The sequence below is a fragment of the Glaciecola sp. HTCC2999 genome, assembly GCF_000155775.1.
Lineage (GTDB): Bacteria > Pseudomonadota > Gammaproteobacteria > Enterobacterales > Alteromonadaceae > Opacimonas.
In genome coordinates this window covers 53,974-103,429 of record NZ_DS989815.1, presented here as the reverse complement: position 1 = coordinate 103,429, position 49,456 = coordinate 53,974, and the positions used below count along the sequence as shown (strand labels likewise).

Genomic DNA, 49,456 nt, shown 5'->3' with positions numbered 1-49,456 from the left:
CTTGTACGCAGTTACGAACCGACCCTAAGGATAGTTATGATCTACATAACTTATTAAAATTACTAAAAAAAAAAGGGTTATACACAGAAAAGTGCTTCCTTAATAATAATAGTAATAATCTATACACTATATAAAAGCTTTTTTTATTAAAAGCAGTGCTACGCACAAAGCATTGTCAACTTTCTGGCAAATCAGCTAAAATAAGAAGGTTAATATTTATAGGTCAAATTACATGTTTTACGAAGAATCATATGATGTCATTGTCGTTGGTGGTGGTCATGCTGGTACAGAAGCAGCTTTAGCGGCTGCCCGTATGGGTGTGAAAACATTATTGCTAACACATAATATGGAAACGTTAGGCCAAATGTCATGTAATCCGGCAATAGGTGGAATTGGTAAAGGTCATCTAGTAAAAGAAATAGATGCACTGGGTGGTACGATGGCACATGCTATCGATCATGCTGGAATTCAATTTCGTACATTAAATTCTTCAAAAGGTCCTGCTGTAAGAGCTACACGAGCTCAAGCAGATCGTAATTTATATAGAAATGCCGTAAGAAAATCATTAGAACATCAACAAAATTTGACCATTTTTCAACAATCTTGTGATGATATTATAGTTGAAAACAACCGTGTAACTGGTGTTGTTACACAAATGGGTTTGAAATTTAAAGCCAAAACCGTTGTGATAACGGTAGGTACATTTTTAGGTGGAACCATCCACATAGGAATGGAGAATTACAAAGGAGGACGCGCTGGCGATCCACCTTCAATAGCACTTGCACAACGATTAAGAGCATTACCATTTAGAGTTGATAGATTAAAAACTGGCACACCCGCAAGACTTGACGCTAGGACGTTAAATTATGAAGTCATGCAAGCTCAGCCAGGGGATACCCCTTTACCTGTATTTTCTTTCATGGGAAAAGTGGAACAGCATCCACGTCAAATTCCATGTTATATCACACATACTAATGAACGTACCCATGAGATAATTCGTGGCGGGCTAGATCGTTCTCCTATGTATACCGGTGTTATTGAAGGAATAGGACCACGATATTGTCCAAGCATTGAAGATAAAATTAATCGGTTTGCTGATAAGGATTCTCATCAAATATTTGTTGAACCAGAAGGATTAGATTCAATTGAAATATATCCTAATGGTATATCGACATCTTTACCTTTTGATGTGCAATTTGATTTAGTTCGTTCCATTAAAGGTTTTGAAAATGCGCATATTATTCGACCTGGCTATGCGATTGAATATGATTTCTTTGATCCACGAGATTTGAAACAGTCATTAGAAACTAAATTTATAGAAGGGTTATTTTTTGCTGGTCAAATTAATGGGACCACCGGTTATGAAGAAGCTGGTGCTCAAGGGTTAATTGCTGGCGCGAATGCGGCTTTACAAACGCAAGATAAAGCCCCTATCAGTTTACGTCGTGACCAAGCCTACATAGGTGTTTTAATTGATGATTTAGCGACTATGGGCACGAAAGAACCGTATCGTATGTTTACTTCTCGTGCTGAATATCGATTATTATTACGCGAAGATAACGCTGATATGCGCTTAACACCATTAGGTCGAGAAGTAGGTCTGGTTGATGATGCTCGATGGGCTGCCTTTAATGAAAAGTTAGATTTAATTGAACAAGAAAAACAAAGACTAAAAGCGCATTATGTACATCCAGAACACAGTGCGACACCAGCATTAAATCCACTATTGAAAAATCCAGTAAGTAGGGAACATACGTTTGAAGAATTAATTAGACGTCCTGAAATGACTTATAAAAAGCTAATGGAAATAGAAGGAATTGGACCAGGTTTAGAGCATGTACAAGCAGCTGAACAAGTAGAGATACAAATTAAATATGCTGGTTATATAGAACGCCAAAAAGAAGAAATAGCGAAAACACAGCGGCACGAAGAAACCTTATTACCACCGACATTTGATTATTCTCAAATTTCTGGTTTGTCCAATGAGGTAGTAGCGAAGTTAACAGAGTCTCGTCCAGAAACTATTGGTAAAGCGTCTCGAATATCTGGTATCACACCAGCAGCAATATCTTTGTTGTTGGTATATTTGAAAAAACACAACATGTTGAGAAAATCTGCCTAATGACTGATACCTTATTTCAAGCAGCAGACCAACAGCTAGTTGCTAAATTAACTTACCTAGTAGCTAAAACTGATCTCACTGTTACGGCTGAACAACTACAAAAATTAGTGATGTATATCGAAATGATGCACAAATGGAATAAGGCGTATAACCTCACTTCCATTCGTCAAATTGATGATATGCTAGTAAAACATGTATTAGATTCAATTGTGGTATCACCATTTTTGCGTGGAACACGGTTTATTGATGTCGGAACTGGGCCAGGTTTACCAGGGATACCATTGGCAATAATGCATCCTGAATATGAATTTGTATTACTAGACTCATTAGGAAAACGTGTTAGATTCATGCAGCAAGTGGCATATGGGTTAAAATTGAATAATATTTCGCCAGTACAATCAAGAGTAGAAGAATATAAAGATCCTAATGGATTTGATGGTGTCATTTCCAGAGCCTTTGCTAGCATAAAAGATATGTTGCACTGGTGTGGTCATTTGGTAAATACTAGTGGAGAATTTGTTGCCCTAAAAGGCCAATATCCTGAATCTGAGTTAACTGAGATGCCAATAAATTTTCAATTAAAAGAGTCAGTTCAATTACATGTCCCTCAATTGATCGGGGAACGGCATTTAATTCGCATAATATCAACGCAAACAGTATAAAAGAGATTGGCCCGTGGCTAAAATAATCGCAATAGCGAATCAAAAAGGTGGTGTTGGTAAAACCACATCGACAGTAAACCTTGCTGCTTCTATGGCAGCAACTAAACGTCGTGTTTTATTGATAGACCTTGATCCTCAGGGCAACGCAACGACTGCCAGCGGTATATCAAAACATGATGTTAAAAATACCTGTTACGAATTATTAATTGAAGATAAGCCTGCTAAAGAAATTATAATCAATGAAACAAGTGGTAAATATCATTTAATTGCTGGTAATTCTGATAATACAGCTGCTGAAGTTAAACTGATGGAACTGTATGCTCGCGAAGTTAGATTACGAAATGCATTAAATCCGGTAAAAGACGATTATGATTTTATCTTTATTGATTGTCCCCCATCCTTGTCCCAATTGACGGTTAACGCACTTGCAGCGGCCGATTCTGTTATCGTACCTATGCAATGTGAATATTATGCATTAGAAGGTTAACCGAACTAATGGGTACAATTGAAAACTCGCTTCAGTTGTGAATAAAGATTTATGCATTGAGTATTTTACGTACCATGTACGATCCGCGTAATCGCTTAGCAAATGATGTTTCTGAACAATTAAAACGTCATTTTGGAAAACTTGTATATCGAACTGTCATTCCTCGTAATGTCCGATTAGCAGAAGCACCTAGTTACGGTACACCAGCAATGTATTATGATAAATCTTCTACTGGTGCAAAAGCTTATCTTGCTTTAGCTGGTGAAATTATCAATAGTAAAAATAAAAGTGCTACACAATAAACTGTATAGGAAAACAACAGATTATGGCTGGAAAAAGTAAAGGTTTAGGTCGAGGATTAGATGCACTGCTAACCTCTAATCGTACTGTAGCACCAAATACTGTTAGTCAGTCAAAGATTAAATCTGGCGAGCCTACTGATGGTGACTTACGCCATTTACCAATTGATTGTTTGCAACCCGGAAAATATCAGCCTCGTAAAGATATGTCACCCGATGCTTTAGAGGAACTATCTACCTCTATTCAAGCACAAGGAATTATTCAACCAATTGTTGTTCGCAGTGTAGGGAATAATAAATTTGAAATTATTGCTGGTGAACGTCGTTGGCGTGCAGCCAAATTAGCCTTATTACATGAGGTACCTTGCTTAATTAAAGAAGTAGCTGATGAAGCTGCCGTTGCGATTGCATTAATTGAGAACATCCAGCGTGAAGATCTTAATGCCATGGAAGAAGCTCAAGCGCTTGACCGTTTAATGAAAGAATTTGAACTGACTCATCAAGAAGTTGCTATTGCCGTAGGTAAATCACGCACTACCGTAACGAACTTACTGCGTCTCAATTTACTCAATGATGAAGTAAAAAAATTACTTGAATACGGTGATATTGAAATGGGTCATGCAAGAACTTTACTTGCATTAGAAAGTGATTTACAAAAAGAGGCAGGTAAACACGTGGCGGACAATAAACTCAGTGTTCGCGAAACAGAAAATTATGTCCGTAAGTTATTAAACCCACCTCAAGAAAAAGAATCAAAATCAGTCGTTCCAGATGTCGAACAATTACAAACAAGACTAGCAGAACAAATTGGTGCACAAGTCCAGATTAACGCAAATAAAAAAGGTAAGGGCAAGGTTGTTATCAATTTCTCTGATTTAGAACAGTTAGATGGAATTTTAGGATTTTTTAACGAATAAAAGTCATTCATTATGTGGGTGAATGTTTACGACTTTGGATCTACTACGATCAACCTACCTAGGTAAATCAATAGCTACAGAGCCTTATTTATCGAGATCATCATTTATATGTATGAGTGGTATTAAAATTATCATTGATCTTTATTAGTTGAAATAATATCCATTCTAAGTATACTTCTCCACGCTAAAGTTAGGTTTTAAATGTAAGAGAGTATAAGTGAGAAAATCGTTGGTAAGTAAAGGAAAAATACTGGCCACCAAAACTCTACTACTTCAATTTTTTGTATCTCTCATTTTATCTTTATTTTTTGTAATTTTTTTCACTTCACATCTAGCCGTATCTTTTGCAATAGGTGCCGCTGTTAGTGTAATTCCTAATTTAGTATTTTCATTTTTTGCGTTTCGGTTCGCCGGCGCCACCAAAAAAGATTTGGTGATGAAGAGTTTTAGCCAAGGCTCTAAAATAAAATTGGCGATGACAATGATTTTATTTGTGCTGGCATATCAATTACCTCAGTTACATCCCGTAACTATGTTAATCGGATTTGTCCTCACAACGGCGACACATACTATTTCGATCATATGGATCAGTAAACGCCACTCAACAATTTCTAATTAAACGTGGGTTAAACAATGGCATCAGAATATACTACTACTGAATATATCCAACACCATTTAACCAATGCTGTCATGTGTACTACTGAAAACGGTATTGCATTCAACAAAGCTTGTAAAGATGCAGGTTTTTGGTCATGGCACATCGACACACTTCTGTGGTCAATTGGTTTAGGTGTTCTTTTCTTATGGTTATTTACCAGCGCTGCTAAAAAAGCAACTGTTGGTGTTCCAACCAAATGGCAAGCATTTATTGAAATAGTGATTGAGTTTGTGAATACAAACGTTAAAGATACTTTTCATGGTAAAAATGCACTTATCGCGCCTCTAGCATTAACTATTTTCGTCTGGGTGTTCTTGATGAACTTGATGGATTTAGTACCGGTAGATTTCTTACCTACTATCGCTGGTTTCATTGGTTCTACCGCATTTGGAATGGATCCACATGATGTATACATGAAAGCGGTACCGACGACAGATTTGAACTTAACTTTTGCATTAGCAATTGGTGTATTCTTCTTGATTATTTACTATTCAATCAAGATCAAAGGTATCACCGGTTTTATGAAAGAGTTAACACTGCAACCGTTCAACCATTGGGCGTTCATTCCAGTGAATTTCATCCTAGAATCAGTCACTTTAATTGCTCGTCCAGTATCTCTTGCCTTACGTTTGTTCGGTAACTTATACGCTAGTGAATTGATTTTTATACTTATTGCAACCTTAGGATTATGGCAGTTACCGCTGCATTTCCCATGGGCTGTGTTCCATATTTTGGTTCTTCCATTGCAAGCGTTTATCTTCATGATGTTAACTATCGTGTATTTAAGCCTGGCACATGAAGACCATTAATTGTTTCTTTTAACTTTAAACTTTAACTACGAAAACTCGGAGACATAAAATGTTATATATCGCAGTTGCTCTACTAATCGGAATGGGTGCCCTAGGTACCGCTATTGGTTTCGGTATCTTAGGTGGTAAATTCTTAGAATCTGCTGCTCGCCAACCAGAACTTGCACCACAATTGCAAGTTAAAATGTTCATCGTAGCAGGTCTTATCGATGCTATCGCGATGATCGGTGTTGGTATCGCTCTTTACCTATTGTTCGCGGTTGGTGCTTAATTTACTTAACCCGAAAGTTTTAGCGAACATTAAATAGGAGGAGTAGACGTGAACATTAACGCCACTCTAATAGGTCAAGCAATCGCTTTTGCTGTCTTTGTATGGTTCTGCATGAAGTTCGTGTGGCCACCACTACTAGGCGCAATTGAAGAGCGTCAGAAGAAAATAGCCGATGGGCTAGAAGCTTCTGACCGTGCTGAACAAGATCTAGCAGATGCTCAAGCTCAAGCAGCTGAGCAGCTTAAAGAAGCCAAAGCGCAAGCAGCAGACATTATCGAGCAAGCCAAAAAGCGTGCCAACGTCTTAGTTGACGAAGAAACGCAACGTGGTCACTCTGAGCGTGAGAAAATCATCGCCCAAGGTTATGCGGAGATAGAAGCTGAACGCAACCGTGCCAAAGAAGATTTGCGTAAGCAAGTATCTGCTTTAGCTATTGCTGGCGCAGAAAAAATCTTAGCGCGTGAAATCGATAAAGACGCTCAAGCCGACATTGTTGCAAAACTTGTCGACGAGCTATAAGGGAGAATGAGCCATGTCTGAATTGACTACCGTTGCTCGCCCTTATGCCAAAGCGGCTTTTGATTTCGCTGTCGAGAAAGAAACCGTCGCCCAATGGCAAGAAATGCTGGTATTCGCTGGTGCAGTTGCTCAGGATGACGCCATTAAACAAGTGTTAAATGGTGCTTATTCTGCTGACAGACTAGCTGAAATATTTATCGGTGTTTGCGGTGAGCAAATCGACGAAAACGGTCAAAACTTCATTAAAGTTTTGGCAGAGAACCAACGTTTATCTGCACTTCCTGAAGTTGCTACGTTGTTTAATCAGCTAAAAGCTGACTTTGATAAAGAAATTGATGTAGATGTCACATCTGCGATCAAACTGACCAAAGCACAACAAACTAACATCAGCAAGGCGCTTGAAAAACGCTTGGCACGTAAAGTGAAGCTTAATTGTAACGTGGATAAGGCAGTTGTTGCTGGTTTAGTAATAAAAGCCGGTGACACAGTTATCGATGGTTCCATACACACTAAATTAAACCGTCTAGCAGACGCGTTACAAGCATAACGGGGATAAGAGCATGCAACTTAATTCCACTGAAATTGCAGAACTAATCAAAAAACGAATTGAGAAGTTTGAAGTAGTAAGTGAAGCTCGCAATGAAGGTACAATTGTCGGTGTTACCGACGGTATCATCCGTATTACCGGCCTAGCCGATGTAATGCAAGGGGAAATGATCGAGCTTCCTGGAAATCGTTACGCTATCGCACTTAACTTAGAACGAGATTCTGTTGGTGCAGTAGTTATGGGTCCATATCAGGACCTTCAAGAAGGTAATAAAGTACAATCAACTGGTCGTATCTTAGAAGTACCAGTAGGCCCAGGTCTACTAGGTCGTGTTGTTAACACACTAGGTGAGCCAATTGATGGTAAAGGCGCAATCGAAGCTGCTGGTTTTGAGCCAGTTGAAAAAATTGCACCGGGTGTTATCGAACGTCAATCAGTTGATCAGCCAGTTCAAACAGGTTACAAATCTGTTGACTCAATGATCCCAATCGGTCGTGGCCAGCGTGAGCTAGTTATCGGTGACCGTCAAACGGGTAAAACTGCATTAGCTATCGATGCCATCATTAACCAAAAAAATACAGGCATTAAATGTGTTTACGTAGCGATTGGCCAAAAGGCCTCTACTATCGCTAACGTAGTACGCAAACTAGAAGAGCACGGTGCACTTGCTAACACTATCGTAGTGGCAGCATCAGCATCTGAGTCTGCAGCATTGCAGTACTTGTCAGCGTATTCTGGTTGTACTATGGGTGAATACTTCCGTGACCGCGGTGAAGATGCATTAATCGTATATGATGATTTGTCTAAGCAAGCTGTTGCTTACCGTCAAGTATCATTACTATTAAAACGTCCTCCTGGTCGTGAAGCATACCCTGGTGACGTATTCTATCTACATTCACGTCTACTTGAGCGTGCTGCTCGTGTAAACGCTGACTATGTAGAGAAATTTACAAACGGTGAAGTGAAAGGTCAAACGGGTTCTTTAACTGCGTTACCTATCATTGAAACGCAAGCCGGTGACGTATCTGCATTCGTACCAACTAACGTAATCTCAATTACCGATGGTCAGATCTTCTTAGAAACTGACTTATTTAACGCGGGTATTCGCCCAGCGGTAAATGCGGGTATTTCAGTATCTCGTGTTGGTGGTGCAGCGCAAACTAAAATCATCAAGAAACTAGGTGGTGGTATCCGTCTAGCACTTGCTCAGTATCGTGAATTAGCGGCGTTCTCGCAATTTGCATCTGACCTTGATGATGCAACTCGTGCTCAATTAGAGCATGGTGAGCGTGCAACCGAATTAATGAAACAGAACCAGTATGCACCGTTATCGGTTGCTAATACTGCTGTTTCCCTGTTCGCGATAGAAAAAGGTTTCTTGAAAGACGTTGAGTTGAACAAGGTACTAGATTTTGAAGCGGCACTTCACTCTTACATGGGTGCAGAGCAAGCTGAGTTAGTCAAGACTATCAATGAAACAGGTAACTATAACGACGACATTGAAAAGCAACTAAACGATGCTTTAACAACGTTTTGTAATACACAAACGTGGTAATCAATGAGCTCTGGTAAGGTAACTTACTAGAGCGTTTCGTTAGGTAATCGGAGAAATAGTCATGGCTAGCGGTAAAGAGATAAAAGGTAAGATTGGGAGTATTAAAAATACTCAAAAGATTACTAGTGCAATGGAAATGATGGCAGCGTCTAAGATTAAAAAGGCGCAAGATCGTATGGCTTCTGGCCGTCCATATGCACAAAACATGCTAAAAGTGATTGGTCACATTGCCAATGGTAACCTCGAATATCGCCATCCATATATGGAAGCGAGAGAGGTCAAACGTGTCGGCTACATCGTAGTATCTACAGATCGTGGATTATGCGGAGGTTTAAACTCCAACTTATTCAAGAAAGTAGCCAAAGATGTACAAGCTAAGCGCGAGAACGGAGTTGAGGTTGCGTTTGCAGCTATCGGTTCCAAAGCGGTTGGTTTCTTCTCACGTTTTGGTGGTTCTGTTTTAGCAGCAGAATCAGGATTAGGTGATAAGCCCTCTGTCAGTGATGTGGTTGGTGTCGTTCGTGTCATGCTAGATGCATATGACGCGGGTGAACTAGACCAAATCCATTTAGTGTTCAATCATTTTGCGAGCACTATGGTACAAGAGCCGGTGATCAATCAATTGTTACCTTTGCCTAAATCAGAAAATGAAAGCGTACAACACCGCTGGGATTACATCTACGAGCCAGATCCAAGAGAAATTTTGGAAACATTAATGGTTCGTTATATTGAATCTCAGGTATATCAAGGCGTTGTCGAAAACGTAGCTTCTGAACAAGCAGCACGAATGGTAGCGATGAAGGCGGCAACAGATAATGCCGGTAACTTAATCGACGAATTGCAACTGGTATACAACAAAGCACGTCAAGCAGCAATCACACAAGAAATCAGTGAGATTGTTGGCGGCGCGGCAGCGGTGTAGGCAAAGGTTTAATAAGGTATATAGAGGACAAATTATGAGTCAAGGTAAGGTCGTCCAAATCATTGGTGCTGTTGTGGATATTGAATTTCCACAAGACGCAGTGCCACGTGTTTATGACGCACTAAAAGTGACCGACGGTGACTTAGCAGGGCTAACCCTGGAAGTGCAACAGCAATTAGGTGGCGGAGTTGTTCGTAGTATCGCATTAGGTACTACAGATGGTTTACGTCGTGGTTTAGCAGTAGATAATACAAATGCACCGATTCAAGTACCAGTAGGTACTAAGACCTTAGGTCGAATCATGGATGTATTAGGTAATCCTATTGATGAAGCAGGTCCAATCGGTGAAGAAGAGCGTATGTCTATTCACCGTGAAGCACCAAGCTACGAAGAACAATCAAGTTCAGTTGAACTACTTGAAACTGGTATCAAAGTTATCGACTTAGTATGCCCGTTCGCTAAAGGTGGTAAAGTTGGATTGTTCGGTGGTGCCGGTGTTGGTAAAACTGTTAACATGATGGAATTGATTCGTAACATCGCGATCGAGCACAGCGGTTACTCAGTATTTGCTGGTGTAGGTGAGCGTACTCGTGAAGGTAACGATTTCTATCACGAAATGAACGACTCTAACGTACTTGATAAAGTATCGTTAGTTTACGGTCAAATGAATGAGCCTCCTGGTAACCGTTTACGTGTTGCACTAACAGGTCTAACTATGGCTGAAAAATTCCGTGATGAAGGCCGTGATGTACTATTCTTCGTTGATAACATCTATCGTTATACTCTAGCAGGAACTGAAGTATCAGCACTTCTAGGTCGTATGCCATCAGCAGTAGGTTATCAGCCTACACTAGCTGAAGAAATGGGTGTACTTCAAGAGCGTATTACATCAACTAAGAAAGGTTCAATCACGTCTATCCAAGCGGTATACGTACCTGCGGATGATTTAACGGATCCATCTCCAGCAACAACCTTTGCTCACTTAGATGCAACAGTTGTACTTTCTCGTGATATCGCATCATTAGGTATTTACCCAGCGGTAGATCCTCTAGATTCGACTTCACGTCAGTTAGATCCATTAGTTGTCGGTCAAGAGCACTATGACACTGCACAGGGCGTTCAAACGACTCTTCAGCGTTATAAAGAGCTTAAAGACATCATCGCGATTCTAGGTATGGACGAATTATCTGAAGAAGATAAGCAAGTGGTAACACGCGCTCGTAAAATCCAGCGTTTCTTATCACAGCCATTCTTCGTTGCAGAAGTATTTACTGGTTCTCCAGGTAAGTACGTATCTCTTAAAGACACTATCAGTGGCTTTAAAGGTATTCTTGCAGGTGATTACGATGATATGCCAGAGCAAGCATTCTATATGGTTGGTTCTATTGACGAAGCATTGGAAAAAGCTAAAGCCTAAGGCTTTAGCTCCATGCTACACAATTACCTAATATAGGAGGTCACATGGCAGAAGCTACCGTACATTTAGATGTGGTAAGTGCAGAAGAAGCGATTTTTTCTGGTGCCGTTGAAGCGATTCAAGTGACAGGTAGTGAAGGTGAGCTAGGAATACATCCTGGTCACGCACCACTTATCACTAATATCCGTCCAGGTATGGTGCGTTTAGTGCAAAACGGCAAAGAAGATTTTATCTATATTGCTGGTGGAACACTAGAAATTCAACCGCACACCGTTACCGTGTTAGCTGATACAGCTATTCGCGCTGATGATTTGGACGAGAGCACCGCTGAAGAGGCTAAACGTCAAGCTGAGGAATCCATAGCGAATCCTGGCGCTGATTTTGACCATAATGCAGCAAGCATACAGCTTGAAGAAGCACTTGCTCAATTAAGATTGATTCAGCAATTACGTAAATAACAGTTGTATTGTTATACAAAGACCCGCTTTAAGCGGGTTTTTTATTGCCTATAAAATTATATTACCTTGCAAGATACTTGTAGCAACGATTGAGGAAAGTAAATAGACTCAACTTATATTCAATAAAATGTTGGACGCTATTTTATGATCAACCACTATCAAATTACGTTACCAAGCTATTCAAGAGGGTTTCACCTAATTACACACCATATCGAACAGGGACTACCTAATTTACCTGCTGAAGCTGTCGTACAGATATTTATCAAACATACCAGCGCCTCAATAAGTATCAATGAAAACGCTGATGCTAGCGTTAGGGATGACATGGAAACATTCATTAATTATTTAGTACCAGAACGATTAGCCTTATATACACATACTTATGAAGGTGACGATGATATGCCTGCACATATTAAAGCAGCATTGATTGGTAACCATGTCTCTATTCCTGTTATCAACGGACACTTAGCACTTGGTACCTGGCAAGGTATTTATTTAGGTGAGCATCGTAATCATGGTGGTAATCGACGCTTAATAGTTACGGTTCAAAGCTAAAATTGGTATCCAATACTCAATAATACGGCACTGTTAGGCTCATTATCTTTAACAAAGGGAAACTCAGGATCCGTGGTGTATAGAAAATCTAATCCAACGACAAAGCCATCATCAAAAGTACTGTTCGGGAAATAGTTTATATTGATACCCGCACCTTCTGCTCCGACTATCCATCCTAGTTGCAAACCGAATGAAACATGTTCATTTAGCGCATAATCATATCCTGCAGTCGCACCAAGTAAGCCTAAGCTTAACCTGCAGCGAGCATCATTTTTGACATAGGCACTCTGTATACCCAATGCCCCACCAAACTGATAACCTAAACCAGCACTAAATGTTGAGGTGGTAGATTTGATTCGGACACTCTAGATAAGAGATAATTCTCAAAACTGGAGTGCATTATGAATGCTAGAAAAAAATATTCAAAAGAATTTAAGTTAGACGCTATCAGCCTAGTGGTTGATCAGAAGTTCAGTCGAGCTGAAGCGGCAAGAAGCTTGGAGATTAATCCAAATCTGATTACCCGTTGGATGAAAGAACACGAACAAGATAATGATGGTCAGGCGTTTCGTGGTAATGGCAAGCTGACGCCAGAGCAAGAAGAAATTAGGCAACTGAGAGCAAAGGTTCGCCAGCTTGAAATGGACAAAAACATTTTAAAGGAAGCAACGGTCTTTTTTGCCAAAGAAATGAAGTAAAGTACCGCTTCATTGCCCAAAATAAGAAGACCTATCCCGTTGACAGAATGTGTCAATTGTTAGGGGTGAAGCGCAGCGGCTTTTACCGTTGGGCGAAGATAGAACAAGAAATAGACCCTACTCATGCTGATATGATCGAGTGGGTGAAAAAGATAGCTGTCGCTAGTGATAACACGTATGGCAGCCGCAGAATGAAGCATGCCCTGAATTGTTTAGGCTATCCAGTGAGTCGCCAAAAGGCGAAGAAGCTAATGCTTGAAGCCAAGGTGTGGGTTCGTTATCGCAAGAAATATAAGGTGACAACAGACAGTAACCATAACAAGCCGTTGTTTGATAATGTGCTCAATCGTGAGTTTACTGTGGATGCGCCTAACAAAGCGTATGTTTCTGATATTACTTACATATGGACGCGAGAAGGTTGGTTGTACTTAGCCATCGTGATTGATTTGTACTCGCGTAAAATCGTTGGTTGGAGCATGAGCTCAAGGATGAAAGCAAAGCTGGTAATTGACGCGCTGAGAATGGCAATATGGCAGCGAAAACCAGAGAAAGGATTAATTGTGCATACCGACCGTGGCTCGCAATATGCCAGTCACGAGTATCGTAAATTACTTAACGCTCATGGCCTAGTTGGCAGCATGAGCAGAAAAGGCGATTGTTGGGATAATGCCGTTGCTGAAAGTTTCTTCGGCAGCTTGAAAAACGAACGGGTTCATTGGCGAAACTACCAAACTCGATACGAAGCACAACAGGATATCTTGAATTACATCACGATGTTCTATAACAGCTATAGACTGCATTCATATCTGGGGTATCAAAGCCCAAATCAGTATGAGCAGGAAATGGTAAAACTACAAAAAGTTGCTTAACTGGGTTGTCCGAAATATGTTGACCACGTCATGTAAATTCTTCTGCTTTTGTAGCAGTACTAAGAGATATCAAAATACAGAGTAATAATATTTTCATCGATAAATTCCATTGATAACAAAATCGGTGTTGCTGATATCAAACTAAAAAACCCGCTGAATAAAGGGTCCAAAAAATGAGGGCTCATTATAATGCGGGTTTTTAAAAACACTTCAATACAAATAATAGACTGATTAGCGTGTTGCTAATTGCAAACAATCTTCCATTTTTTTGAAATATTTATCTGACAGTTGTGTGGGTACAATATATTTAACCCGCCTGTCTTTGTCGTCGGTCTTTAACACGATCATATTTTTTTGTAATAATGATTTTATGCGTCTATGGCTGGTTCTTTCTGAGGTTCCAGGTAACATATTAGCAATCTCGGTAACTGAGATTTTCATATCACTAAACCATACACTGGCACAAACATTCAATAACCGTTCTTCTACTGAATCTAATTCAGGAAAAGTAGGCAGTTTTTGAACTGCTTGAGCTAAATGTAGGAACTTAAAATATGTATTACTTGTTTCCATAATACTTACTTCCTATTTTCTAACACACCAAATCATTATACCTGATGATTAAGAAATAGCTAAAAGCGTTTGTGCCTTACTGTAAGCATGTAGTTTTTTATGTCCGGGTGACCAACCGACTAAAAAGCGCTCAAAATCAGCCCATGCAACACAATATAAACTCTCCCATTCAGTGATTAATGCTGCAACATCAACTTGTCCATCTCTATCATTAAGTACATTGTGAATGTGTGAAAAATAATATGTCACTAATTCATCAGCATGTTGAGTTAATTGAGAATTGGATAGGGCGCTGCCTAAAAAATACATGACATCAACGATGCCTACTCCTTTACCACAATATTGGAAATCAACCGCAGCGACTTGATGTAACGTCATATCAAAACAAAAGTTAGCGATTTTCGCATCACCATGTATTAGTGTTTGATATTGAGCATGCTGTAAGGCGTCATCAAGTTGATGTGCGGCACGTTTCAACGCTGAATCTGGCATGTTTTGAAATTCATCAGGACGGGTAGCTAAATGCCAGTATGACCCGCGTGACCATTGTCGATCTAATACCACGGGGGAGGGGTGTGGATAGCCGCGGTCAACTTGTAAAAACTGTATATGAAAGTGAGCTAACCAATGCAGAACCTGTTTAGCAATATCAAGTGTCTGCGCATCATTTAAACGCACGTTAAATCCAAAAGCGTCTAGATCTTCTAATACTAATACAATGACATCATTATCGTGATGTTGATATAAACACGCAGGTACACGGGCTGATGCATGAGAGAGTGGTGCAAGCGTATTATAGAAAATGCATTCGTTTTGGTATGATGAAATTTTACGTTGATGCGCAAAATTGGTTTGCCAGCCTCTTGGATGTTCGCGCTGCTGTGTCTGAATATCAATGGTTTTGACTATTACCGACTGAGTATCTATGCGATAACGGGAAATACTGCCATAACCACTCCACAATGATTGCACAGTTTCAATGTATTCAATATTAGAGGTGTTAAATTGCTGAGTAAGAATTTTGATAATTGAATGTTGGATCATATGGGATCTTCAATATTGGTCTTAGTATGCGGCTCATGTCTTTGCCAATGTGATTGCATAGCATTTAATAATGCATATAAAACACTCGTGTCAGAATCAAACAATTGTTCTAATGTGTACGCACAAGCTTCAAGTGTCGACATACTATGTGATTGTGTCGTTTTTCGTATGGCATATTGAGTGGATGGTGCATTACTAAATGTCAGCGTAGTGCATTGCTGAAGTTCAGGGTAACTTAACCATAGCTTTCGAGTTTTACGCCAGCTACCATCTAATAAGATAATATGTTCAATGCCAGCCAGTTTTTCGTCTAAGGACATGTCCGATGCTAAATACAATGTTTCTATAGGTTGTGCGTTTTCTGATGGATAAATAACAACAGTGCACTGATTTTGTTTAATTAAAGTCTGAGGCCATTCGGTAATACCATCTAATGTGACAATTTGACATGATGGGATCGCAAGCGTTAATAGCCTAGCAGTATTTTTCGCATGTAGTGTTTCACTTGGATCTTGTATGATAGTAATATTTGCAGGTACAGACATTGGCAAAAGAACGTGACATACACAAGTCTTAAGAGGGTAATGGCATTGCTGACATAATGGTCGTTTAGAGTTTTTCATCCAGAATAGAATAACAGGCCTTATCGAAAATATCGCCTCGATTATCTAATATAATGTTGATTACGTCTATTTCGGATTAACACATTGCCTTTATCGTTTTTTCAATACCTCTTACTATAAATATCATTTAATTAAGTTGAGATTTTTATTAACTATCAATTGCCTACGTTGCCCGTAAGCGTAACGTTTGAAGAAAAGAAGAGCTTATTTCATGCGCATGCTGCTTTAGCAGAAACGAGAGACATGGCTATGCAAGTGCTCGCGACACAGCAAGAGCAATATCCCGATGCGCGTCATCATTGTTGGGCTTACTTGCTAGGAGCGCCAGCAAAGCCATTATCACTTGCCTCTAATGATGATGGAGAGCCAAGCGGTACAGCAGGTAAACCCATGTTAAATGTGTTACAACACAATGACATTGGCGATGTGATGGTCGTTATTAGTCGTTATTTTGGAGGGATTAAATTAGGTGCTGGTGGGTTAGTTAGAGCATATAGCCGAGCCACTGCCATGGCGCTAGAACAGTTACAAACTCATACGTTTATTCCTCGCATACCCATACACTTAACGGTATCATTTAAGGACGAGCAATTTGTACGTCATATTGTCGAACAGCACCAAGGTAATATTGATGCTTGTCAATACAGTGATACAGTGCTGCTGAGTGTCTCCGTCCCCAAAGTGACAGCTGTGGCGTTTAAACAACATATCCAAATGGTAACTATAAACGATGAAAGTAAATAAATATTTTGATGATAATGTCTTTTCAATTGGTTTTGATTCCAAAGACGGTGCGGTAAGTTCGGGTGTAATGGCACCTGGTGAATATACGTTTGGTACTTCACAAAAAGAAAAAATGGTAGTGGTTCACGGTACTATGTCTGTCAAGTTACCTGGTAAAGACACATGGGAAGAAATTGTCCAAGGTAACGCATTTCACGTGGAAGCTGGCGTCGAGTTTAATGTGAAGATTGAAGAACATTGCGCTTATCTGTGTTATTACAGTTAGTCTTCGTGAATTTATACATTGTGTAAAGGTTAAGGGTGTTGGGTTAACTCTCTTTCAAAAATAGGTATTGTTGTCGATATTATGAATACTGAATCCCTACCTATCCACGGCATATTATCGACATTACATGAAATTCTTACCGTCGATGATTGCGTTGTGTTAGCGGCGCAACCTGGTGCCGGTAAATCAACGCAAGTGCCATTATCATTGTTATCTGCGTCATGGGTAACGGGTAAAATATTGATCCTTGAGCCACGCCGTGTCGCAGTAAAATCAATTGCACATTATCTGGCATATCAACTTGGTGAATCTGTCGGGCACACAGTCGGTTATCAAATTCGTCATGAGCGTAATGTGAGTCAACAAACGCGAATTGAAGTGATCACTGAAGGGATTTTAACGCGTCGATTACAGTCCGATCCTGAGTTAGCCGATGTCAGTGTCGTGATATTTGATGAATTTCATGAACGTGCTGTCCATGCAGATCTGGCATTGTTACTGTGCCGAGAAGTCCAAGAAGGGTTGCGTGACGATTTACGGGTATTAGTCATGTCAGCGACCATGGATACCCTCAGTGTGTCGGATTATTTGGGTGGTGCTCGAGTGATTGATTGTCCAGGTCGCAGTTTTCCTGTGGAGATAAGCTATCATCCACCAAAACTATCGAAGCATCAGTCCATGAATCGTCTATCAAATCGTGATATTGCCAGTATGGTGTCTGATGCGCTTGAGCATGCATTAGTACAGCTCAGTGATCATGGTGATGTGTTAGTGTTTTTGCCCAGCCAAGGGGCTATTCATGCGGCGATGAATCAATGTGAAACACGCTTAAAAGACCAATCGAAAATCGCTTGTTATGCGCTTTATGGGGCAATGTCGCTCAGCGCACAAGAGGAAATCATCCGCCCATCTTCTGCATTATATTCCCCAGCATCATCGTCCTCTGCGACTGCTTCCGAATCGGTTTCGTCAAATCCACCGAGGCGCATTATCTTTGCGACAAATATTGCTGAAACCAGTGTGACGATCCCGAATGTGACGATGGTGATTGATACGGGTTTAGAAAAATCCGCGTTATTTGATGTCAAAAGTGGATTAACGAAATTAGTGACTCAGCGCATCGCCAAATCATCCGCCGATCAGCGCGCCGGTCGAGCAGGACGTGTCCAAGCTGGACATTGCATTCGCTTGTGGAGTGAAACCCAGCAATATCAGCTAGCCGATTTTGCACCGTTGGCCATTAATAATACCGATTTATCGGCATTTACGTTGGAGCTCAGCGCGTGGGGGATCCATGATCCGCTAGCAGCAAACTGGTTAGATACTCCGCCTACAGCCCACATTGAACATGCTTTGCAATTAAATACCTCACTAGCGTTAATTCAATCTCAAGGTCAGCTCAGCACTAAAGGGCAACAGCTCTTAGACATGGGAATAGAGCCCCGTTTGGGCGCGATGCTACTTAGTGCTGATAGTACCGTAGAGCAAGCTTTAGCTTGTGTGCTTGCGGCGCTTCTTACCGAGCGGGATATTGCCAATGATCCAGCATTTGTCCAGCAACACTTTGGGGTCGATGTGCTGGCCCGTCTTAGCGCAGTTATTCATACATTGATCACCTCGCGTTCATCGAAAGGGAGCTTGCACCATATTCAGCAACTGGCGCTTCGTTGGTTTGGACAAATCACCGGTAACATCCAAACAACCCATTCACGCCAAGCGTTTTATGATGCATTAGGCCAAATTAGTGATGTCGCAACGATGAGTGCTCGTTTATGTGCGGTTGCATTTGTGGATAGAATTGCAAAACGCCGCGCCGCAGATCCTGATTTATCGCAAAAAATATCCTATACCATGGCCAATGGTCGGGGTGTGAGTCTGATGCCCAATGAACCCTTAGCCAGTTCGCTTTGGCTGGTGATTGTAGATTGTGATGGACAAAACAATGATGGTCGAGTGTTTCTTGCATTGGCAGTCAGCGAAGCGGTGATCATGCAACTAGATAGTGTGAATACTGAAAACGTTTATGAATATAGTGTGGCGAATAATAAAATCACTGGACGTCGACAAACTCGTATCGGGCAGTTAGTGATAAATGAAACGCCGCTTTCCACCATCCCCGATGAGGTGTTAATACCGTGCTTTATGCAAGTCGTGGCCGAGCAAGGGCTGCGTTTTTTACAATGGGATAAACGTTGTGAACAATGGAGTCTGCGGGTGCAATGGTTAGCAGAATATTGCCCAGATGAGTTGCCATTGATTGATGAGGCGTATTTATTAGGACACCTGAATGACTGGTTGTTGCCTTATTGTCATGGCATCAAAACCATCAGACAGTTACAACAATTAGCGTTAATGCCTTTACTAGAAGCGATATTGACATATGAGCAACAACAATTTCTGGCTAAACACGCACCGGTAAAATATACCGCTCCCAGTGGGCTGTCATGCCACATCACTTATTCCAAACACCAAGCACCGTCAGTGCATATTGTGTTACAAGAAATGTTTGGTCAGTTAACCTCGCCGTTACTCGCCAATGGTCAAGTACCCTTATGTTTTACGCTTCTCTCACCTGCCCGGAGAGATTTACAAACCACTAGTGACCTCGCGCATTTCTGGACGCATTCATATTTTGATGTGCGCAAAGATATGAAGGGGCGTTATCCAAAACATCGATGGCCAGAAAAACCGTTAGAGGAACGGCCTGGTCGTTCGATAAAACCGAAAAATACCACCTAATGATTCATTAATGGCAGTGGAAAGTTAATAACTAGAGATTGAATAATGGCGTTTCAAGTGCCAGCCTAAGGTGATACCGCGCATGGCTTGCAGTCCGAGTAGCGCAAACCATAGCGCCATATTATCGTATTGCGATGTAAGTACATACACACCCATAAAGCCAAATAGCGCACTAATAAACATACTGTTACGCATCACATCACCACGGGTGAGCCCGATATATATGCCGTCTAAACAGTAACACCAATGGGCAATCAAAGGCAGCGCAAGGATAATCCAATAGTACGCTTGAGCTGCGCTGATGATATTGGTTTGCGCGGTGAGTAAGTGGAGTATTTGGTCAAAGCCAAATGCAAAAATGAAACAAAATACAATGCCTAATACCGTAGAGCATTGGATACTAGCGATAATATAGCGCCAGCGTTGGCGTTTATCCGTTTTACCCTCTGATTCCCCAACCACCGCTTCGATGGCATAAGCAATGCCGTCTAGTCCTAATGCGATGATGATGAAAAATTGCATCAAAATCGCGTTCACCGCCGCTTCGGTAACCCCATAACGTGCACCACGGTAGGTCACAAACGCTAAGCAACCTTGCAAGAAAATCGAGCGAAGAAACAGGTCGCGATTAAGGCTCAAGATGCGTTTAAATTTCGCTAACGTGCGCCACTGTTCAGAGAACAAAGCAAAGGAAGCTAAATGTGGGGCTTTTATAGTTGCACTGTAGATGCCAGATAGTGCCATCAACAACATTGCCCACTCAGCAATGACGGTCGCATAGGCCACACCTTTTACAGCCATATCTAAATATACGGCAAGTACAAGATTGAGAGCGATATTTAATGCATTGCCGACAATTTGGATTGTCATGACGAGGCGCGCTTGTTGTTGACCCACTAAATAACCGATCAATACCAAATTTAATAACGCAATGGGGACATTATAAAAGCGAATAACAACATAGTCAGACAGGCTTTGCGCGGCTAAACCGCTTAACGTTGTCCAACCAAAGAGTAATTCTAACCAAAATGGACTGGCGAGCATTAAACCCATACCCAAGATCATGGCAATAATACAGGCGCGAGAGAGATCATCTAAACGGCCTATTTTAGGCGTGTTGGTTTGGATTGAAGTCGATTGGTGTGTGTGTTGTTGAGTGTCAGCCTCACGTGCTATTGCAGCGTTAAATAGTCCAAAACTTTGCGCCGAAAGTCCGGTCATGGACATGCGTAAAAACCCGCAGATCCATAATAACTGTGAGATAAAAAACGCGCCCACAGCAGCCCCAGCTAAAAAGGCAGGGGAATCTAAGTGTCCTAACACTGCCGTATCTACTAACCCCAATAATGGCTGTGATAGGTTCGCCAGGATCATTGGGATAGCGAGGGTGAGTATTTTTTTGATCGGGTCTGATAGCATTAGGGTTGAATGCCTAGCTGTGTATACGCTAGTTGCAGTAATTCTTTGTCAACATGAGGTGGCATTGAGTCTACCTCTTTTTCTAAGGCTGCGACAATAGTTTGTAAACGTTGATTAAGTAATTCATTGGCAAGTGGCAGGTTGAGTCATTTGCATGATCGGGTCAAGGTACTTGTTGGACTCTGCTTTGATAATGTGTTGATCGAGTGATTCTGATGCGATATGAACCTCTTCTAAAGCAAGGGCTGCCTTATCTATTTGGGACTTAAGCTGAGCAACTGCCTGTTCCAAAGTGTAAGTCAGTTCATGTACTTTGACCATGTCTAAGGTGGTTAGCTCGGTTTTATCTTTAATAGCGCTTAATTCCGCGTTATAAGTAGTTAGGTTGCATAGTGCAGAGGTTAGATCAGGCGAGGCAACGGGCTCAAAATGGCTTGATTCGGATGCAAGGACTGCTGTGCTAGTGATAGTGGAGACGGCAGCAGTAACAAGTAGTAAACGGCGCAGAGTGAATAATGACATAAACATAAAAGATCTCGTTAGGGTAAAGGAATAATTAACACGCCCAAAGATGATAATGGTTATCATTTGCGATTACAACAAGAGTTTTCTTCGATGACTTGTCCCCCATTCTTTTTTGGCTGAGACTTTGATAGAGTCATTATACGTTCCTAATAAAGCACCCTTGTTAATGTCGACCGATCGCAATATCACTTTTTATTCAGAGCATGCAACACGCCTCGCAGCCCAATACGACGATGTGGCTGTGACCGATGTGCACAAAGACTGGCTATTGCATTTACCTGAGCCAGGTATGGCACTCGATGTAGGCGCGGGTTCAGGTCGTGATGCGCGTTTTTTAGCGAGTAAAGGGTTCAGTGTGGTGGCAGTGGAGCCCGCTAATGGTATTCGTGAAGTCGCTCAAGCTTATTCTGGTGCCGACACAGAGTATACTGAGATTCAATATTCCAACACTCAGCATACCCAAACTCAAGGTAGTATCCACTGGCTCGATGATAGTTTGCCAGAGTTAAAGCAAGTGTTTGCCTTGCAGGTGAAATTTGATTTGATACTACTCAGTGCGGTGTGGATGCACATTCCTGCCTCCCAGCGTGAACGCGCGCTGCGTAAACTCAGCTCATTACTCAAACCCAGCGGCAGATTAATAATCTCATTGCGTCATGGTGCTTGTCATGACGAACGGGTGATGCATGACGTGAGCGCCGACGAGTTAGCGCAATTGGCCCGTCAATTTGGACTGAGTTATCGCTTATTAACGCCAGAAGCTCAGTCTGATAGGTTGGGCCGAGATGATGTGACTTGGCAAACGGTGATGCTGGTCAAACAGAGTCAGTAAGAGTAATTACATTACCACCAACAAATTAAGGATACAGTACTTCCCACCACTCAGGCTCATCTTTTAAGTATTTATCAAAATACGCTAACTTAGTTTGCCACCATCTAAAACGGTGTTCACGGGAATTAATATGATGATCATCGCCTAAAAACTCGATAAGTTCGACATCTTGGTTCAGCAATTTTAATGCCGTATACATTTGATGACTCTCATTTACAGGTACATTGGTATCAGCATCACCATGTACTAATAAGATCGGTGTAGTGACTTTATCTGCGCTATAAACAGGACTTTGTCCCACATAGAGTTCGCGATTATTCCACGGCCAATTACCACGTGTTGCAATGCCTTTATAACCATAACCCCACCAGCCATAGCCCCAATAGGACGTTAGATTACTGATCCCCGCATGTGAAATTGAGGCGGCAAACATATCGGTTTTGGTGGCCAAATGCATGGTCATGAACCCACCATAGGATGCCCCCATATTGCCTAATTTATCTTTATCCACAAAGGGGTGGGCCGCGACAAACGCTTGGGTACTTTCAATGATTTCATCGGCAGTATTAATGCCCCACGCGTTAACATGGCGTCCCGAAAAATCCTGTCCATAACCAAAGGTGCCTGACGGCTGTAGTACATACACCACATAACCCATTGAGGCATACCAATTAAATGGATAGCGTCCGGTAAAGCCCCGTGTCACAGGAGAGGTGCCACCATAGTAATAGACGATGGCAGGGTATTGTTTATTGGGATCAAAGTTATCAGGGTAATACACACGACCATCAATGAATTGGCCTGATTTGGTGGTGTAATCCCAGTCTTTGATATCGATAAAGGTGTTGTTCGCAAAGTCTTGAGCCGCGCTATCAAATAGGGTGATGTCTTTACTACGCTTTAAAGAAGTCGCAATGACTTTTTGCGGGGTTGTGGCTGTTGAACCCTTATATACCAGTGTTGGGCGCTTGGTATTTGACACGGAAAAGCCGTTGATCACATCTGCATTGAGAGTATGCTGAGTAAATGTTTGCTTATTAATATCAACATTAAACAATTGTACGCGATCTTCAATCGTTGCACTTAATAATAGTTCACCACTTGCAAGGTTCTCAACGCGACGAATACTCGGGTCAAAATTAAGCGACAGCGCAGTGACTTTTTCTGGGTTGTCTCGCGCCATGAGATAAAGCTGACCATCATAGTCATTGGCTAAGGTAGCAGTTTTGAGATTAAGCCCTAGACCGGCTTTAAAATTAGGGCCTGCGACGATGACAATGCCGTCTTTATGATACTGTGCTGAGTTGAAAGTGCGATATTCACCTAATAGGGTTTCTGTGCCGGTCGCGATATTCAATTCAATCAGCTGAGTAAGACTATGTGGCGGTTTGGCATAATCTACCGGTGAGCGTGAAATCAATGCACTTTGGGTGGTTGGGTCAATGTCCAGTAGATAGCTTTTCAACGGATTTTGCGTAAGCTGTTTGATAAGGCCTGATTCAATATCCATGAGGTGCAGTTGTTGTTCACCGCGCCAATAACTCCAGCGGTCTTGCAGTGCACGGTAGCGCTTGGTAATGGTACTTGGCGCTTTTTCAGGTTTACTCCAGGTAAATAAGAGTTGGTCGTTATTCACGTAATGGACGCTACCTACTCTCTTAACATCGGTGGCAAGGGTTTTGAGCTGCCAGTTGCCGGTGGTCAATTCAAACAATGTGTTGTTATGGGTAAAGACCATTGCTTGGCTATCTGCACGCCAGTCTACATTACCTGGACGCATTGCTTGGAAGCGGTAGGCTACTTGTTGGGTGCTCATATCTAGGATTTCAACCAATCTATGGGCGGTATCGCCACCCAGATCCGAGTAGTGCTGTTTTGACCACAGTAACCATCGACCATCGGGAGATAGATTCAATGTACCTACTGTTTGGCTATCAAAAAACTGGCGCATAGTGGGGCGCTGCTTATTTTGATCATTATCAAACGCAAGCGAGGATACCGTGTTGGTGTCATTGTGCTTTGATGCGTTTTTTGGAGTCCATGAAATACTAACGTTTTGCCAATTTTCAACGCCAGATACGATCATCAGCGCACGATAATCTTGATTTAATAGTGTCACATCAAAGCTCGATTTACCGATTTGTGCTTGTTCATTTAGATACAACGACACGTTTTGGGCACCTTCAACCGTCAATGACCCTGTGGTATAACGTTGTGGCAGTATGGAAAAGCGAAGTAAATGTGTGCCTGCTGTCTCGCCGGTCAGAGCGGTCCATGTCCGGGTGTCGTTAAAAACAGTAATACGCTGGTCATGGTCGATTTTATCACTGATAAAGTTGATCAGGTTTTGTTGGACAGAATCGGGGAACTGATGGTCTTTGATGTTTGAGGTGTCAGCGTCGTTGGTAAGGGTAATTTTGGTGATCAAATCTGTGCTTACCACCTGTTTGACTTTTTCGGCACTATTACTAAATTCATTTTGAACGTCTGCAACTCCTGTAGCCTGATCACTTTCAAAGTAGTACGCCAATGCATTCGCTGAAGATAACGCGAGTAATATCAGTCCCATATACAACAACAATGTCAGTAAAATCGCATTATGTTGGTTGTTTACAGGTGTCGTAGGTAGAGAGGATGTTTTCATTATTGTTCTCTTTTGATTGTGACGGATGTCAGCTTTTTATGAGCTTTTAATTGATATGTGAGTGTAATAGATTGAAGGAGAGTGGGCAACTGGCGACAGTTTAAGATGATGATAGAGTCAATGAGTCTTTAATTGAATCATTGGTGTTTCAAATTGGTTGGTAAAATTCTACGTAGGAAGCTTCGTTAATTTTGCTGCAATAGGTTCATATGATTAAACAGTTGAGTTATGATGCGAGCATGTTTACAAAATATTAACAATGGTTTGATCATGAATTTTTCTCGCTTAAGTTTTGTGTTTATATGTGGTTTTTACTTACTACACATTCATAACGTTGCTGCGGAGGTAGCAGAAAAGCGTTCTAGCGCAAAGCCGGCCTCATCACATACCATCACCAAGCAAAATGAAGTCAAGCAAGCGTTGCCCTTTGCGAATAAAAAGGACTTTGCCCTAGCAGAAAAAGGCTTAATTGTTCGACCTGAGCAAGTTGAGATATTCAATGACGATGGGACGTTAGCCTGGGAATTAGGCAATTATCAGTTTTTACTTGAAGACCATGCGTCGGTAAATCCGAGTTTACTTAGACAAGCGCGCTTAAATTACCAATATGGGTTATTTAAAATTACCGAAAATATTTACCAAGTCAGAGGTTATGACTTATCTAATTTCACCGTCATCAAAGGCGATACCGGCTGGATTGTATTTGACCCATTGCTAACCCCAGCAACAGCCAAAGCAGCGTTGAAATTAGTTAATGATACTTTGGGACAAAGACCGGTCACAGGGGTGGTTTATAGCCATGCACATGCGGATCATTTTGGTGGTGTTCTAGGTGTTGTCACGCCAGAGCAAGTGAAACAACACAATATTCCTATTATTGCGCCAAGTGGTTTTATGGAGCATGCAATAAAAGAAAATGTCCTAGCCGGCAATGTCATGACCCGTCGAGCTATTTTCCAATACGGGAATGTCCTACCAAAAGGTGCGACAGGTCAAGTAGATGCTGCGATCGGCAAAGGGCTTTCGATAGGTATGTTTGGTTTGATTAAGCCGACGGTCGAAATTGATGAGAATGAGCGTGTGATGATCATTGATGGCGTGGAGATGGTGTTTATCAACACACCAGGCGGCGAATCACCTGCAGAAATGAATACGTATTTCCCAAAAGATAAGGCGTTTTGGGCGGCAGAGAATGTAATAGGGACAATGCATAATGTTTATACACTGCGTGGTGCCGCTGCTCGTGATGCTCTAGCCTGGAGTAAATTCATCAATGAAATGGTGTATGGCTATGGGCAACAGGCAGAAATCATTTTTGCGTCTCATTCATGGCCGCGCTGGGGTAATGAAGACATTCAAACATATTTAAAAAAACAGCGTGATATGTATGCATACTTACATAATGAAACATTGCATTTGGCGAACCAAGGCGTAACGATTAACGAAATCCACAACGAAATCAATGTGCCAGATAGCTTACAACATGAATGGTATAACCGCGGATATCACGGTAGTTATAAGCATAACGCCCAAGGGATCATGAATAAATACTTAGGGTATTTTGATATGAATCCAGCGAATTTAGATCGCCTGTCTCCTGCGGATTCGGCACCTAAATATGTCGCAGCAATGGGGGGGGAAAAGCAAGTCATGACACTAGCACAGGAAGCGCATGACAAGGGTGAGTATCGTTGGGGAGCAGAGCTGCTAAACAAACTCGTATTTGCTCAGCCTAATTACATACCAGCCAAGCGTCTATTGGCGAATATATATGAGCAAATGGGCTACCAAGCGGAGAGTGCGGGTTGGCGCAATACCTATCTAACAGGTGCTAAAGAATTGCGTGATGGTGTGCTGCCAACGAGCAATATTACCCGCCCCGGACCATCATTTTTACAAGCGATGGATACTGGGTTGTTGTTTGATTATTTGGCAGTCAAAGTGAACGCAAAGCGAGCCGAGAGTGAAGCATTCAAAATTAATTTTACGTTCACCGATGAGGGGCGGGAGTACTTAGTTGAACTGAGTAATGCAACGTTAACGAATATTGAAGGTGTGACGGTTCAGGATGCTGATCTTAGCTTGACGATAAGTCGTGAGGATTGGACGCTAGTGATTCTAAAACAAGTAGCGCTGCGCGATTTACTCGCGTCAGGAAAGGCTTCTTTTGCAGGGGATATCCGGATATTAAATCAATTATTTAGTTTACTGGATGAGTTTCCATTTTGGTTTAATATTGTGACACCATAGTAAGATGATGGGCTGAGTTATTAACAATGGATTGATGTTGGCTGCGTGTTGATGCGGTTACATTAATCCATTGTGATTATCAGCATTACTGTTTTGGAGTGTAAAAAGCGATTTGATTTCTACCGTTGTTTTTGGCTAAGTACATTGCTTCATCTGCGCGATTAATTAATATCTCTTTTTCTGTCCCCATTTCAGGGAAAGTAGCAGCGCCAATCGATATTGATAAGCTATCGATAACATGTCCGCCAGTTTCAACCTTTAAATCCTCTATTTGTAAACGTAATTTTTCTAGACGTTGAAATGCGTTTTCTTGAGAAATATCGGTAAGCAGGAATAAAAACTCTTCACCGCCATAACGAGAAACAATATCGTAACCATTTCGAAAACCGACGAACAACTGGCTGATTGTTTTCAACACTGCATCCCCAGCATCATGCCCGTAATTGTCGTTAATATGTTTAAAATGGTCTAGATCTGCCATTACGATTATAAGAGAGGAGCTATTTCTAGATGCCCTATCAATTTCTCGTTGAATACATTCTTCGATAAAGCGACGATTATAAAGACCGGTCAAAGCATCCCGCATTGATAAGTTATGTAAGGCCACACGTAACTGTAAATTTGCAAGTGATAAACTAATCATGTCAGAAATAGAAGAAATTAAATCAATGTCTTGTTTAGGTATTTGTTGTACTTGATTTGGTGATAATGAAAAACTCAATACACCGATTAATTTACCTTGTGACAATAATGGTACGCATAATCCATTAGCATTGTTAGTGAAGTGATTGCATTTGGTTTCGATTAAATTTTGATCATACGAATTATGTATTGCACTGCGCTTGATTGACCAACAATCATATTGGTGAAATGTCTCTGTAAAGAGTGTTTTATTACCCCAAACTTGTTGCTGTATTAACAGTGTTTCAGAATTATTTAAAATATAACAAGCACCAGATAGGTCTGGTAATAAATTCTGCATACTTTGTGCAATAATTGGATATGCATCTTTAATATGGCTGCAAGATTGTAACATTTCTGTCAATTCAGCCATTATTATAGAATCTTGAAAGCGCTTTTCCATTGAATTGTTAAGTTCACTAAGTTGTTTACGCTTATGATCGTCAATAAGAATTCCGGCGGCGACAAGTAATATTACCAACACTCCTAATCCTAACAGCCAATTTTCTAAATAATCATCATCATTCTCAAAAAAGGTTGAATTATTGGTAAACACGGCTACCCATTCAACACCACCCAAATGAATGTTATAAATTTCGGTCAATTTTGCTGATTCAAAGTGTTCTCCTGAGCTGAAGAGTAGTTTGTCTTTTGCTATTTCATCTTCGTATATTTGTAAATCAAACGTTTTTTGTCGCTGATCGAAAATTTTTGACATCATGTCTTTAATTCGAAAAGCACTGTAACTAAATCCATGTATAGCTTGCTGCCTTTCAACTTCTGAGCGTGCCATTTCCCCCTTGTTATAGACGGGTAAATAAACTAACACTCCTTTCTGTATGTCATCATCTATTTCCTGCACAAGGGTGACACTATTTGACCATGAAGGTAGACCTGTTTTGATTGCTCGTTGCATCGCTTCTCTACGTACAGGGTTGGAGTACATGTCGTAGCCAAATGCCTTGGAGTTTCTTTCATCAAAAGGTTCTATAAAAACGATTGCACTATAAGTTTCACGATCGCCTACAGGATAAACTGAAAACTCAGGATATCCTGTACTATGTATTTCGTTTTCAATAGCGGGGAGCTTATCTTTGGGAAATATTTTTGAGAACCCTAGTGCTTGGATCCCAGGAAGTGATAAATCGAGCTGTAAAGATTGGTAATATTTTCTCCATTCATCTCGGGTGATGTCATTACTACTATAGTAAAGTCCAGCAGCACCTCTTAATACTCGCTCATATTCTTTCATTCGCTTTTTTAAAATATCTACTTCGTGTTGTGTTGTTATTTCAAATTTTCGTATCGCGTGCTCTTCTGAATTTTCACGAATTTCATGCCAGCCCAAAATTAATAATAATAAAACCGTTGCTAGACTTATCCAAAAGACAACACGTGAAAAATCCATATAACACCCAACTAACGAATAAATAAAAAAACACACTTATCATCAAATATAGAACATGATTTGAATAATGCGAATTTTCTTTGTGGTTATCGGTCATAAAAAAACCCAGCATAAGCTGGGTAATTAAATAAGATAAGACACAAACAGAAATTTATTCTATATTCTGGATCTGCTCTCGTACCTGCTCAATTAACACCTTTAACTCGACTGCACTTTGGGTGATTTCAGTATTAATCGATTTACTACCTAATGTGTTCGATTCACGATTAAACTCTTGCATCATGAAATCTAATCGGCGACCGATCGCACCGCCTTTTTTCATAATCCCACGCGTTTCGGATACGTGCGAGACTAAACGATCTAGTTCCTCTGCTACATCCAGTTTTTGAGCGAGTAACACGAGCTCTTGCTCAACACGTTGACTATCTAGTTCAACTTGCGCTTCTTCAAATTTGTTACGGATCTTTTCTTGTTGCCATGATAATACTTCTGGCATGCGTGCTTTGACTTTCTCGACCTCTGCTAAGACACCGACAAGACGTTGCTCAACTAACGCAGCCATATTTTCACCTTCACTAGCTCGGGCGGCTAAGAAGTCTTTCAAGGTCAAATCAAATTCAGCTAGTAAGTCTTTACTCATCGCATCCATATCCATCTCTTGGGCTTCGACGACACCTGGCCATTGTAAAACCTCTAGACGATTCAGGCTTGATGGACCTTCAATAGGCAGTGACTCTGCAGCTTGAATAAGTTGTGCTGCAAGCTTCTGATTAACATTGATTTTTGCGTTGTTGCTGGCGTTAAGCATCACACGTAATTGGCACTCTACTTTTCCACGCTGGAGCTTTTTACGAAAACGTTCACGCAAGACTGGCTCTAAGCTTCGATAAGCTTCTGGGAAGCGGAAAAACGTTTCAAGATAGCGTTGATTCACCGAGCGGATTTCCCACACTGCACTGCCCCAGGAGGCTTTTAATTCACGACGAGCAAATGCGGTCATACTATAAATCACGATGAAATCCTTAAATAATAGCTATCAAAAACCGCCTGTACCGTACACGCGATCAAACAATAGCTAAATTGTAACTGATTTTTCTTTTTTCATCGAATTGTGAATACGCTATAATAGAATTAATTCTTTTCTCCCTATTATATCTAGGAGCTTTTATGCGCCCAAGCGGTCGTACAGCCAACCAAATTCGCCCTGTCACTATCACACGTCACTTTACTTGCCACGCAGAGGGCTCGGTATTGGTTGAGTTTGGTAACACCAAAGTCATTTGTAACGCCACTGTTGAAGAAGGCGTACCGCGCTTTATGAAAGGCAAAGGCGAAGGTTGGATCACGGCTGAGTACAGCATGCTTCCGCGCGCGACACATTCACGCTCTGGCCGTGAAGCGGCTCGCGGTAAACAAGGTGGACGTACGTTGGAAATTCAGCGCCTGATTGCACGTTCATTACGTGCTGCTGTAGATTTAAAGCTCTTAGGCGAAAATACAATTACACTTGATTGTGACGTGATCCAGGCAGATGGTGGCACGCGTACCGCGTCAATTACCGGTGCATGTGTCGCACTGGTTGACGCATTGACCCATATGCGCAGCAAAGGCATTTTAAAAGCGAATCCGCTTAAACACATGATCGCAGCTTTATCAGTGGGTGTGTATAAAGGCAACGCGATTGCTGATTTAGAATACCTAGAAGACTCTGATGCTGAAACCGATATGAATGTTGTTATGACAGAAACCGGAAAGCTGATTGAAGTTCAAGGCACTGCTGAAGGCGAACCATTTAGCTTTGAAGAGATGTCAGAGATGTTAGATTTGGCCAAACATGGTTTACGCGAGTTGTTTGATATTCAAAAAACAGCCTTAAATAACTAATTATTGACGGAACTATCACCATGCAAGATTATAAAACTCAATTTATCGAATTTGCTATTAACCGCAACGTGCTGCGTTTTGGTGAGTTTACGTTGAAATCAGGCCGGTTGAGCCCATACTTTTTTAACGCCGGCTTATTTAATACCGGTGCTGACCTAGCTTTGTTAGGGCAGTGTTATGCTGCTGCGCTCAATAACTCAGGAATTGAGTTTGATGTGTTGTTTGGTCCCGCTTATAAAGGTATTCCGATTGCCACGACCACGGCAGTGGCGCTGGCGACAGAATATCAACGTTCGGTTCCTTACTGCTTTAACCGTAAAGAAGCGAAAACTCATGGTGAAGGCGGCAGTTTAGTGGGCGCGGAGCTTACTGGCAACATTATGTTAGTAGACGATGTGATCACCGCAGGCACTGCGATCCGTGAATCCATGAATATTATCGCCGAACATGAAGCGAATCTAGCCGGCGTATTGATTGCTCTTGATCGTCAAGAAAAGGGTAATGCTGAGTTATCTGCTATCCAAGAAGTCGAACGTGATTTCGATACTCAGGTGGTGAGTATTGTTACCTTAGGCGATGTGGTGGATTATTTAGTCGGTAAGCCGGAATATGAAGCGCACCTAGTTAATATTAATGCTTATCGTCAACAATACGGTATTTAACGATTCATGAGTGATAACACAACTGTGCCAGAGATTTATACCCAAGCCCCGCATCATTTTGATGCGTTGGGTTTACGTTGTCCTGAACCGGTTATGATGATCCGTAAAAAAATGCGTGAACTCAAGGATGGTGAGCGGCTGTATGTCATTGCCGATGATCCTGCCACTACTCGTGATATTCCTAGTTTTTGTCGATTCATGGAACACGAACTTATTGCCAGTGAAACGGCTTCTTCGCCGTTTCATTACTTGCTTAAAAAAGGCGTATAGCGAGATTCAACCATCTACAAAAAAGCCCTATCTAATAGGGCTTTAATCATTATAAAAAACAGTGGCTACGGCTTTTTAAACTTCAACGTCCAGCGATCGGTATTACCCGTCACACTGCGTGCACCCACTTCATATTCAAGCTCATCATCTTCACGGTAATGTAAGTTACTGTAATCGACTAATTCAAACCCTGCAGCTTGGATCTCTTTAATCGCTTTAACCGGATCAAAACGGCGACGATTTGAATCCGTAAACGGTTCCATATGACGTGCAGTGTGATCGACTACCGCATAAATCCCACCAGATTTAAGCGCCGCAAACGCGACTTCATTCATTTTAGCTCGACCAGTATCATCAAAGTTATGATAATTGCGGAACGTCAACACCATATCGGCATCAGTGACGCCTAAGCTATCAATGGAAAGTGAGTAAAAACGTGCGCCAGGTTCACGACTTAACGACGCATCTTTGGCAGTGATTTGAATATTTTCAAATCCCTCCTCTTTAGCTAATCCACGTTCAATACGTGACGTACCGATAGCCGCAAAATATTCCCCTTTTTCCGCTAATACCGGTGCTAATAAACGTGTATACCAGCCACCACCGGGGATCAGTTCGACCACTTTCATGTCATGACTTAAACCAAAGAAATCTAATGTTTGTACTGGCTTACGGTTACGATCGCGTTCTTTGTCCTTTTCTGGACGACTTTCGGCAGCCATCGCGGCTTTGACTAAATCAGCCGTGCTGTGCATCTCACCTGATTTATGATTATGCGCAAATGCACTGGCTGAAGTCAATAAGCACCCTGCTACGCCGATGGCAGCAAGTGTATTTGATAATGAAAACGATGTATTCAAACGGTTTTTATATCCCATCATGTTTGTATCCTTTAAGTTAATAACCAACGTTGTCCTGCCCATAGTAATAATACGATGAGCGATAATCCAAGAACAGTTTTGTATTGATACTTACGTAAAAAATGCTCAGCACGATCGCCAAAAGTTAATACTAACCAAGCAATTCCAAAATAACGCAGCATCCGTGATAGGGCAATAGCGATAACATACAGTCCTAAATGATAACCACTGACGCCAGCCGCTAGCATCGCCAATTGCAGAGGTATCGGCGCGATCCCCGCTAGTACAATAAACCAAAACCCTTCTGCATGGATTCGCGCTTGGATCTCGGTAAATACGTCAGGATTATCAAACCATCCGAGTATTTGTGGTTCAAACGAGGCAAACAGCCAAAACCCGATCCCATAAGCAACGAGGGCCCCAGCAACACAGCCGAGAGTGGCAACTGTTGCAATCCACCATGCTTTATCACGGCGCATTTGTGTGACTGGAATTAAGAGTGTTTCAATCGGAATAGGGACCACAATCGATTCTAAAAATGAAGCAATGGTGATCCCTGGAAGCAAATGTTTTGAGCGCACCCAATCCGATAGGCGTTGAGCTATCCTGTCAAACATAAGTCATCCATTAAATAACGCGGTTTAATTAGTTGAATCGTGCTTCACCACTGCGCCATCTTTCATGACAAACTGGACATTTTCCAGTAAACGGATATTCGCAAGTGGGTCACCTTTTACTGCCACTATATCAGCTAGCTTACCGGCACTGATGCTGCCTAAGGTGTCGGTCACATTCAGTAATTCTGCGGTATGCTTGGTCGCACTTAAAATTGCTTCGATTGGTGGCATACCCACATCGACCATCAAGCCAAACTCTTGGGCATTATCACCGTGAGCAGAGACACCAGAGTCAGTGCCAAACGCAATTTTTACACCGGCTTGGTAAGCGCGAGCAAAGGTTTGTTGGATTAAAGGCCCGATCGCAGCGGCTTTTGGGCGCACTATTGCAGGGAAAAAACCATCGATTTTGGCTTTCTCAGCAACAAAATTACCGGCTAAAATAGTAGGGACATAAAACGTCCCATTTTCTTTCATCAGATCCATTACGGTATCATCCATATAGGTACCATGTTCAATGGAATCTACTCCTGCTTTAATTGCACGTACCATCCCTTCTTTCCCGTGGGCATGCACAGCCACCGTCATTCCATAGTCATTAGCCGTTTCAACAATGGCAGTGAGTTCATCTGACATAAACTGTGGGTTTTGACCGTTTTTAGCGACTGATAATACGCCACCTGTGGCGGTGATTTTAATTAAATCCGCACCGTCTTTATAACGTTGACGCACAGCTTGACGCGCTTGGGCAACACCGTTGACCACACCTGCATCAGGACCTGGGTTACCCATTAAATGTTTGGTTAAGCCATTGGTGGGATCGGCATGTCCACCGGTGGTGGCAATAGATTTTGCCGTGGTAAAGATACGAGGGCCGACAGCAACGCCACGATTAATCGCATTGCGCAACGCCACAGTTTCATTAAACGAATCACCTAAGTTGCGGACGGTGGTAAAGCCTGCCATCAAGGTTTTTTGTGCGTAATGCGCCGCATCAAAAGCATAATCAGCTTCATTATACTGGACCCGTTTCATATACGTACTTGGACCGCCATGTTGGTAAGATAAATGCGTGTGCATATCCATTAGACCTGGCATGACGGTGTAGTCTGATAAATCAATTAACATTGAGCTATCTTCAGGTGTTTGAAACCCTGACAGTACTTGGGTGATAGTGTTGTCTTTGACGATGATCGTCATTTGTTCGCGGACGTTTTTATCCGTTGCCGTTATTAATTTACCGGCGTGGATCGTCGTCGTTTCAGCGTGTAAGCTTGTGGTCAATAGTAGGCTGAGCAACAGGGCACAGCAAGACATGATAATGCGTGACATAGAGCATCCTTGGGTCGTAGTGTTAATTATTATTCTATGGTGCCAAAGTGCGCAAGATAATCGCCAGACGCTAAAAACGCGTTTCCTTCGATGATATCTAATGCTTCAGCAAATTGATAATACACATTTTGTTGTACCTTTGCCCACAAATTATTCCGCATATATAAATATGGAATATCACACCCAGCATGAGCATTAAATCGCATTTCTATGGGGTGTTCGATGCTGATAGTGACAAGATCATCGGTACTAGAGTGGCATTGTATAGGCGCGTTAGGTGAGTCTCCCAGTCGTTGCCAGGTCACGATTAATAAAGGCACATCGTCGACTGTGATTTCGACTTTTTCTACAGGTGTCACCAAAAAGTAGCGTTCGCCTTCACGTTTTAATACTCGTGAAAATAATCTCACTAATGCGGGACGTTTAATCAGTGAACCGTCATACCACCATTGACCTGCATGGTCGATATGCAATGGGATCGGGCCGCAAAATGGTGGATCCCACTTTTCCACTGGCGGGTATGTACACTCGCTGATATGTGCTAGTGAGCTGTGCAGTTGGCTTAGCATAAGTCATGCAATGATATTGATTTATTGCGAAAGCGCATCACGTAACTCACGCAATTTTCGTTTTACTAACCGCATATTATCAGGCCCCATTCGTACCAATTGTTTTTGTGCCGGCGAAAGGGCTTCTAATTGAGGATTAACAAATCGGTACATCACACTGTCACTTTCTACGGCAATCGGCAGGCTAACGGTAGGAGTATCAAGTAACTCATTGATTGCATTAATTAAAGTCAGGTTGAAATCACTGTTGGGCAGGGTTATTTGTGCAAACTGAGTCGTGATTTCGTCATTATAATCGTTTAATAAACGCAGTAATGAATCTGTCTCAATAGCGGCAAATGTCTGTGCATATACATTATAACGCGTGAACGATTCTGGGGTGATAAATTGATTGTCGCCTTGGGTAAACACTGAAAACTTGTTTTTAGGAGCGGTGAGCATCGAGACATTTTCTGGTAGCTTGCCATCAGCAGTATTAACAACAGTCGCCACCATATTGGCGATGATAGATTCATTAACAACGAGCGTACTTAACACTGGCGAGCGTAATGTCGTGATCAAGGCTTGCTTAATGGCTTGGTCAGAAACATCGAGTATCGCTGGTTCCGCGACTATTTCGGGTTCGATGAAGACCTCTTCGACCCCAAGATCTTCAACATTAGCTTCAGATATGGGTGTTGCGACGGTAAATTCTTCCTCGATCATCACTTCTTCAGTTTGAGGCGCCATAACAGGCTCGGCTATTGGTTCAGGTACAACTGTCGTAGGCGCTGAGACGACCACTGGCGAAGGGGCATCATTTTCTGGCCATAAAAACGCGACGGCTAATACCATCACTAATAATATTACGACACCATAAAGCGGATAACGAGACGACGTTGGTGTTTGAGTCATGTAAGAATTAATCCTAATCTAAAATGTGAAAAACAAGTGCCTTATTAGTAAGTCTGAAAGATAAGCAATAAGTTCACATTATTATTAATGCATTTTTCTGCAAAGTGTAGCTTCAAAGTGGATCTTATCAAAACATTCATTCGTAATTAATAATTATGTTTTAAATAGGAATACATCATGCACAAATTTCAATTTTCCCAATTTCACCAGCAAACCTCGCATATTGAATACTTAGAAGTCCAGTCATTTGAAGTGAATGTGTATTTAGTTAAGTTAACAGTCGATGGCATCACTGGTTTTGTTTATGATAAAAAAGATAACATCATGCGTTTTCATAGTTCCCAACATATTCGTGATAGTTTCGCGACTTGTGTGGTAGATAAAGCCGTTATGGTGCATGATTCACCTTATGAGGAAATGATTGGTAATCCGCCTAAATCGAATGAAGCGATGGCGATGCCCTTTTCCATGACGCAGCCCTATTAATTTAAGCGATTCATGTTGTTATGCTCACATTTGTCACATTTAACCAAGCTACCCCGATCCAACAAGCCACCTTCACCACATATAATAAAGCTTGGGTAGAGCAGTATTTTGTCCTTGAAGAAAAGGATGTCTATACCTTGGAAAACCCGCAAGCAAGTATTATTGAGAAGGGCGGTGAGGTGCTGTTAGGTCTCGATATTACAGGTAATTCAGTCATTACCTGCGCAATTTTAAATGCAGGCGATGACATATATGAACTATCTAAAATGGGTATGAACCAAGATCACAAAGGCAAAGGTTATGCGGAGCAAATAGTCAATGCAGCCATTGAATGGGCCAAAACCCAAGACGCCAAGTCTATCTTTTTAGAGTCAAATCGCATCCTAACTAATGCCTTATATGTATATGAAAAATGTGGGTTTGTTGAAGTGCCTATGTTACCTTCGCCATATGAACGCGCCGATATTCGAATGGAATTGAAATTACAATGAACTCCCGTAGTCTGTCACCGACATCAACGTTTGACGTGTATAACAGTGTCACTCATGCGTGTATAGCAACACTCACTAACGCGACTGGCAATGATATTGAAGCAGCCATTAGCGCGGCGACTGTTCGATATTACACACCGTCAACAGGTCATGCACGTCAACAAATGCTCATCGCTTTGCACGACCAGTTAACTGAACATCGTCATGAATTAGCCACAATCATTAGCGAAGAGTCAGGTAAAACTCTTGGTGATGCTATGGCTGAGATTGATTATGCGAATCAATATTTGTCCTGGTTTGCTCAACTAGCGGAGTCAATGGATGCGCCGATTGAAGTGGCTGAAAAAGTCGAAGTATGGCGCGAGCCTGCGGGTGTGGTTGGTGCAATTACACCTTGGAATTTTCCATGCGCGATGATCGTACGTAAACTGGCAGCTGCAATTGCTGCTGGTTGTCCATTTGTAGTCAAACCATCGGAATTAACGCCATTATCGGCATTAAAAATTGCTGAATATACTCAAAATGCAGGCTGGGATAAGGGCTGGTTAGCGGTATTAGTCAGTAATCAAAATGCCGCTGTCGGACAAATACTCACTACCGATCCTCGTATTGCTAAATTTACGTTCACTGGCTCAACAAGAGTGGGTAAATTGCTCAGTGCACAATGTGCCAGCTCTTTAAAACGTGTGTCCTTAGAATTAGGAGGTAATGCGCCTATGCTAGTCTTTGGTGATGCGGATATTGAACTGGCAGTAGCCCAATGTGTCGCCAACAAACAACGCGGAACGGGACAAACATGCGTGGCAGTGAATCGTATTTATGTGGCTGCTTCGGTAGCTGAAGCATTTACACAAGCCTTAGTGGCACGAGTCAGTGGGTTGACCACAGGTGATCCCTTGCATCCAGATACCCAAGTGGGTCACATGATCACGTTTGATGCGGCAAATACAACCCACAACCGAGTCCAACAAGCGATTGCTCAAGGTGCCCAGGTTCTATGTGGCGGAGTCTATCAAGCAGGCAGTGCCTATTACCCTCATACCGTGTTGACTCGTGTGCAACATGACGATGATGTGGTGTGTGAAGAGATTTTTGGGCCCTTGTATCCTATCATCACGATTGACGATACAGGACTAAGTAATGACGCGGTCATGGAGCAAATGCTGAAGTATGCGAATGATACCCAAGCGGGGTTAGCCTCTTATGTGTTTAGTGCAGATAACGAGGTTTTGGCTCAATGCCAGCGTCAATTGCAGTATGGGATGGTGGGGTGCAATACCGCCGTACTAGGCAATGCAGCCGCACCTTTTGGTGGGATCAAACAATCTGGCTTTGGGCGTGAAGGCGGCAGCTTAGGTTTGGACGATTTTACGTATTTAAAATATATTAAACCTAACGCTTAGTAGTAGGTGCTATTCATGCCCACCAAACTCGACACTCAATAACTCGACATTATCGGCAAATTCTAAAGATTTCACCTCACCTGTGCCTTCGAAGTTGATCAAGTTATTTTGTTCCGGCCAGATGTCGCGTAAAACATCATGACGCACGGTTAACTTACCTATATTTGCTGGTTGAGCGGTTTCTTGGTATATCCAAAAATGGCGACCATCTACTTCAAAACCAATTAAATCTAATGCAAACGCTTGCGACATTTCATCATAAATAGCAAATCGCTGAGCAACATATTGTGCGAATTGTTGTTGAGTCGCCTCACTATTAATAATATCTGCGCTCTTATCAAATAAAGTTTTGACCGCGTGTTCAGCATCATGCATGTACACACGATGCATCACTTCAATATTATTGGTGTTAGGGTTAAACAACACTGTTGTTAACCCTGATTTTTGCTGATGTGCGAACACATTCAGTGAGAGCATGCTAAGTGCAATTAACGCACTTAGCAACATAACCTTAGTTTGACTCATCATCAGTTTCTAACTCGGTCTTAATATCTTGCATAATGTCACGATAGACTTTGCCACTGCGTGGTTTTGACTTATATGACTCAATGCGCGATTTAATGATTTGGCGTGGGTAATGGTTATTATGCGTGTCCACATCAGCGGTTTCCCAGCGCGGATCAACGGTCACTGACGCTAATTCTTTTTCCGTTACAATCAGCTTACTTACCGCTTTAGGGGTACGGCGCCAAATTTCGGCTGGGATGCGCATCATTTCTGTAGAACCATCGGTGTACGTCATTTCTAAAATGATCGGCATGACCAATCCACCGAGGTTAGAAAAATCCATCACATAATAGTTTTTGTCCTCAGCCACTGCACGCTCAAGGGCTTTACGCTCCCAAGGTTTTAAATCTTTGAGGTATTTTTGATACTTATTACGCTCTTTATTTGTGACAGTAAAGCGGTCATTTTCGTCATAAAAATCACTGATGTCACTAAAACGGTCGACCCATAATGTTTTACCTTCGGCTTTGTTACGCTCATCGGTTAATGATAATGGCTTATCTGCTTCGGCTTGACGTTCACGAGCATAATCAATATCTGGATCTTCAGTATCCAGACGTAACTGATAAATACTATCAATCGAGATATCTACGTGATCGGTGCTGTAGAACCAACCGCGCCAGAACCAATCTAAATCTACCCCTGAGGCTTCTTCCATCGTGCGGAAAAAATCAGACGGTGTCGGGCGTTTGAACATCCAACGTTGAGCAAATTCTTTGAACGCAAAATCGAAAAGTTCACGACCTAAAATAGTTTCACGTAATATATTTAACGCGGCTGCTGGTTTGGTATATGCATTGGGGCCTAAACGCAAGACTGAATCAGACTGAGTCATGATGGGTACTTGAACATTAGATTTCATATAACCGGTGATATCACGCGGCTCTACACCCCATGGAATGGTCGGATCCCACTCACGGCCTGCTACGCCATCTAAGAAACTGTTTAACCCTTCATCCATCCATGTCCATTGGCGCTCATCTGAGTTGACGATCATCGGGAAATAAATGTGACCGATTTCATGGATAACGACACCGATTAAAAAGCGTTTTTCTGCTTGAGAGTATGTGCGTGTCCCATCGTCTTGCAGATCGGTACGTGGGCCATTAAAGGTGATCATTGGGTATTCCATACCCCCAACCGGGCCATTGACTGACTGTGCTACAGGATATGGATAATCAAACGAGAAGCGTGAATAGACATCCATTGTGTGGATGATTGATTCAGTAGAGTATTTTTTCCATAAATCTCCGCCTTCTTTGGGATAAAATGACATTGCCATGACGACCGGCATCACGTCACCACCTTGCTGATAACCACGTGCGTCCCACATGAACTTACGAGATGAAGCCCAGGCAAAATCACGCACGTTTTCCGCACGGAAGCGCCAGGTTTTAGTTTCCGTTGTGCCTGCTTTCTCGTTCTCGAGAGCTTCTTCTTCGGTAACAACAAAAACAATGCGATCAGCTGTTTTGGCTTTTTCTAAACGTCGTTGTTGTTCATCGGTTAATACATCACGTGGGTTTTGTAGCACACCAGTTGATGAAACAATATGATCTGCTGGCACAGTGAGCGAGACATCATAGTCGCCAAACTCTAGGGTAAATTCACCTCGTCCGATAAATTCTTTATTGGTCCAAGCTTCATAGTCGGTATAAGCAGCAAGACGAGGAAACCATTGGGCAAGTAAGAAAATATCATTACCACCCTCGCGAGCATCATCTGGGAAATGCTCATAACCAGAACGCGCAGATACCGCATCTTCTTCAACAATGTTAAAGGCAAAATCTAGCGTAAAACGTGTACGCTCGCCTGATTTTAACGGCTGCATTAAATCAACACGCATTAAAGTACCGACAATGGTGTAGTTCAGTTTGTTACCTAAACCATCAACGACGCGAGAAATGTCATAGCCTAGTTCCGTGTCTTCAACAAACTGTTGACGACGCAGCGCCGCTAATGAAATTTGCGCTGGAGAATCACCACTAGCGGCTTTTGATGCTGGACCACGGTTACCAATACCACCAAATGTCGTGGTGAGCGCTGACATAGAGTCGTCTTTAAATTTATTCTGGTCTAGCTGGACCCATAAATACTTCAATGTATCAGGAGAATTATTGTAATAAGTAATATCCTGGGTCGCTTCGATACGACGCTGGTCTTCAATCAGACGCGCAGCAATTGTGTAATCCACTTGTTGCTGCCAATATTGATGGCCTGGTTCACCTGCTGCATTCCGATAGACGTTAGGGGTTGGCAAAACTTCGTCAAGTTGACGGAATTTATCTTCAAAATCGCCTTTAGTTTGTTTGATGGCATCTGCATGTAACACAGAAAAAGGGAGCAGTGTGAGAACACTGAGAGCGAGTAGCAGTTTACGCATTTGCTGTTCCTGTCATATTGGTTTTATATTTTTTAGGAGCGCGATTATACGTGATAATCTAATAAATGAAAAATAAGCCGGTGGTCTAGGTTCTTTCTGTGTCGAAATGGCGTATTCTAGTCTTACACATTCATTATTAATCAACATCATGCAAGCATTTTCATGGCAACGCGCCGTAATCAAAGTAGGTAGTTCGTTAATTGCACCCGGTGGTGGCAATACGGGTTGTTCAGCTCAGTATTTATTAGCCATTGCTAAATTTATTACCGGCGCATTGGCGCAAGGAAAAGAAATTATCATTGTGTCATCTGGCAGTGTCGCGGCAGGGCGTAGCAGTATGCCATTGAATCACCCGCCTTCGATAGCTGAAAAACAGGCGATGGCGGCGATAGGGCAAACTAAGATGATGCAAAATTGGGCACGCTTTTTTGACCAACCGTGTGCACAAGTGTTACTGACGATGGATGATCTGCATGATCGTGAACGTTATATTAATATCCAAAATACTTTTCGTGAGTTATTACGTCATCATGCTATTCCTATCGTAAATGAAAATGATACGGTCGCCATTAATGAGTTAAAAGTCGGCGATAATGATAATTTAGCTGCATATACCGCACTGGTTGCTCAAGCAGATACGTGTATTATTTGTTCTGATATTGATGGGCTCTATGATGCCGATCCACGAGTAAATTCTGATGCGATACTGATTCCGCTTGTGACTCAGATTACACCTGAAATTGAAGCGATGGCCGGTGGAGCTGGATCTGCAGTAGGCACCGGTGGTATGGAAACTAAAATTCAAGCGGCACAGCGTTGTTGTGCGTCTGGCATTCAAACGTTGATCGTTAATGGTACTGATGCAGATGTTTTCTCTCATTTAGGAGAAGGTCGTTGTAAAGGCACGTTATTCGCTGCTCAAGCTAGTCAGCAAACTGCGCGCGCGCAGTGGTTAACCCACACCTTAAACAGTCGTGGTCAAATCCATGTAGATGAAGGTGCCCGTAATGCCTTAGTCAATAAAGGGGCGTCACTACTACCGAGTGGTTTGGTCGAGATCAGCCAAGATTTTCATACCGGAGATGCAGTAGATGTGCTCTATGCCGGTGAGATCATCGGCAAAGGGATAGCCTTATTTTCTAGTAAAGAGTTATATTTGATAAAAGGCCATCATAGTGATGAAATAGAAGCAACATTAGGATATGTTCCTGCGAGTGTTGTCATTCATCGAGATAATTTAATTATCTATTAAAAGGAGTTCCATGAGTTTTTGTATCACCACCGCTGCCCGTGCAGCGAAAGAGGCGGCGATTATCACCGCCACACTTACCGCTGAACAGAAAAATACGATCCTTCGCGATATTGCGACATCCCTACGCACCCGTACTGCAGAGATTATCAATGCTAATCAGCAAGATATCGCTCAAGCACAAGCTGATAATATGGATCAAGCAATGCAAGATCGTTTGCTACTGGATGAGACTCGTATCGAAGCGATTGCTCTAGCAGTCGAGCAAATCGCAGATCAACCAGAAGTCGTTGGCGCCATCAGTGAATTAGCGACCATGCCTAGTGGTATAGAAGTGGGACAAATGCGTATTCCGTTAGGTGTTATCGGCATGATTTATGAGTCACGCCCGAATGTGACGATCGATGCTGCAGCATTATGCTTTAAAGCCGGAAATGCGGTGATTTTACGTGGTGGTAAAGAGGCGCTACATTCCAATATGGCGTTAGCAGCATGTTTGCATACTGTGTTTGACCAACATGGTATTAATCGCGCCGCCGTGACCGTGATCCCAGACCCTGATCGCGGGATCATGAATACTATGCTGACCTTACATGAATCCATCGATTTAATTATTCCGCGAGGCGGGGAAGGCCTGATTCGTTTTGTATCTGCCAACAGTCAAATACCGGTTATTCAGCACTTTAAAGGCGTGTGCCATTGTTATATTGATGAATTTGCAGATGAAGCCAAAGCGCTCGCGATTGTAGAAAATGGTAAGACTCAACGTACGAGTGTATGTAATTCATTAGAAACGGTCTTAGTCCATGCCAGTGTCGCAGCTTCTGTATTACCCAAAATAGCAGTGATGTTCGCTAAACATGACGTGAAAGTGCATGCATGTGCTGAGAGTTTGCCTTATTTTGGTGCGTTAGCCGATGCGAGTTTAGCCACGCAAGCAGATTGGGAAGCGGAATATTTAGCGATGGAAGTAGCGGTGCGAATTGTGCCTGATTTTGCTGCGGGGATTGCTCATATACAACGCTATAATTCAGGTCATACTGAAGTGATTGTGTCGGAAGATAAACAACGCCAACAAGCGTTCCTACAACAGATCAATTCTGCAGTAGTGATGATTAATGCTTCCTCACGTTTCTCGGATGGGGGAGAACTGGGATTAGGTGCCGAGATTGGTATTTCTACCTCGAAACTACATGCATACGGACCGATGGGCGCGCAGTCATTGACGACCCAAAAATTTGTTGTCTTTGGCGATGGTCATATTCGCCAATAAACCGTATTAGATAGTGCATCAATATTAACATTAGGAATTCATATGCAATTTTCACCATTAGGTCGCTCTGGATTATCAGTATCTCGTATTTGTTTAGGCACTATGACATGGGGTTTACAAAATACCCAGGCTGAGGCTGCTGAGCAAATTAATCATGCTCTGGATGCTGGTATAAATTTTATGGATACAGCAGAGATGTATCCGGTACCGCCTAGTGGTAAGACTTACGCGGATACTGAACGTTTTATTGGTCAGTGGATTGCTAATAATCCAGCGCGTCGCAAAGACTGGATCATTGCTACGAAAATCGCAGGACCAGGTTTTCCATATGTACGTAATAATGCGCCGATCACTGGGAATAATGTCGGTATCGCCTTAGAAGGTTCTTTACAAAGATTAAACACGGATTACGTTGATCTATACCAGTTACATTGGCCAAATCGCATGACCCCGCATTTTGGTAAACATGCATTAAACTTCACGCGCCCGACGTCTTTAGATGTGGAAGCTGAGCGCGATAATATGCGCGATATTTTATTAGGACTCAAAAAAGCCTTAGACGAGGGTAAAATTCGCAATTGGGGCTTATCAGATGATACGACGTGGGGGATCCATACCTATATTAATTTGGCCAAAGAGCTCGGGATGCCAGGACCAGTATCGATTCAAAATGAATTTAATTTATTGCATACTAAAGATTGGCCGTTTTTGATTGAGTCATGTGTATGTGAAGATGTCGCATACTTACCGTGGTCCCCATTATCTGGCGGAATGTTATCTGGTAAATACCTCAATGGTCAATTACCTGCTGGTAGTCGTCAAACCTATGAACAGCGCAATGGTTTATTTCGTAAAAACGACACCACCGAAGCGGCTATTCAGGCCTATGTTGATGTGGCTAACCGCTATAACATGACGCCAAGTCAACTTGCTTTGGCGTGGTGTGATCGGGTTGATGGCGTGACATCTACTATTATTGGTGCGACGTCGCTGGAGCAGTTGCAAGAAAATATCGCCGCGTTTGATATGAATTTATCAGATGAGTGTTTAGCCGAAGTGGCTAGTTTACTTCGTCAATACCCTGCGCCGTTTTAATGCCTAATGCAGTTTACTTTGTGGTGTGTGCCTTAATTTGGGGTACCACCTGGTTTGCGATTAATTTTCAAATCGATACCATCAATCCCGCTTACTCAGTCGGGATTCGTTTTTTTATTGCTGCCATCATATTAGGGGGCATTGCGCTGCTGAAGCGCTATCCTTTATTATTTAGCTGGCGCTATCATCGCAGCTTTATTGCTGGAGGGCTGTTTCTGTATGCGCTTGATTACACGTTACTGTATGCTGCCCAGCAGCATATTGTGAGCGCTTTACTTGCATTAATGAGCTCAAGTGTGGTGTATTTCAACGTGATTTTACGCCGGGTTGTACTGGGTAAACCCATGCGTCCAGAGGTGATCATCGGGGCAACGCTCGGATTTATTGGGATTGCTGCGATATTTGCTCCTGAACTCAAAGCGCTGGAACAACAAGGCTATATTCTGATTGGGATCCTATTTGCTTTAGGCTCTTTTACCAGTGCCTCGGTAGGGAATATTTTGTCTGAAAAAGTACTCGAAACCGTGCCCGTAGTCAGTTTTAATTTTTATACGATGTTGTATGGTAGCTTGATTATTGCAGCAGGTTTGATAGTGACGCAAACCCCTGTCATATGGCCCGAACGTCCTTCATTTTACATCGCATTGTTGTATTTAGCTGTATTTGGTTCAGTGGTGGCATTTGGCTGTTATATGAAGTTAGTGCAACAGATTGGGTCGGATAAAGCAGCTTATGTTGTCTTGGTCTATCCACTGGTAGCATTATTAGTCTCAACCCTTTTTGAAGATTATCAATGGTCTGTACTTTCTGCGTTCGGAGTTTTGCTGGTCCTAGTTGGGAACGCCTGTGCGATGGGTAAAGTGCCATTACATCGATGGTTTCCGCAGTTCACATTTAACCAATAGGTCACATTTACATGCCTGAGATCCAAAAGTTACTCGAGAATAATTTGCGCTGGGCAGATGAGACCATGGTCCGCGATCCCCAGTTTTTTGATACGTTATCTAAACAACAAACTCCGATGTATTTGTGGATTGGTTGTTCAGATTCGCGTGTACCAGCTAATCAAATTGTCGATTTATTACCAGGTGATATTTTCGTTCATCGTAATGTGGCCAATTTAGTGGTTCATACTGATTTTAACTGTTTGTCAGTACTGCAATATGCAGTGGATGTGTTAAAAGTAAAGCATATCATTGTGTGTGGTCATTATGGTTGTGGTGGCGTGGATGCTGCCTTGACCGATGAATCCTTTGGATTAATAGATAATTGGTTGGCGCATATTAAAGATATTGCCGCTTTACATGGGACTGAACTTTCTGCATTAAGCGGTGAAGCCAAAGCTGCACGATTGTGTGAATTAAACGTCAAAGCCCAAGCACAAAATGTTGCGCGAACGTCCATTGTGAAGGAAGCCCATCTTCGCGGGCAACCGCTTAAAATTCACAGTTGGATTTACAGTTTACGCAATGGCAAAATCAAAAACCTAGCGTAATATCCTCTTTTTGCGTATCCTGCACCGCTATTTTGTACCAAAAGGTTCACGCATCATGACTACCCCGACGAACGACTACACAACCCATGCCAAGGCGACATTATCCCTGCCGGAGTTTGTGGCGTTAATGGCTATGCTAAGCTCATTAGTGGCGTTATGTATCGATGCGATATTACCAGCATTGAATCAAATCGGTACCGCACTCAATAGCTCGGGTTCCCAACAAAATCATCTGATGATCTCGCTGTTTTTTGTGGGCATGGGCTTTGGACAGCTATTTTTTGGGCCCTATGCTGATACAAAAGGTCGGCGTGCGAGCATTTTGTTGGGGTTGGCCATTTTCGCGGTAGGGACAGGCATTTGTATGGTAGCCACCTCAATGGAAATGATGCTTTTGGGACGTTTTGTGCAAGCGTTTGGCGTATCTGGTCCACGTATTTCCTGTATGGCGATTATCCGTGATATCTACGTGGGTAATCAAATGGCCAAAGTGATGTCATTTATTATGATGGTCTTTATCATGGTACCCATGATCGCACCGATTATGGGCCAGTTAATAATGCAGGCATTTAACTGGTGGTATATCTTGGTTGCATTCTTAGTGATTGGCGCCTTAACAGGCATATGGTTTATGTTGAGACAACCAGAGACCTTGACCAAAGCCAATCGTCAGCCATTTTCAATGACCCAAGCAAAAATATCCGCTAAATTCATCCTCACCCACCGTCAGGTGATGGCCTATATTGGCGTAATGGGCTGTGTGTTTGGGGCTTTCCTTGCTTATATCAGTGCTTCCCAAACCATTTACCAAGAGATGTATGATATGGGCGATTGGTTTCCCTATATTTTTGCAACGTTAGCATTTTCGATAGGGATTGCATCTTTCATCAACTCACAGTTAGTAGAGCGCTTTGGCATGTTCAAATTATGTCATATCGCATTGTACGGACACATTGTCGTATCGTTATTAATTTTAATAATGGCATTATATTATGATGGTATGCCTCCGATAATGTTATTAATCGGCACTTTATTTGTCGATTTCTTCTTTGTTGGGATCATTTTCGGCAATATGAATTCATTGGCTATGGAGCCTTTAGGACAAGTCGCAGGAATCGGCGCCGCTTTAATCGGTGCTATTAGTAGTGCGATATCCGTTCCTATTGCTATTTTTGTAGACAGTTTTCTAACAACCAATATCTTGCCTATTATTATCGGTTTTTTCATTTTTGGCATGGTGAGTTTGATGTTATTTAAAGTGGGTTCTCCTTCGGAATGAATCGCTCGGAATGAGTCCCTCGGAATGAGTCTTAGCTATAAAACAATGTTCACTAGAGCCTTTAAAACGAAAAAACCCGGCCAAATTGGCCGGGCAAAAGGGCTTTATAGTAAAGCACCTAACGACAGAAGGGTGTTAATCAGTACTGAATACTGATTAACGAATCTGTTGACTTAGTTCGATTCAATAATCGCTTTCATGTCTGTCATGTAGCCACGAAGCTCTTCACCAATCCACTCAACACCGTGTTCGCGGATAGCTTTATTCACTTCCACTAAACGCATGTTATCCACTGCATTTGAAGTATCAGTCAAACCACCACCAATGTATTCACTGGTCATTTTCGGCATGATGTGCTGTGCAATTAATGGTGCTGCTGCATTAGCGAATAAATAGTTACCGTATTCAGCAGTATCAGAGATAACAACGTTCATTTCATATAAACGCTTACGTGCAATCGTATTTGAGATTAATGGGGTTTCGTGTAGCGACTCATAGTACGCTGACTCAGGTAAGATACCTGCTTCAACCATCACATCAAACGCTAATTCAACACCGGCTTTAATGGCAGCGACTAATAAAATACCTTTATCGAAAAACTCTTGGTCATCAATAGTACCTTCGTAAGCAGGTGCATTTTCAAAACCAGTTTGACGCGTCTCTTCACGCCACTTTAATAAGTTCGCATCGCCATTGCTCCAATCGATCATCATCGTTTTAGAGAATTCACCGCCGATGATGTCATCTTGGTGTTTTTCAAATAGCGGACGTAATAACTCAGTTAACTCTACTGATAAATCATATGCTTTAATTTTCGCTGGGTTAGAAAGACGATCCATCATGTTGGTTACGCCACCAATCTTAAGCGCTTCGGTAATCGCTTCAAGACCGTATTGGATTAACGCACCTGCATATGCTGCATCAACGCCGTCAGCAACCATTTTGTCGTAGGCTAAAATAGCGATGGTTTGTTGCATACCACATAAAATAGTTTGCTCACCCATAAGGTCAGATTTAACTTCCGCTACGAATGAAGATTCAAGTACACCTGCACGGTCTCCACCAGTCGCCGATGCTAATGCTTTAGCTATATCCCAACCTTGACCAAGATGATCATTTCTGGGGAACGGCGATA

General features: G+C 42.1%; 47 protein-coding genes and 2 pseudogenes. 32 read left to right on the top strand and 17 right to left on the bottom strand.

The annotated features are described in order from the left end of the window. Positions 1-232 precede the first annotated feature (232 nt). From mnmG to G2999_RS10810, 14 genes and pseudogenes are all read left to right on the top strand, one after another. Positions 233-2,122: a tRNA uridine-5-carboxymethylaminomethyl(34) synthesis enzyme MnmG gene (gene mnmG / locus G2999_RS10875; protein ID WP_010181628.1), complete on the top strand. Its 1,890-nt coding sequence runs from the start codon at positions 233-235 to the stop codon at positions 2,120-2,122. Continuing rightward, entirely contained in the window at positions 2,122-2,784 is a 663-nt protein-coding gene (gene rsmG / locus G2999_RS10870; RefSeq protein WP_010181626.1) for a 16S rRNA (guanine(527)-N(7))-methyltransferase RsmG, read from the top strand. Before mnmG ends, rsmG begins: the two co-directional genes overlap by 1 nt. Before the next feature lie 13 nt (positions 2,785-2,797). Next, positions 2,798-3,573 (top strand): annotated as a pseudogene (locus tag G2999_RS12425) (ParA family protein). Positions 3,574-3,596: 23 nt separating this feature from the next. Continuing rightward, a complete protein-coding gene (locus tag G2999_RS10860; RefSeq protein WP_010181623.1) occupies positions 3,597-4,487 on the top strand; it encodes a ParB/RepB/Spo0J family partition protein in 891 nt (296 codons plus the stop codon). Between the two features lie 217 nt (positions 4,488-4,704). Further along, positions 4,705-5,106, top strand: coding sequence for an ATP synthase subunit I (locus G2999_RS13835; RefSeq protein ID WP_010181621.1), 402 nt, complete (start codon positions 4,705-4,707; stop codon positions 5,104-5,106). Positions 5,107-5,120: 14 nt separating this feature from the next. Further along, positions 5,121-5,954 (top strand): F0F1 ATP synthase subunit A, encoded by an 834-nt coding sequence (gene atpB, locus G2999_RS10850; RefSeq protein WP_010181619.1) that lies wholly within the window; start codon positions 5,121-5,123, stop codon positions 5,952-5,954. A gap of 49 nt (positions 5,955-6,003) precedes the next feature. Then, entirely contained in the window at positions 6,004-6,225 is a 222-nt protein-coding gene (gene atpE / locus G2999_RS10845; RefSeq protein WP_010181617.1) for a F0F1 ATP synthase subunit C, read from the top strand. 48 nt (positions 6,226-6,273) lie between these two features. Beyond that, positions 6,274-6,744 (top strand): F0F1 ATP synthase subunit B, encoded by a 471-nt coding sequence (atpF, locus tag G2999_RS10840; RefSeq protein ID WP_010181615.1) that lies wholly within the window; start codon positions 6,274-6,276, stop codon positions 6,742-6,744. 13 nt (positions 6,745-6,757) lie between these two features. Then, complete coding sequence (atpH, locus tag G2999_RS10835; RefSeq protein ID WP_010181613.1) at positions 6,758-7,291, top strand: F0F1 ATP synthase subunit delta; 534 nt, start codon at positions 6,758-6,760, stop codon at positions 7,289-7,291. A gap of 13 nt (positions 7,292-7,304) precedes the next feature. Further along, positions 7,305-8,846 carry a F0F1 ATP synthase subunit alpha gene (gene atpA, locus G2999_RS10830; RefSeq protein ID WP_010181610.1) on the top strand — a complete coding sequence of 514 codons (1,542 nt, stop codon included), beginning with the start codon at positions 7,305-7,307 and terminating at the stop codon, positions 8,844-8,846. Positions 8,847-8,907: 61 nt separating this feature from the next. After that, on the top strand, positions 8,908-9,768 hold the full coding sequence (gene atpG, locus G2999_RS10825; protein ID WP_010181609.1) for a F0F1 ATP synthase subunit gamma: 861 nt from the start codon (positions 8,908-8,910) through the stop codon (positions 9,766-9,768). 34 nt (positions 9,769-9,802) lie between these two features. Beyond that, positions 9,803-11,185, top strand: a complete 1,383-nt coding sequence (atpD, locus tag G2999_RS10820) for a F0F1 ATP synthase subunit beta (protein ID WP_010181607.1) — start codon at positions 9,803-9,805, stop codon at positions 11,183-11,185. Between the two features lie 44 nt (positions 11,186-11,229). After that, positions 11,230-11,643, top strand: a complete 414-nt coding sequence (locus G2999_RS10815) for a F0F1 ATP synthase subunit epsilon (protein ID WP_010181606.1) — start codon at positions 11,230-11,232, stop codon at positions 11,641-11,643. Positions 11,644-11,787: 144 nt separating this feature from the next. Next, positions 11,788-12,198: a secondary thiamine-phosphate synthase enzyme YjbQ gene (locus tag G2999_RS10810; RefSeq protein ID WP_010181604.1), complete on the top strand. Its 411-nt coding sequence runs from the start codon at positions 11,788-11,790 to the stop codon at positions 12,196-12,198. Here G2999_RS10810 and G2999_RS10805 read toward each other — a convergent pair. Beyond that, positions 12,195-12,497, bottom strand: coding sequence for a hypothetical protein (locus G2999_RS10805; protein WP_010181602.1), 303 nt, complete (start codon positions 12,495-12,497; stop codon positions 12,195-12,197). The two genes, G2999_RS10810 and G2999_RS10805, sit on opposite strands and share 4 nt — an antisense overlap. 102 nt (positions 12,498-12,599) lie before the next feature. On the opposite strand from G2999_RS10805, the gene G2999_RS10795 reads away from it, so the two are divergent. Further along, a protein-coding gene (locus G2999_RS10795) for an IS3-like element ISApr1 family transposase (protein ID WP_076611658.1) occupies positions 12,600-13,765 on the top strand; the annotation gives its coding sequence in 2 pieces (ribosomal slippage) (positions 12,600-12,846 and positions 12,846-13,765; 1,167 coding nt in all). 231 nt (positions 13,766-13,996) lie between these two features. On the opposite strand, the gene G2999_RS10790 is transcribed toward G2999_RS10795, so the two are convergent. The 3 genes from G2999_RS10790 to G2999_RS10780 are packed head-to-tail and all read right to left on the bottom strand — an operon-like array spanning position 13,997 to position 16,005. Further along, positions 13,997-14,338, bottom strand: a complete 342-nt coding sequence (locus tag G2999_RS10790; RefSeq protein ID WP_010181599.1) for a hypothetical protein — start codon at positions 14,336-14,338, stop codon at positions 13,997-13,999. Between the two features lie 48 nt (positions 14,339-14,386). Further along, entirely contained in the window at positions 14,387-15,382 is a 996-nt protein-coding gene (locus G2999_RS10785) for a phosphotransferase (protein ID WP_010181597.1), read from the bottom strand. Continuing rightward, entirely contained in the window at positions 15,379-16,005 is a 627-nt protein-coding gene (locus G2999_RS10780) for a tRNA-uridine aminocarboxypropyltransferase (RefSeq protein ID WP_083781719.1), read from the bottom strand. Before G2999_RS10780 ends, G2999_RS10785 begins: the two co-directional genes overlap by 4 nt. A gap of 168 nt (positions 16,006-16,173) precedes the next feature. Here G2999_RS10780 and G2999_RS10775 point away from each other — a divergent pair, with 168 nt between their 5' ends. From G2999_RS10775 to hrpB, 3 genes are all read left to right on the top strand, one after another. Further along, positions 16,174-16,749 (top strand): YigZ family protein, encoded by a 576-nt coding sequence (locus G2999_RS10775; RefSeq protein ID WP_232222453.1) that lies wholly within the window; start codon positions 16,174-16,176, stop codon positions 16,747-16,749. Beyond that, positions 16,736-17,014 (top strand): pyrimidine/purine nucleoside phosphorylase, encoded by a 279-nt coding sequence (locus tag G2999_RS10770; protein WP_010181590.1) that lies wholly within the window; start codon positions 16,736-16,738, stop codon positions 17,012-17,014. The genes G2999_RS10775 and G2999_RS10770 overlap by 14 nt, the downstream gene beginning before the upstream one ends. Positions 17,015-17,095: 81 nt before the next feature. Beyond that, a complete protein-coding gene (hrpB, locus tag G2999_RS10765; protein WP_010181588.1) occupies positions 17,096-19,753 on the top strand; it encodes an ATP-dependent helicase HrpB in 2,658 nt (885 codons plus the stop codon). A gap of 24 nt (positions 19,754-19,777) precedes the next feature. On the opposite strand, the gene G2999_RS12415 is transcribed toward hrpB, so the two are convergent. After that, positions 19,778-21,172 carry an MATE family efflux transporter gene (locus tag G2999_RS12415; protein ID WP_010181586.1) on the bottom strand — a complete coding sequence of 465 codons (1,395 nt, stop codon included), beginning with the start codon at positions 21,170-21,172 and terminating at the stop codon, positions 19,778-19,780. A 123-nt stretch (positions 21,173-21,295) separates the two neighbouring features. After that, positions 21,296-21,700, bottom strand: a complete 405-nt coding sequence (locus G2999_RS12410) for a DUF6746 family protein (protein ID WP_010181584.1) — start codon at positions 21,698-21,700, stop codon at positions 21,296-21,298. Positions 21,701-21,863: 163 nt separating this feature from the next. Here G2999_RS12410 and G2999_RS10750 point away from each other — a divergent pair, with 163 nt between their 5' ends. Continuing rightward, the gene (locus G2999_RS10750; RefSeq protein ID WP_010181582.1) at positions 21,864-22,529 is read left to right on the top strand and encodes a bifunctional 2-polyprenyl-6-hydroxyphenol methylase/3-demethylubiquinol 3-O-methyltransferase UbiG; all 666 of its coding nucleotides are present in this window, start codon (positions 21,864-21,866) and stop codon (positions 22,527-22,529) included. A 25-nt stretch (positions 22,530-22,554) separates the two neighbouring features. Here the strand turns inward: G2999_RS10750 and G2999_RS12405 are convergent, their stop codons facing one another. Then, entirely contained in the window at positions 22,555-25,173 is a 2,619-nt protein-coding gene (locus G2999_RS12405) for a S9 family peptidase (RefSeq protein WP_010181580.1), read from the bottom strand. Positions 25,174-25,443: 270 nt separating this feature from the next. Between G2999_RS12405 and G2999_RS10740 the strand changes: the two genes are divergently transcribed. Continuing rightward, complete coding sequence (locus G2999_RS10740; RefSeq protein WP_156780270.1) at positions 25,444-27,423, top strand: alkyl/aryl-sulfatase; 1,980 nt, start codon at positions 25,444-25,446, stop codon at positions 27,421-27,423. An 85-nt stretch (positions 27,424-27,508) separates the two neighbouring features. Here the strand turns inward: G2999_RS10740 and G2999_RS12710 are convergent, their stop codons facing one another. Both G2999_RS12710 and G2999_RS10730 read right to left on the bottom strand, forming a co-directional pair. Next, entirely contained in the window at positions 27,509-29,512 is a 2,004-nt protein-coding gene (locus G2999_RS12710; RefSeq protein WP_010181576.1) for a CHASE domain-containing protein, read from the bottom strand. 151 nt (positions 29,513-29,663) lie between these two features. Then, positions 29,664-30,524 carry a YicC/YloC family endoribonuclease gene (locus G2999_RS10730; protein ID WP_010181574.1) on the bottom strand — a complete coding sequence of 287 codons (861 nt, stop codon included), beginning with the start codon at positions 30,522-30,524 and terminating at the stop codon, positions 29,664-29,666. 155 nt (positions 30,525-30,679) lie between these two features. Between G2999_RS10730 and rph the strand changes: the two genes are divergently transcribed. The 3 genes from rph to tusA are packed head-to-tail and all read left to right on the top strand — an operon-like array spanning position 30,680 to position 32,328. After that, positions 30,680-31,396 carry a ribonuclease PH gene (gene rph, locus G2999_RS10725; protein WP_010181571.1) on the top strand — a complete coding sequence of 239 codons (717 nt, stop codon included), beginning with the start codon at positions 30,680-30,682 and terminating at the stop codon, positions 31,394-31,396. A 20-nt stretch (positions 31,397-31,416) separates the two neighbouring features. After that, positions 31,417-32,058 carry an orotate phosphoribosyltransferase gene (pyrE, locus tag G2999_RS10720; RefSeq protein WP_010181569.1) on the top strand — a complete coding sequence of 214 codons (642 nt, stop codon included), beginning with the start codon at positions 31,417-31,419 and terminating at the stop codon, positions 32,056-32,058. Positions 32,059-32,082: 24 nt separating this feature from the next. After that, a complete protein-coding gene (tusA, locus tag G2999_RS10715; protein ID WP_029257533.1) occupies positions 32,083-32,328 on the top strand; it encodes a sulfurtransferase TusA in 246 nt (81 codons plus the stop codon). Positions 32,329-32,393: 65 nt separating this feature from the next. Here tusA and G2999_RS10710 read toward each other — a convergent pair whose 3' ends face one another. The 5 genes from G2999_RS10710 to G2999_RS12395 are packed head-to-tail and all read right to left on the bottom strand — an operon-like array spanning position 32,394 to position 36,600. Then, the gene (locus G2999_RS10710; RefSeq protein WP_010181565.1) at positions 32,394-33,209 is read right to left on the bottom strand and encodes a class I SAM-dependent methyltransferase; all 816 of its coding nucleotides are present in this window, start codon (positions 33,207-33,209) and stop codon (positions 32,394-32,396) included. A gap of 11 nt (positions 33,210-33,220) precedes the next feature. Beyond that, entirely contained in the window at positions 33,221-33,805 is a 585-nt protein-coding gene (locus G2999_RS10705) for a YqaA family protein (RefSeq protein WP_010181564.1), read from the bottom strand. 24 nt (positions 33,806-33,829) lie between these two features. Beyond that, a complete protein-coding gene (locus G2999_RS10700) occupies positions 33,830-35,137 on the bottom strand; it encodes an amidohydrolase family protein (RefSeq protein WP_010181563.1) in 1,308 nt (435 codons plus the stop codon). A gap of 29 nt (positions 35,138-35,166) precedes the next feature. Further along, on the bottom strand, positions 35,167-35,706 hold the full coding sequence (locus G2999_RS10695) for a DUF1285 domain-containing protein (RefSeq protein ID WP_010181562.1): 540 nt from the start codon (positions 35,704-35,706) through the stop codon (positions 35,167-35,169). Positions 35,707-35,727: 21 nt separating this feature from the next. Further along, entirely contained in the window at positions 35,728-36,600 is an 873-nt protein-coding gene (locus G2999_RS12395) for a DUF3014 domain-containing protein (RefSeq protein ID WP_010181561.1), read from the bottom strand. Between the two features lie 177 nt (positions 36,601-36,777). On the opposite strand from G2999_RS12395, the gene G2999_RS10685 reads away from it, so the two are divergent. Genes G2999_RS10685 through G2999_RS12390 form a run of 3 tightly spaced genes read left to right on the top strand, consistent with a single transcriptional unit; the run spans position 36,778 to position 38,980 of the window. Next, on the top strand, positions 36,778-37,086 hold the full coding sequence (locus G2999_RS10685; protein WP_010181560.1) for a DUF6482 family protein: 309 nt from the start codon (positions 36,778-36,780) through the stop codon (positions 37,084-37,086). Positions 37,087-37,106: 20 nt separating this feature from the next. Then, a complete protein-coding gene (locus G2999_RS10680; protein ID WP_010181559.1) occupies positions 37,107-37,577 on the top strand; it encodes a GNAT family N-acetyltransferase in 471 nt (156 codons plus the stop codon). Then, positions 37,574-38,980: an NAD-dependent succinate-semialdehyde dehydrogenase gene (locus G2999_RS12390; protein ID WP_010181558.1), complete on the top strand. Its 1,407-nt coding sequence runs from the start codon at positions 37,574-37,576 to the stop codon at positions 38,978-38,980. The genes G2999_RS10680 and G2999_RS12390 overlap by 4 nt, the downstream gene beginning before the upstream one ends. A gap of 9 nt (positions 38,981-38,989) precedes the next feature. Here the strand turns inward: G2999_RS12390 and G2999_RS10670 are convergent, their stop codons facing one another. Together G2999_RS10670 and G2999_RS10665 are read right to left on the bottom strand one after the other, a co-directional pair. Further along, positions 38,990-39,505: a DUF6702 family protein gene (locus G2999_RS10670; protein WP_010181557.1), complete on the bottom strand. Its 516-nt coding sequence runs from the start codon at positions 39,503-39,505 to the stop codon at positions 38,990-38,992. After that, on the bottom strand, positions 39,492-41,930 hold the full coding sequence (locus tag G2999_RS10665; RefSeq protein ID WP_010181555.1) for a M1 family metallopeptidase: 2,439 nt from the start codon (positions 41,928-41,930) through the stop codon (positions 39,492-39,494). Before G2999_RS10665 ends, G2999_RS10670 begins: the two co-directional genes overlap by 14 nt. A 148-nt stretch (positions 41,931-42,078) precedes the next feature. Between G2999_RS10665 and proB the strand changes: the two genes are divergently transcribed. From proB to G2999_RS10635, 6 genes are read left to right on the top strand one after another with little or no spacing between them, the layout of a single operon-like run. After that, positions 42,079-43,182: a glutamate 5-kinase gene (proB, locus tag G2999_RS10660; RefSeq protein WP_029257529.1), complete on the top strand. Its 1,104-nt coding sequence runs from the start codon at positions 42,079-42,081 to the stop codon at positions 43,180-43,182. A 10-nt stretch (positions 43,183-43,192) separates the two neighbouring features. After that, the gene (locus tag G2999_RS10655; protein WP_010181551.1) at positions 43,193-44,452 is read left to right on the top strand and encodes a glutamate-5-semialdehyde dehydrogenase; all 1,260 of its coding nucleotides are present in this window, start codon (positions 43,193-43,195) and stop codon (positions 44,450-44,452) included. Positions 44,453-44,494: 42 nt separating this feature from the next. Beyond that, positions 44,495-45,547: an aldo/keto reductase gene (locus tag G2999_RS10650; protein ID WP_010181550.1), complete on the top strand. Its 1,053-nt coding sequence runs from the start codon at positions 44,495-44,497 to the stop codon at positions 45,545-45,547. Further along, on the top strand, positions 45,547-46,452 hold the full coding sequence (locus G2999_RS10645; protein WP_010181548.1) for a DMT family transporter: 906 nt from the start codon (positions 45,547-45,549) through the stop codon (positions 46,450-46,452). Before G2999_RS10650 ends, G2999_RS10645 begins: the two co-directional genes overlap by 1 nt. An 11-nt stretch (positions 46,453-46,463) precedes the next feature. Beyond that, positions 46,464-47,042, top strand: coding sequence for a carbonate dehydratase (gene can / locus G2999_RS10640; RefSeq protein WP_010181547.1), 579 nt, complete (start codon positions 46,464-46,466; stop codon positions 47,040-47,042). 55 nt (positions 47,043-47,097) lie between these two features. Next, a complete protein-coding gene (locus G2999_RS10635; RefSeq protein WP_010181545.1) occupies positions 47,098-48,321 on the top strand; it encodes a multidrug effflux MFS transporter in 1,224 nt (407 codons plus the stop codon). Positions 48,322-48,494: 173 nt separating this feature from the next. On the opposite strand, the pseudogene G2999_RS12385 reads toward G2999_RS10635, so the two are convergent. Further along, positions 48,495-49,456 (bottom strand): annotated as a pseudogene (locus G2999_RS12385) (ketol-acid reductoisomerase); the annotation flags it as partial.

Bases quoted from the DNA above. Each gene is read 5' to 3' on its own strand.
- mnmG (WP_010181628.1), top strand. From the start codon at position 233: ATGTTTTACGAAGAATCATATGATGTCATTGTCGTTGGTGGTGGTCAT.
- rsmG (WP_010181626.1), top strand. From the start codon at position 2,122: ATGACTGATACCTTATTTCAAGCAGCAGACCAACAGCTAGTTGCTAAA.
- G2999_RS10860 (WP_010181623.1), top strand. From the start codon at position 3,597: ATGGCTGGAAAAAGTAAAGGTTTAGGTCGAGGATTAGATGCACTGCTA.
- atpB (WP_010181619.1), top strand. From the start codon at position 5,121: ATGGCATCAGAATATACTACTACTGAATATATCCAACACCATTTAACC.
- atpE (WP_010181617.1), top strand. From the start codon at position 6,004: ATGTTATATATCGCAGTTGCTCTACTAATCGGAATGGGTGCCCTAGGT.
- atpH (WP_010181613.1), top strand. From the start codon at position 6,758: ATGTCTGAATTGACTACCGTTGCTCGCCCTTATGCCAAAGCGGCTTTT.
- atpA (WP_010181610.1), top strand. From the start codon at position 7,305: ATGCAACTTAATTCCACTGAAATTGCAGAACTAATCAAAAAACGAATT.
- atpG (WP_010181609.1), top strand. From the start codon at position 8,908: ATGGCTAGCGGTAAAGAGATAAAAGGTAAGATTGGGAGTATTAAAAAT.
- atpD (WP_010181607.1), top strand. From the start codon at position 9,803: ATGAGTCAAGGTAAGGTCGTCCAAATCATTGGTGCTGTTGTGGATATT.
- G2999_RS10815 (WP_010181606.1), top strand. From the start codon at position 11,230: ATGGCAGAAGCTACCGTACATTTAGATGTGGTAAGTGCAGAAGAAGCG.
- G2999_RS10810 (WP_010181604.1), top strand. From the start codon at position 11,788: ATGATCAACCACTATCAAATTACGTTACCAAGCTATTCAAGAGGGTTT.
- G2999_RS10790 (WP_010181599.1), bottom strand. From the start codon at position 14,338: ATGGAAACAAGTAATACATATTTTAAGTTCCTACATTTAGCTCAAGCA.
- G2999_RS10785 (WP_010181597.1), bottom strand. From the start codon at position 15,382: ATGATCCAACATTCAATTATCAAAATTCTTACTCAGCAATTTAACACC.
- G2999_RS10780 (WP_083781719.1), bottom strand. From the start codon at position 16,005: ATGAAAAACTCTAAACGACCATTATGTCAGCAATGCCATTACCCTCTT.
- G2999_RS10770 (WP_010181590.1), top strand. From the start codon at position 16,736: ATGAAAGTAAATAAATATTTTGATGATAATGTCTTTTCAATTGGTTTT.
- hrpB (WP_010181588.1), top strand. From the start codon at position 17,096: ATGAATACTGAATCCCTACCTATCCACGGCATATTATCGACATTACAT.
- G2999_RS12415 (WP_010181586.1), bottom strand. From the start codon at position 21,172: ATGCTATCAGACCCGATCAAAAAAATACTCACCCTCGCTATCCCAATG.
- G2999_RS12410 (WP_010181584.1), bottom strand. From the start codon at position 21,700: ATGTTTATGTCATTATTCACTCTGCGCCGTTTACTACTTGTTACTGCT.
- G2999_RS10750 (WP_010181582.1), top strand. From the start codon at position 21,864: ATGTCGACCGATCGCAATATCACTTTTTATTCAGAGCATGCAACACGC.
- G2999_RS12405 (WP_010181580.1), bottom strand. From the start codon at position 25,173: ATGAAAACATCCTCTCTACCTACGACACCTGTAAACAACCAACATAAT.
- G2999_RS10740 (WP_156780270.1), top strand. From the start codon at position 25,444: ATGAATTTTTCTCGCTTAAGTTTTGTGTTTATATGTGGTTTTTACTTA.
- G2999_RS12710 (WP_010181576.1), bottom strand. From the start codon at position 29,512: ATGGATTTTTCACGTGTTGTCTTTTGGATAAGTCTAGCAACGGTTTTA.
- rph (WP_010181571.1), top strand. From the start codon at position 30,680: ATGCGCCCAAGCGGTCGTACAGCCAACCAAATTCGCCCTGTCACTATC.
- pyrE (WP_010181569.1), top strand. From the start codon at position 31,417: ATGCAAGATTATAAAACTCAATTTATCGAATTTGCTATTAACCGCAAC.
- G2999_RS10710 (WP_010181565.1), bottom strand. From the start codon at position 33,209: ATGATGGGATATAAAAACCGTTTGAATACATCGTTTTCATTATCAAAT.
- G2999_RS10705 (WP_010181564.1), bottom strand. From the start codon at position 33,805: ATGTTTGACAGGATAGCTCAACGCCTATCGGATTGGGTGCGCTCAAAA.
- G2999_RS10700 (WP_010181563.1), bottom strand. From the start codon at position 35,137: ATGTCACGCATTATCATGTCTTGCTGTGCCCTGTTGCTCAGCCTACTA.
- G2999_RS10695 (WP_010181562.1), bottom strand. From the start codon at position 35,706: ATGCTAAGCCAACTGCACAGCTCACTAGCACATATCAGCGAGTGTACA.
- G2999_RS12395 (WP_010181561.1), bottom strand. From the start codon at position 36,600: ATGACTCAAACACCAACGTCGTCTCGTTATCCGCTTTATGGTGTCGTA.
- G2999_RS10685 (WP_010181560.1), top strand. From the start codon at position 36,778: ATGCACAAATTTCAATTTTCCCAATTTCACCAGCAAACCTCGCATATT.
- G2999_RS10680 (WP_010181559.1), top strand. From the start codon at position 37,107: ATGCTCACATTTGTCACATTTAACCAAGCTACCCCGATCCAACAAGCC.
- G2999_RS12390 (WP_010181558.1), top strand. From the start codon at position 37,574: ATGAACTCCCGTAGTCTGTCACCGACATCAACGTTTGACGTGTATAAC.
- G2999_RS10670 (WP_010181557.1), bottom strand. From the start codon at position 39,505: ATGAGTCAAACTAAGGTTATGTTGCTAAGTGCGTTAATTGCACTTAGC.
- G2999_RS10665 (WP_010181555.1), bottom strand. From the start codon at position 41,930: ATGCGTAAACTGCTACTCGCTCTCAGTGTTCTCACACTGCTCCCTTTT.
- proB (WP_029257529.1), top strand. From the start codon at position 42,079: ATGCAAGCATTTTCATGGCAACGCGCCGTAATCAAAGTAGGTAGTTCG.
- G2999_RS10655 (WP_010181551.1), top strand. From the start codon at position 43,193: ATGAGTTTTTGTATCACCACCGCTGCCCGTGCAGCGAAAGAGGCGGCG.
- G2999_RS10650 (WP_010181550.1), top strand. From the start codon at position 44,495: ATGCAATTTTCACCATTAGGTCGCTCTGGATTATCAGTATCTCGTATT.
- G2999_RS10645 (WP_010181548.1), top strand. From the start codon at position 45,547: ATGCCTAATGCAGTTTACTTTGTGGTGTGTGCCTTAATTTGGGGTACC.
- can (WP_010181547.1), top strand. From the start codon at position 46,464: ATGCCTGAGATCCAAAAGTTACTCGAGAATAATTTGCGCTGGGCAGAT.
- G2999_RS10635 (WP_010181545.1), top strand. From the start codon at position 47,098: ATGACTACCCCGACGAACGACTACACAACCCATGCCAAGGCGACATTA.